The 45,429-nt window shown below is 60.9% G+C and carries 30 protein-coding genes and 1 other RNA gene; 22 read left to right on the top strand and 9 right to left on the bottom strand.

The features are described 5' to 3' along the window. Positions 1-217 (top strand): transposase (locus J7E24_RS10320; protein ID WP_215137786.1); only part of this gene is annotated, 217 nt, incomplete at its 5' end. Positions 218-287: 70 nt separating this feature from the next. Here J7E24_RS10320 and J7E24_RS10315 read toward each other — a convergent pair. The 3 genes from J7E24_RS10315 to J7E24_RS10305 form a co-directional block, all read right to left on the bottom strand. After that, a complete protein-coding gene (locus J7E24_RS10315) occupies positions 288-857 on the bottom strand; it encodes an anthranilate synthase component II (protein ID WP_215137784.1) in 570 nt (189 codons plus the stop codon). A 102-nt stretch (positions 858-959) separates the two neighbouring features. After that, the gene (locus J7E24_RS10310; RefSeq protein WP_215137782.1) at positions 960-2,375 is read right to left on the bottom strand and encodes an anthranilate synthase component I family protein; all 1,416 of its coding nucleotides are present in this window, start codon (positions 2,373-2,375) and stop codon (positions 960-962) included. Positions 2,376-2,783: 408 nt separating this feature from the next. Then, positions 2,784-4,214: an alpha/beta hydrolase-fold protein gene (locus J7E24_RS10305; protein ID WP_215137780.1), complete on the bottom strand. Its 1,431-nt coding sequence runs from the start codon at positions 4,212-4,214 to the stop codon at positions 2,784-2,786. A 949-nt stretch (positions 4,215-5,163) separates the two neighbouring features. Here J7E24_RS10305 and J7E24_RS10300 point away from each other — a divergent pair. The 3 genes from J7E24_RS10300 (at position 5,164) to J7E24_RS10290 (ending at position 10,707) form a co-directional block, all read left to right on the top strand. Further along, positions 5,164-8,193 (top strand): SusC/RagA family TonB-linked outer membrane protein, encoded by a 3,030-nt coding sequence (locus tag J7E24_RS10300; RefSeq protein WP_215137778.1) that lies wholly within the window; start codon positions 5,164-5,166, stop codon positions 8,191-8,193. A gap of 12 nt (positions 8,194-8,205) precedes the next feature. Next, on the top strand, positions 8,206-9,852 hold the full coding sequence (locus J7E24_RS10295; RefSeq protein ID WP_215137777.1) for a RagB/SusD family nutrient uptake outer membrane protein: 1,647 nt from the start codon (positions 8,206-8,208) through the stop codon (positions 9,850-9,852). A gap of 75 nt (positions 9,853-9,927) precedes the next feature. Next, entirely contained in the window at positions 9,928-10,707 is a 780-nt protein-coding gene (locus tag J7E24_RS10290; RefSeq protein ID WP_215137775.1) for a SusE domain-containing protein, read from the top strand. A 196-nt stretch (positions 10,708-10,903) separates the two neighbouring features. Here J7E24_RS10290 and J7E24_RS10285 read toward each other — a convergent pair whose 3' ends face one another. Next, positions 10,904-11,995 carry a T9SS type A sorting domain-containing protein gene (locus tag J7E24_RS10285; RefSeq protein WP_215137773.1) on the bottom strand — a complete coding sequence of 364 codons (1,092 nt, stop codon included), beginning with the start codon at positions 11,993-11,995 and terminating at the stop codon, positions 10,904-10,906. Between the two features lie 356 nt (positions 11,996-12,351). On the opposite strand from J7E24_RS10285, the gene J7E24_RS10280 reads away from it, so the two are divergent. Next, on the top strand, positions 12,352-13,203 hold the full coding sequence (locus J7E24_RS10280) for an N-acetylglucosamine kinase (protein ID WP_215137772.1): 852 nt from the start codon (positions 12,352-12,354) through the stop codon (positions 13,201-13,203). A gap of 219 nt (positions 13,204-13,422) precedes the next feature. On the opposite strand, the gene J7E24_RS10275 is transcribed toward J7E24_RS10280, so the two are convergent. Next, positions 13,423-16,314, bottom strand: a complete 2,892-nt coding sequence (locus tag J7E24_RS10275) for an alpha-amylase family glycosyl hydrolase (RefSeq protein WP_251047141.1) — start codon at positions 16,312-16,314, stop codon at positions 13,423-13,425. Positions 16,315-16,494: 180 nt separating this feature from the next. Here J7E24_RS10275 and J7E24_RS10270 point away from each other — a divergent pair, with 180 nt between their 5' ends. The 5 genes from J7E24_RS10270 (at position 16,495) to J7E24_RS10250 (ending at position 22,854) form a co-directional block, all read left to right on the top strand. Continuing rightward, positions 16,495-17,481, top strand: a complete 987-nt coding sequence (locus J7E24_RS10270; RefSeq protein ID WP_251047140.1) for a YfiM family protein — start codon at positions 16,495-16,497, stop codon at positions 17,479-17,481. A gap of 179 nt (positions 17,482-17,660) precedes the next feature. Then, positions 17,661-18,842: a Smr/MutS family protein gene (locus J7E24_RS17775; protein WP_215137770.1), complete on the top strand. Its 1,182-nt coding sequence runs from the start codon at positions 17,661-17,663 to the stop codon at positions 18,840-18,842. A 170-nt stretch (positions 18,843-19,012) separates the two neighbouring features. Beyond that, complete coding sequence (locus J7E24_RS10260; protein ID WP_215137768.1) at positions 19,013-20,887, top strand: M1 family metallopeptidase; 1,875 nt, start codon at positions 19,013-19,015, stop codon at positions 20,885-20,887. Positions 20,888-21,100: 213 nt separating this feature from the next. After that, positions 21,101-21,514, top strand: an RNA gene (gene rnpB, locus J7E24_RS10255) — RNase P RNA component class A. A gap of 161 nt (positions 21,515-21,675) precedes the next feature. Continuing rightward, positions 21,676-22,854, top strand: coding sequence for a sigma-54-dependent transcriptional regulator (locus tag J7E24_RS10250; protein WP_215137766.1), 1,179 nt, complete (start codon positions 21,676-21,678; stop codon positions 22,852-22,854). 88 nt (positions 22,855-22,942) lie between these two features. Here J7E24_RS10250 and J7E24_RS10245 read toward each other — a convergent pair whose 3' ends face one another. Further along, complete coding sequence (locus tag J7E24_RS10245; protein ID WP_215137764.1) at positions 22,943-23,953, bottom strand: acyl transferase; 1,011 nt, start codon at positions 23,951-23,953, stop codon at positions 22,943-22,945. Between the two features lie 133 nt (positions 23,954-24,086). Between J7E24_RS10245 and J7E24_RS10240 the strand changes: the two genes are divergently transcribed. Then, a complete protein-coding gene (locus J7E24_RS10240; protein WP_215137762.1) occupies positions 24,087-24,662 on the top strand; it encodes a hypothetical protein in 576 nt (191 codons plus the stop codon). A gap of 85 nt (positions 24,663-24,747) precedes the next feature. Here the strand turns inward: J7E24_RS10240 and J7E24_RS10235 are convergent, their stop codons facing one another. Beyond that, complete coding sequence (locus tag J7E24_RS10235) at positions 24,748-27,171, bottom strand: thiamine pyrophosphate-dependent enzyme (protein WP_215137760.1); 2,424 nt, start codon at positions 27,169-27,171, stop codon at positions 24,748-24,750. 209 nt (positions 27,172-27,380) lie between these two features. Between J7E24_RS10235 and J7E24_RS10230 the strand changes: the two genes are divergently transcribed. The 10 genes from J7E24_RS10230 to lysA all read left to right on the top strand — a co-directional run bounded on the left by J7E24_RS10230 (position 27,381) and on the right by lysA (position 40,379). Beyond that, positions 27,381-28,154, top strand: coding sequence for a DUF1573 domain-containing protein (locus tag J7E24_RS10230; RefSeq protein ID WP_215137758.1), 774 nt, complete (start codon positions 27,381-27,383; stop codon positions 28,152-28,154). Between the two features lie 239 nt (positions 28,155-28,393). Then, entirely contained in the window at positions 28,394-29,548 is a 1,155-nt protein-coding gene (gene ald / locus J7E24_RS10225) for an alanine dehydrogenase (RefSeq protein WP_215137756.1), read from the top strand. Between the two features lie 131 nt (positions 29,549-29,679). Next, positions 29,680-30,279: a hypothetical protein gene (locus tag J7E24_RS10220; protein WP_215137754.1), complete on the top strand. Its 600-nt coding sequence runs from the start codon at positions 29,680-29,682 to the stop codon at positions 30,277-30,279. 123 nt (positions 30,280-30,402) lie between these two features. Beyond that, a complete protein-coding gene (locus J7E24_RS10215) occupies positions 30,403-32,358 on the top strand; it encodes an LTA synthase family protein (protein WP_215137753.1) in 1,956 nt (651 codons plus the stop codon). Between the two features lie 158 nt (positions 32,359-32,516). Continuing rightward, positions 32,517-33,137 carry a dethiobiotin synthase gene (gene bioD / locus J7E24_RS10210; RefSeq protein ID WP_215137751.1) on the top strand — a complete coding sequence of 207 codons (621 nt, stop codon included), beginning with the start codon at positions 32,517-32,519 and terminating at the stop codon, positions 33,135-33,137. Between the two features lie 116 nt (positions 33,138-33,253). Further along, the gene (bioA, locus tag J7E24_RS10205; protein ID WP_215137749.1) at positions 33,254-34,576 is read left to right on the top strand and encodes an adenosylmethionine--8-amino-7-oxononanoate transaminase; all 1,323 of its coding nucleotides are present in this window, start codon (positions 33,254-33,256) and stop codon (positions 34,574-34,576) included. After that, positions 34,569-35,855, top strand: a complete 1,287-nt coding sequence (locus J7E24_RS10200) for a beta-ketoacyl synthase N-terminal-like domain-containing protein (RefSeq protein ID WP_215137747.1) — start codon at positions 34,569-34,571, stop codon at positions 35,853-35,855. Before bioA ends, J7E24_RS10200 begins: the two co-directional genes overlap by 8 nt. A 142-nt stretch (positions 35,856-35,997) precedes the next feature. Further along, positions 35,998-37,356, top strand: coding sequence for a M20/M25/M40 family metallo-hydrolase (locus tag J7E24_RS10195; RefSeq protein ID WP_215137745.1), 1,359 nt, complete (start codon positions 35,998-36,000; stop codon positions 37,354-37,356). A 331-nt stretch (positions 37,357-37,687) separates the two neighbouring features. Next, the gene (locus J7E24_RS10190) at positions 37,688-39,019 is read left to right on the top strand and encodes an aspartate kinase (RefSeq protein WP_215137743.1); all 1,332 of its coding nucleotides are present in this window, start codon (positions 37,688-37,690) and stop codon (positions 39,017-39,019) included. 211 nt (positions 39,020-39,230) lie between these two features. Further along, positions 39,231-40,379, top strand: a complete 1,149-nt coding sequence (lysA, locus tag J7E24_RS10185) for a diaminopimelate decarboxylase (protein WP_215137736.1) — start codon at positions 39,231-39,233, stop codon at positions 40,377-40,379. Between the two features lie 251 nt (positions 40,380-40,630). Here the strand turns inward: lysA and J7E24_RS10180 are convergent, their stop codons facing one another. Beyond that, a complete protein-coding gene (locus J7E24_RS10180; protein WP_215137734.1) occupies positions 40,631-42,301 on the bottom strand; it encodes an ArnT family glycosyltransferase in 1,671 nt (556 codons plus the stop codon). A 197-nt stretch (positions 42,302-42,498) separates the two neighbouring features. On the opposite strand from J7E24_RS10180, the gene J7E24_RS10175 reads away from it, so the two are divergent. Further along, positions 42,499-44,421, top strand: a complete 1,923-nt coding sequence (locus J7E24_RS10175; RefSeq protein ID WP_215137732.1) for an ABC-F family ATP-binding cassette domain-containing protein — start codon at positions 42,499-42,501, stop codon at positions 44,419-44,421. A gap of 76 nt (positions 44,422-44,497) precedes the next feature. Here J7E24_RS10175 and J7E24_RS10170 read toward each other — a convergent pair whose 3' ends face one another. Beyond that, positions 44,498-45,298: a hypothetical protein gene (locus J7E24_RS10170; RefSeq protein ID WP_215137730.1), complete on the bottom strand. Its 801-nt coding sequence runs from the start codon at positions 45,296-45,298 to the stop codon at positions 44,498-44,500. Positions 45,299-45,429 lie beyond the last annotated feature (131 nt).

Here is a 45,429-nt window from a genome sequence, read left to right as displayed (position 1 = left end):
GGTCCAGGCCTGCCACAAACAGTGGGCAGCGGCAGGCCTGAGCCTGTTGTTTTTGCCCCCTTACAGTCCCGAACTCAACCACATCGAATTGCTCTGGCACCGCTGCAAGCATTACTGGATAAGGCCACAAGACTATGCCACCGACCAAACACTGCTCCAACGACTCGAAGACGTCTTAACCAACGTCGGCAAACAATACACGATTACTTTTGCATGACTACTTAGCATTGCGGTAGAGATACTTAGGCTTCGCTCAGTATGACGTTCTTTTAAGCTGTTTCAGCACCTCACTTCAACCAGTTGGCTAGCATCTGGTGGCCGTGTTCGGTGAGGATGGATTCGGGGTGGAACTGCACGCCGCGCACGTCGTACTCGCGGTGGCGGAAGGCCATTATCTGGCCGTTCTCGTCCAGGGCCGTCACTTCCAGCTCGGCCGGTAGGGTTTCGGGCCGCACGCTCCAGGAGTGGTAGCGGCCTACCTTAAAGGTTTCGGGCAACTCATCGAACAGGCGGTCGGGCGTGCCAGTCAGGCGGGCTTCGGTAGCCAAGCCATGCAGCACCTGAGGCAGGTTGTACAGCTCGCCGCCGAAGCTCTCAGCTAGGCCCTGGTGGCCCAGGCACACGCCCAAGATGCGCTTGGTGGGCGCATACCGGCGGATAACGGTCGGCATTAGGCCCGCATCGGCGGGCAGGCCCGGCCCCGGCGAGAGTAGCACGGCATCGTACGCCTCCACTTCGTCGAGCGTCAGCTGATCGTTGCGGCACACAGTTACGTTGTCGCGGTGGCCCAACTCGCGCAGCACCTGCACGAGGTTATAAGTAAAGGAGTCGTAGTTGTCGAGAACGAGGATATTCATTGGATATCAGTTGTCAGTTGGTGGTTGTCAGTTGTCAGATTATTGGCGGTCAGCAGGCAACATGAAAGCCTGACAACTGACAACCAGCAACCGACAACTCGTCTATACCTGCTCGGCCTCGGCCAGGGCCTTGCGCAGGGCGGCCAGCTTGTGGTGTACCTCCTGGAGTTCAGAATTAGTGTCGGAGGCGGCCACCACGCCGGCGCCGGCCTGGAAGTACAGCTTGCCGCCGGTGCTCAGAAACGAGCGGATCATAATGGCGTGGTTGAAGTCGCCGTTGAAGCCCAGGTGGCCGATGGCCCCGCCGTAGTAGCCGCGAGCGGTGGGTTCGAGCTGGTCGATCAGCTGCATGGCGCGGTGCTTGGGTGCGCCCGAAAGCGTACCGGCCGGAAACGTGTCGGCCACTACCTGCAGCGAGTTGGTGCCCTCGGAAAGCCGGGCGCGCACCTCGCTCACTAAATGAATAACGTGCGAGTAGAACTGGATTTCGCGAAAGGTTTTCACTTCCACCGCGTCGCCGTGACGGGCCAGGTCGTTGCGGGCCAGGTCCACTAGCATTACGTGCTCGGCATTTTCCTTGGGGTCGTCGGCCAGCTGCTGGGCCAGGGCAGCATCCTGGGCGTCGTTGCCGGTGCGCCGGAAGGTACCGGCAATCGGGAACAGGCTGGCCTCGCGGCCCTGAATGCGCACCTGCGCTTCGGGCGAAGAGCCAAAAATCTTGAACGCCCCGTAGTCGAAGTAAAACAGGTAGGGCGAGGGGTTGATGGAGCGCAGTGCCCGGTACACGTTGAACTCGTCGCCTGAAAAACCCTGCTCGAAGCGCCGCGACAGCACAATCTGGAACACGTCGCCCAGCTTGCAGTGCTGCTGGCCCTGCTCCAGCACCGCCAGGAACTGCTCGTCGGTTTGGTTGCTCTGCTCCTGTCCTTCGGTTTTAAACTTGAAATCGGGTAGCGAAGGGTTACGAATCAGGTTGATGAGTCGCGTGAGGCCATCCTCGTCTACCTCCTCGCCCGCCAGCGTGTGCTCGAATACGTACAGCTCGTTGCGGAAATGGTTGATGGCAACAACATGGCGGTACGTGCCATACAGCATGTCCGGCATCGGGCCGGCGGGCTGCTTTTCGGAGTCGAGCGTGAGGTCTTCGAAGGCCTGTACCGACTCGTAGCCCAAGTAGCCAAACAGCCCGCCCGTAATAAAATCGTGCCCCGTGTCCTCAGTCTGGAAAGCGGTGGCAAACGCCTGGAGTCGCCCCAGCGCCTCGCGCGGCGCGGCCAGCGTTTCGGTTTCCACCACGTCGCCGGGCAGGCGCAGCGTCAGCTCGTGGCCCCGCAACTCGAAGCGGGCCAACGGGTCGAAGGCGAGGTAGCTGAAGGCATTCTGCTGGCCGTGGTAGTCGGAGCTTTCGAGCAGCAGGCAGTTGTCGTACCGGTCGCGCAGCCGCAGGTAAAGGCCGACTGGAGTTACAGTATCGGCCAGAACGCGGCGGAAACGGGTAGTGAGGGAGTAGGATTGCATGCGCGGGCTGGTTGTGGTGAGCTGAAAGAAAGCCGGCGCCGGGCACAAAAAAACCCGGCGGGCGGCCGGGTTACATCTGGAGCAGTTGCGAAGAACAGGATTCGATTCTAACGCACGCACAGGTTGTCCCGTCCGGAATTTCCGTAGGGCCACCACCAGGCTTGCATCATCATCGAAGTACTCATTGCCAAAACAGGATTTGGGGCGTTGAACGTTGCAAAGCTACCAACGGTTGGCGGCGGCGCAAGAAAAAGCCCGAATTTTTTCAGTGAGCAGGAGGACAGTCATTCAGAGCGCAGCGAAGAATCTCGCGTACCAAAGCAACCCTGCCGTCAGGTGTTACCATTACACGCGAGATTCTTCGCTGCGCTCTGAATGACGTTTCTTCTCTACCGATTACAGAAACTGCTACTCCTTCACCAGCGCCTGCCGGCCCTGCAGTGCGCCGGCCGTCACGCGCAATTGGTATACTCCCGCCGGCAGGCTACTTACATCAAGCACGGCCCCCGACTTCAGCTTTTCGCGCCGTACAGTGCGGCCGCGGGCGTCTATAATTTCCAGCCGGGCGCTGCCCCGCACCTCGGCGGGCAGCAGCAGTGTGAACCGGTTGCGGGTGGGGTTAGGGTAGGCGCTAAAGGCCATGCCGGCTATTGGCCGGCCGGTAGCCGTTACCACGGCCGGCTGGCTCAGCCACTGGTAGGCCACAGCAAACTCCCGCTTCCAGAACCACTCGGCATGCTGGCCGTCGGCGGGCAACTGCAGACTCAGGTTGGCGGCGGGCACGCCGGCTTTAGCCAGCGAATCGTGCACGGCCCGCATTAGCGGCGCCATGGTGGCGCTTTCGGTGGCCCCGGCCACGAAGTAGAACCGCGTATCGGGCCGCGGCGGATGCTGGCTGATGTAGGTGAACAATGGCTGCTGGGCAAACCAGAAAGCCGGCGAAAAAACGCCTACCCGACCATACACCAGGGGGTATTTCAGGGCGGCGTACGTCGAAATCAGCCCACCCATGCTGCTGCCCGCCACGCCTGTAAACTCCCGGCCCGTAAGCGTGCGGTAGTTGGCATCAACGTAGGGCTTAAGCGTCTGCACCATAAAATCCACGTACTGGTCGCCCTGGCCACCACCGTATTGTGGGTTGCGCCAGGGCGACAACTCATTCAGCCGCTCAGCCCCGCCATTATCCACGGCCACCACAATACTGCCCGTAGCATCGAGGCCCTGGGCCTGTAGCTGGCTCAGGGTTTCATCTATCCCCCACTCGCCCGAAAAGCTGGTGCAGGCATCAAATACGTTCTGGCCATCGTGCACATACAACACCGGGTAGCGCTTGGCCGGTGCCGAGGCGTAATCGTTGGGCAGATACACCCAGATGCGGCGAGTACGTCCCAGCTGCGGCATGGCGAAGGCCTCGCTGATAACCCGCACGTTGGGCTGCAGGGCCGTACTCTGGCAAGGCGGTGGAACTGTGCCGTTCAGGTCTTTCCAGCCGCCCACGGCCAGGTTTAGGGTAGCCGGCGCGCCGCTTAGCGTGTGGCGCCGGTTGGCCACGTCCTGGCCCGCCGCATCGGTTTCGACGGTGGCCCACGAGCCACGGGTGAATTTGAACTCTACCGGCCCGGTGAGGGAGGCCGGCAGAATAAGCTCGTAGGAGCCATCGGGCTGCCGGACCAGGATGTGGGCAGGGCTGGCGGGCGTCCAGCCATTCAACGTGCCGGCCAGAAACAGACTCGCGTCGGTGGGCGTGGCGGCCGGTACGGCTGTGATGCGCACAGTGGTTTGGGCACGGGCACAGAAAACCGGCAGCAGCATGGCTATAGAAAGTAGCAGACGTAGCACAGGCAGAGCAGTTGGGTGGTAGTTAAATGAACAGGCCGCAAGCTACACCCGAATCGGTGGGTAGCAAAAGAGGCAAACGGCCCGGCATCGAACTGGCTGAATTCGGGTTTTTAGAGCCTTTTGGCGTCCTGCATTTTTCCGGGAAAGTTCATCTCTCAGGTTCGGCTGGAAGCGCGCATTATGGGTGAGTAAGCTCTCACCTTCACCGGCTGGCTATACCCGCTTTATCTGTTTACGCGGGTCCGGAATGCCCCAATATGCTTCATCCGCAAAATCCTAGGTTATGTCCAAATGAAGCAGGTTAACTACCCTCTTTCTCAAAGCATCTAACTACCACTACATTGACTTAAACTTTTCCTGCGTTTGCCATATACCTTCCGAACTTGGTACCGATTGGCCTGCCATAGGTATTTCAACGCCATTCCATGTATCAATACAGCATTAATATGCTTATCAAATTGCGTGTAATAATGCACTGGTTTGCTCTTCTTGATAAAATACTCAGCCTATTTGCTAAGCAGGAGCTGTTACTTAATGAACAAAGGCAATACAGCACCTGACTTTACCCTTCCTTATACCCGATAGGCTCCTAGCTGTGGCTTTGTGAACAGGTTGATTTAAGGTACGTTCGCACGCCAAACCCATGTTACTGCCCTATATAGGCGGGAGTCTGCCGGGGATGTACAAGGTCTCCCACTTGACATTCAAACAGGCGGATACCGTAAAATACAATTATAACTAAACCATTTTGCGCCTTACAGAGCACAGATTTATGGTCCGGAGGGGTTTATCTTGCGGTGTTTCTGTATCTTCTGGTAGCCGTATGTGCCGCTTGCTGTACACATGAAGCTAGCACGCCGGCTAACGATTTGCAGCCGGGGTTGTCATCCGAAAATTCCCATTCCGTCCGAGAGCGGACAACCTCATCTCAACCTCTAATAATTTTCACATGAAAAACCCTTATCTGGCGAAAGTGGTGCTGCCATTTCTGTGCGTGGGCGCGGGCATCAGCAGTGCCAATGCGCAGGGAATCGGTACGGTCAGCGGCCGGGTGCTTGACGAGAAAGGCGAAGGCCTGCCCGGCGTAACCGTGCTGATTGAAGGTACCTCCTTGGGCGGCTCGACCAACGGCGACGGCACGTTCCTGATCCAAAACGCCCCCACTGGTCCGCAGACGCTCGTTGTTTCGTTTGTAGGTTTCTCTACTCAGCGGCAGTCCATCAACGTAACGGCCGGCCAGAACACGGCCGTGGCGGCCCTCACGCTGTCGGAAAACACTACCCTGCTCAATGAGGCCGTGGTAGTAGGCTACGGTGTGCAGCGCAAGCAGGACCTGACCGGGGCCGTTGCGCAGATATCGGAAAAGGAGTTTGTGAAGGGCCAGGTAACCAACCCTGAGCAGCTGATTCAGGGCAAGATTGCCGGCGTGAGTATCGTAACCAACGGTGGGGCGCCCGGCTCGGCCTCCACGGTGCGTATTCGCGGTAACTCTTCGCTGACGGCCAACAACGATCCGTTGTACGTGATTGACAACGTGCCGGTGGACAAGGACGGCATTTCAGGCGCTTCCAACCCGCTCTCGCTTATCAACCCCAACGATATTGCGTCGGTAACGGTACTTAAGGACGCCTCGGCGCTGGCCATTTATGGCAACCGGGCCGCCAACGGCGTTATTCTGATTACAACCAAAAAGGGACTGGCTGGCGAAAAACTCACCGTCAACCTCTCGTCGCAGACCTCCGTTTCGAACCGGGCACGCAAGTACGATGTACTGGGAGCCGGCGAGTTCACCGACCTGATTCGAGCCAACGGCCGCCCCTCGCAGGTTGCGGCCCTGGGTTCGGCCAGCACCGACTGGCAGAAAGAAATTTTCCGTACCGCCGCTACTTACGACAATAACGTGAGCCTGACCGGCAGCGCAGGCAAGCTGCCGTTCCGCGTGTCGTACGGTAACCTCTATCAGGAGGGCATCGTCATCACCAACCGGCTCAAGCGCAACACCGGCTCCATCAGCCTCACTCCGCGGCTGTTCAACGACCACCTGAGCATTGATGTAAATGCTAAAGGCAGCCGGGTTGACAACCGCTTCATCGACAACGGGCAGGTGGGCAACGCCGTGCTTTACGATCCTACCCAGCCGGTACGCTCGGCCGAAGCGCAGTTTGCACCTTTCGGGGGCTACTTCCAGTTCCTGCAGCCTGATGGCATCCCGCGGGGCCTGGCCCCCGGCAACCCCGTGGCCGCACTCAATAACACCAACAATGTCAGCAACGTCGACCGTTTTATTGGCAACGTGCAGCTCGACTATAAAATCCACGGCGTCGAAGGCCTGCGGGCTAACGTGAACCTGGCCACCGACCTGTCGCGCGGCGATGGCTCGACCACTAACTCGGCCCAGGACTTTGGCAACTACAATAGCAAGGCCGTGGGCCAGCCCGGCCTGAGCGGGCGCTACAGCGAGTTCAACCAGAAGAAGGACATGCAATTGGTAGAAACCTACCTAGCGTACGCCCGGCAGGTAGGCGACCTGCGCTTCGACGTGCAGGGTGGCCGCTCGTACCAGAGCTTCGTGAACAAGGGCGACAACTTCCTGCCCTACCGCTCCGACCGCACCACGCTCTTTACCCCCGGCGCTACGCTGGAGCTGCCTAAATACTATGATAAGCTGGTGCTGATTTCGTACTTCGGCCGCGCCAACGTCAACCTGAAGGACCGCTACCTGCTGACGGCTACCTGGCGCAACGACCAGACCTCGCGCTTCGCCCCCGGTGAGCGGAGCGGCAACTTCCCGGCCCTGGGCCTGGGCTGGCGTATCAAGGGCGAGAATTTCCTGGCCGACAACAGCACGATTTCGGAGCTGAAGCTGCGCGCCAGCTGGGGCCGGACCGGCCAGCAGGACGTGGGTGGACGCTACGACTACCTCTCGCGCTACGTGGTAGGCGACGGCTCGACCCAATACCTGATTAATGGGGTACCGGTTACCACGCTGCGGGCCTCGGGCTACAACGCGCTGCGTACCTGGGAAACCACCACTACTTGGAACCTGGGCCTCGACTACGGTTTCCTCGATAACCGCATTTCGGGCTCGATTGACGTGTATGAGCGCAACTCGCGCGATCTGCTGGCAGAGGTAAATATTCCTGTAGGCAGCAACCTCATCAACCGCCTTACCTCCAACGTTGGTTCGCTGCGCAACCGCGGCGTCGAGTTCGTAGTGAGCGGCAGCCCCGTTCGCTCGCAGGACTGGAACTGGGACGTGAACTTCAACGTGGCCTACAACGAGAATAAGATTACGGACCTGGGCCCGCAGCAGGAAGGCTTCGCTGGCTACCAGGTAGCCGGCGTACCGGGCAACACGGGTACTTTCATTGCGTTGCATACAGTGGGCGCCCCCTCCAACTCGTTTAACGTGTTGCAGCAGGTATACGATGGCAACGACCGCCCGATTGAGGGCGTGTACGTAGACCGCAACGGTGATGGCGCCATTTCGACGGCCGACAATTACCTCTACAAGCAGCCGGCTCCGAAGGCCGTGTTCGGCTTCACCTCGAACGTAGCCTACAAACAGGTCAACCTTTCGTTCTTGCTGCGTAGCAACGTGGGCAACTACGTGTACAATGCCACGGCGGCCAACCTGGCCAACTTCACCAACGCCAACACGTCTACCGGCTTTTTGCAGAACCTGCCGGCCGATGTTAGAAACACCGGCTTCACGTCGCAGCAGTTCTTCTCCGACTACTACATCCAGAACGCCTCGTTCCTTCGTTTAGAAAACGTTACGCTGGGCTACAACGTCGGTAAGATATTTAGCGAGAAGGCGAACCTGCGCCTGACAGCGGCTGTTCAGAACGCATTCCTGATTACGAAATACAAAGGCGTGGAACCCGAAATCGGCGGCAACAACGATGAGCGGGGCGTAGATAACAACTTCTACCCGCGCGCCCGCACCTTCACGTTTGGTCTCAACCTCGGCATTTAATTTCCCTACCCGATGAATAAGTTTCTAATCAGAAGCCTGCTGGCTGCCACCGCTGGCCTGACGCTGGTAGCGGGCGGCACCTCCTGCACCAAAGACTTGGATCAGCTGCCCAAGTATGAGCTGACGCCGGATAAAGTGTACGTCGACCTGAACGGCTACAAGCAGGTGCTGGCCAAACTGTATGCAGGTTTTGCCACCACCGGCCAGAAAGGACCCGACGGCAACCGTGATATTGCTGGCATCGACGAAGGCACTTCCGACTACATCCGCCAGTACTGGAGCGCCCAGGAGCTGACGACCGATGAGGCCATCGTCAACTGGAACGACCCGGGCATCCGCGACTGGCACAGCATGAGCTGGACACCGAGCAACGTGCTGGTAACGGGTCTCTACAACCGTATTTACTTTGAAATTGCGCTTTGCAACGAGTTCATCCGCGAATCGTCGGACGAGAAGCTGGGCAAGCGGCTGAGCGGTGATGCCGCTACCCAGGCCCGCAAGTTCCGGGCCGAGGCACGCTTCCTGCGGGCCGTATCGTACATGCACGCCATCGACCTGTTTGGCAACGGCCCCTTCGTTACCGAAGCCGACCCCATTGGCACTTTCCAGCCGCCTTACTACAACCGTCAGCAACTGTTCGACTACGTGGAAAGCGAGTTGACAGCCCTCTCGGCCGATGCTGACTTTGCTGAGCCCCGCACCAACGAGTACGGCCGCGTAGATAAAGCCGCCGCCTGGGCGATGCTCGCGCGCCTCTACCTGAATGCCGAAGTGTACACCGGCACGGCCCGCTACGCTGATGCTGCCACCCAGGCCAAAAAGGTAATTGACGCTGGCTATGCCCTCAATACGGCCGCCGCTGGTAATGTTGCCTCAGCTTACGGGCGCCTCTTTTTAGGCGACAACGACCGTAGCCCGGCTAAAAACGAAATCATCTGGCCGGTAGTGCTCGATGCCAACCGTACCCAGAGCTACGGTGGCACCACTTTCCTGGTGAATGGCTCGACGGGAGCTGCGGCCAACTGGCAGAAGCTGGTAGGCCAGACCACCGGCTGGGCTGGTTTGCGTACCACCAAAGCGCTGTTCAGCACGTTTGCTGATACGGCGGTTGATACCCGGGCCAACTTCTGGGTGAAAAAGGAAGATGGCTCGCTGCGGACGCCGGAAATTGCCGACCCCTACCAGTTTGAAGATGGCCTGGGCGTAATTAAGTACCGCAACGTCAACTCCGACGGTAGCAGCGCCGGCTCGGCGCAGAACTTCTCCAGCGTCGACTTCCCCATGATCCGGCTGGCGGAGGTGATGCTGACGTACGCCGAAGCTGCCGTGCGCGGCGGCGGCGACAAAACGCTGGCCCTGGGCTACGTAAACCAGATCCGGGCCCGGGCCTATAACAGCCCGACTGCCGGCCAGATCGGTGCCAGTCAACTCACGCTCGACTTCCTGCTCGATGAGCGGGCCCGGGAGCTATACTGGGAGGGTTACCGCCGCACCGACCTCATTCGCTTCGGCAAGTTTGTGGGCGGTTCTTATGTATGGCCCTGGAAGGGTGGAGTACAGCAGGGCCGGGGCGTGGAAGAATTCCGCCGCCTATACCCGCTGCCCGCTACCGACTTGGCTGTAAACCAGAACCTCAAGCAGAATCCCGGTTACAAATAAGCATTCCTGACTCCTGCAGTTTCCGTCAAAGAGACTGCAGGAGCCTTTTTGTTTTTCACTTTAACATCTGACCCTATGCGTAGCTTGTTTACCAAGTTGGCAGGCTTGGCCTTCGCGGCCACCGTACTGCTGACATCCTGCGAGAAGGAAGGCGACAAAATAACCCTCAACCAGACTTCTTCGCCCGAATTGAAGGCCTCCACTACGGCTCCGGCGCTGCTCAAAGACGATGCCGCCAAGCCCGCAGTAGTTTACACCTGGACACCCGCCGAGTATGGTTTCGCGGCCGGCCCCGTGTATTCGTTGGAGTTCGACCTGAAAGGCAATAATTTCAAAGCGCCTCGCTCCCTGACGGTAGGCTCGGGCATGACGACTTATTCGCTGACAGTTGCCGAGCTGAACGACATACTCAATAAACTGGGCCAGAAGCCCGGAGTTGAAAGCCAGCTGGAGGTGCGGTTGAAGGCGGCGCTGAACACGACTACCATGATTGCCACTTCGGCCTCTACCGCCCTGAAGGCCACGCCTTATGAAAACCGCGAGTTGCCGGCCGACCGGTGGGCTATTATTGGCGACGCAACAGCCAATGGCTGGGGCAAGGAAACGCCTATGACATACGACTTCGACCGTAAGGTGTGGACTATCACCCTGCCCCTTGCCAAAGCTGAATACAAGTTCCGCGCTAACAATGACTGGGCCCTTAACCTAGGTGCCATGAGCGGGGACGATGCCACTAAAACGGCCGGACCGCTTAAGCAAGGCGGTGATAACATCAAAATTACGGAGGCTGGCACGTACACCGTTACACTCAACTACGAGGTTACGCCTGCTACCTACACGACGGTAAAGCAATAGCAACGCTTGTTACTACTAAAAAGAGAAGGGCCCGGCAGTTGCCGGGCCCTTCTCTTTTTAGTAGTAACAAGCGTTGCTAAGTTGCTTCGCTGACTTATGATAATAACTTTGACCAGCCGACGCAGCAAAAACGACAGCAAAAGAGCCCGGCAGTTGCCGGGCTCTTCAAAAAATTCAGGCTAACTATAGGTTTGGGTTACTGAACGATCAGCTTCTGGCTGGTGCTCTGGCCACCTACCTGCAGCTTCACGAAGTACGCGCCCGAAGCAAGGTCGTTGAGGGTTTGCTCCTGCAGACCACCCTGGCGGCCGGAAGCGAGCGAACGTACGCGCTGGCCCAGAGCGTTGAACACCTCAACGCTTACTTCCTGCTGGCCGGGTACCGTGTACGATACCTTAGCAGCACCAGCGGCGGGGTTAGGAAATACGCTGAACTTTAAGGCGCTGGCAACAGCCGACTGCGAAGAAGTTACAACGGCCGCGTAGCTGATAAACTGGACGCCAGGCAAAGTGGTAAAATTTGGATCAGTGGCAAAGTTACCCTCCTTATTCGTACCGATTGGCAGCGTCTGCGGAGCGGTGTTACCCGTAACTTCTGGAATTACATCCGAGGAGAAGAAGCCACCGTCGCCACCATTTTGGGCAGCAAACAGCTGAATGATTGCGCCGTTGGTAATACCTAGGTCAGCCTTATCGAGCTCAATTTCCCAGCCCTCAATGCCAGTGTGGGCCGTGAGGGTGTTTTTGTTTAGGAAGGCCATGCGGGTTTTGTCCAAACCACCGGTAACTCCTGCCGTAACAGTCTTCACGGTGCCATCAATGGGCAAGTCGCCCGTCAACTGATCTTTGGCCTTACCCGCTGTTACGCTGGTGTAGTCGATAATGCTGGTGGCCGAGTTAGCAGGCCCACCTTTTGCGCCGAAACCATAGTCCACTTCCATCTCCATAGTAGGAGCCGCTTTCTCGAAGGAAGTACCAGTGATGCTGCTCGTAGGTAGCTTGGCAGTGATGGGCGCTCCAGTTTTGTTGGGCAGGTTCATATAAACCTGAAACGAGTTTCCGTTGGCTTCCAAGGCCCCTACCAGTGCTATGTACACTTTGGTCGCAGTGGTTTTGGCGTAGAGTGAAGCCAAGCCGTGGTCGCCGAAGCCACGCACAGTGCTTTTGTATTCACCGATTTTAAGGTAGCCTTCTGCCGGCTGCACTTTACCATCGAGGGTTTGAGCCTGAGCCGAAAAAGCACCAGCCGTGAGCAACCCGAGGGCCGCGAGAGTAAAAACTTTTTTCATAATAAAAGAAGAAAAAAAATGTGGGTGAAAAACCGCAAAACTCAGCATTCGGCCGATAGCCAAACATTTTGTTTCGCTTTATAAAAATAGTGCTTTACCTCGTAAAACCGATATTTAAATCAAAAATTATAATCACATATTACACCCTCACAGTCAAGCACTTACAACACAAGCACAATCATATAGCTTGATCAATATCAGCAATTGTACTTTGAGTTGGTTGAAAAGGCAGGTAATTCATTCGCTGGCCATTTTTTTCTACCGAAAAGTTTTCCGTGTTTCGTTCTTCGCTCCTGTTCCGGCAGCTTTACAAACCGGCCGACACAGGACTTTTCCGTCATTTTTCACCCCCTGATATGATTCTTATTGCCGATGGTGGCTCGACCAAAAGCAGCTGGTGCCAGCTCGATGAGGCCGGTAACCGCGTGTATTTCAACACCGAGGGCTACAATCCCGATTTCGTGAAAACGGCCGCCGTGGCCGACTCGCTCGACCACAACCTGCCCGACAATCTGCCCCGGGCCAACGTGACGCAGGTGCATTACTACGGCGCGGGCGTATCGTCGGCGGCGAAGGCCGAGGTGCTGGCCGCGGCCATGCGCCAGACGTTTCCGAACGCTACCGTTACCGTCGACCACGATTTGCTGGCTGCCGCCCGGGCTCTACTGGGCCGCAAGCCGGGTTTCGGCGCTATTCTGGGCACCGGAACCAACTCGTGCCTTTACGACGGACAGAGGATTATTCATAACGTCGACTCGTTGGGCTACTTTCTGGGCGACGAGGGCTCGGGCTCGTTCATTGGCAAGCGGCTGCTACGCGACTATCTGCGCGGGCTGCTACCCGAAGGCCTGCAGGAAATTTTCCAGGAGGAGTTCAAGCTTACCCGCGACGATATTCTAGACCGGCTGTACAACCAACCGCTGCCCAACCGCTTTTTGGCCAGCTTTGCCAAGTTCACCTACGACCACAACAACATCAGCTACTGCCGCGAAATCGTGCTGCAGGGCTTCGAAACGTTCTTCGAAAACATCGTTCGCCACTACCCTAACTACCAGGATTACACCTTCAACTGTATCGGCTCGGTAGGCTATAACTTCCGCGACGCGCTGGCCCAGGTAGCTAAGGACCACGGTATGGAAGTAGGCAAAATCATCCGCTCCCCTATCGACGACCTGGTTGCCTTCCATGAGGCCGAACTTGGCGCATAAGCTGCTTTAAAAACCGTCGGACCGGTGCTGTCGAAACGGTGTAGGGGCGGGGCTTGTCCCCGCCCGCCGTTGAACGATTATCGTTGAACAGAATCGTTGAAGCGGCGCGAACGGTGGGCGGGGACAAGCCCCGCCCCTACATCGACCTATAAAAGAGCAGGCCCCGTACTCAGTTGAGTACGGGGCCTGCTCTTTTATAGAAAACAATCAGCTTAAACCCTAGTGATTCACAATCAGGCGGATGGACTGCTGCTGGGCACCGGCTTGCAGACGAACCAGGTACACACCGTTAGCTAAGTTCTGCAGGGGCAGATCCTGGCTCCGCGAGCCAGCTGGCTGGCGGGTGGCGGGCAGGGTTTGCACCGTGGCTCCGAGCAGGTTAGTTACCGTAACCTGCACCGTGGCAGCCTGAGGCAGCTCGTAACGAAGCTGAGCCGTAGCGCCGGCAGGGTTGGGCTGGGCTGTGAGTTGGAGTACGGCGGCGGCGCTGGCGCGGCGGTTGCTGAGCACCGTACCGGCAGGCACCGTGATTTTGCGCGAGGTGTACACCGCGAACTGACCGGGGGCCAGTGAGATGGAAGCCGAAGGGTCGGTTACGACTAGGGTTTCGCCCGTCAGGTAGTTGTACCAGGTGCCGGCGCTCTGGAAGTTGGGTACCACGGTAGCCGTTGTTACATCGAAGTTACCCACGATGGTCACGTTAAGGCGCGGGTCGGAGAGCTGCAGGGTTTTCACCGCGCCGTTCAGGTTTTGGGTGAAGCTGGCAGGATTCTCGAAGGCGGGCTCCTGTACTTTCAGCGCAATCAGGCTACGGTACACGTCGTAGAGGTGGCGACGGTCGGCCTCCTGGTAGTAGTTCCAGAGGGCAGGCTTGTTGGCCAGCTTGCACTGGTCGTTGTCTTTGTAAGGCAACGGCACGGTGCCATCGGGGCAGCTGAAAATGGACTTATCGTAGCCGACTTCGCCGAACTGCCAGATCATTTTCGGGCCGGGCACGGTGAAGAAGAAAGCGGCAGCTAGTTCCTGACGCTTAAGGGCCGTGCTCACGTTTTTCACCGAGTACGAGCCCGACGAGTTGCCGAAGGTCAGGTTCTTATACATCAGCCGCTCTTCGTCGTGGCTTTCCATATAGGTAATCAGGTTGGGCTGGTTCCAGCCGCGCTGCTTGTAGTAGCCGCCGCTGAAGTTGGATTTGCCGCCTTCATTGTAGCCCATGGTGGCCTCGTTGTAGGCATCGGTCATCTTGCCCCACAGCATCAGGCCCATATCCGACAGCACTTTTTCCTCGTCGTTGTTGCCCAGGTGCTCCAGAATGGCATACGAAGTCGGCGATACGCTCACCTGAAAATCGTGGTAGTCCTTCCAGATATCCACCCGCGACTGGTCAAACTGGTTCCAGCCCCCTACATCGGTGGTTACTTTCTGGGTGAAGCCTTTGCTCAGGTCGAAGCGGTAGCCATCGATGTTGTACTGCTTCAGCCAGAATTCGATAACCTGCTTGCTGAAGTAGCGGGTGAAGGGGCTTTCGTGGTTGAAATCGTAGCCTACGTTGAAGGGGTGAGTGGCAGTGCGGTTGAACCAGGGGTTGTTGGTGGCCGGGTTGCCGTCCTGGAAATACATCTGCACCATCGGGCTCTGGCCGAACGACTGGTTGAGCACCATATCGAGCACCACGGCAATGCCGCGCTTGTGGCACTCATCGATAAAGCGTTTCAGGTCGTCTTTGGGGCCGTAATACTTATCAGGTGCGAAGTAGTACGACGAGTTGTAGCCCCAGCTCTCGTTGCCTTCGAATTCGTTGGCAGGCATCAGCTCAATCACGTTCACGCCCAGGCGCTGCAGGTAGGCCAGCGTGTCGGTAAGGGTTTTGTAGTCATGCGCAGCCAGAAAGTCGCGCACCAGTAGTTCATAAACTACCATGTCCTCTTTCTTGGGGCGCTGGAAGTTCGTGTTCTGGAACGTGTAGGGCGTTACGTTGCTTTGCAGCACCGACACAATGCCGCTCTGGCCGGCCGGGTAGGCCTTCAGGCCCGGGTACGTAGCGGCCGAAATAAACCGGTCGTTCTGGGGGTCGAGCACCTTTTCGGTGAAGGGGTCAGCTACTTTCAACTGGCCATCCACGAGGTACTGGTAGGCATACTCCTGGCCGGCAGTCAGGCCATCTATCTGCACCCACCAGCGGCCATTCACCGAGTTGTCGGGCTGGCCGGCAGCGTCGGGCGTGCGCTTCATGTAGCCGGCGGCCGTGGCGGTCCAGTTGTTGAACTCGCCGATAACGTGCACGAAATTCTTATTGGGCGCCGTGAGGCTGAAAATGGCCGAGGTGCCATTATTAATATAGGTAACACCGTTGCGGTTGGCACCGGCGGGCAGGGCCGCTACCGTTACGGCTTCGCGGGTCTGCAGCGTCAGCTCGGTGGCGGCGGAAGCGGTGGCAGTGGTAGCGGTGAGGCGCAGCGTATTGGCACCGGCCTGCGTGAGCGTTACGTTGGCCTCAATGGCGGTGGCATTGGCGGCCGTGGCAATCTGGGTGCCGTTGAGCAGCAAGGCCAAGTTGGCTGGCACCGCCGAGGTGCCCTTTACCAGCGTGGGCGAATTCAGCGGAAATACGAATGGGCCGGGGCCGCTGGGCTGGGTGAAGCGCAGGTCGAAATCGTTCTGGGCTACGTCCACGAAAATGTCGCCGCCCGGGCCGCGGCCCACAATCGAGCCGTCGGCGTTACGGAATACCATGGCCAAGCGCAGAATCTGCTCGGCGGCTGGCACGTTGTACCAGGCCCGCACACTGGGCGTAATGGCAATGGTGTAGATGTTGGGGTTGGTGGCGCTGCGCGTGAGCTTTACCGACGGATCGGGGGCGTTGAAGTTGGTGAACTTCACGTACTTCCAGTCGGAGGGGCTAGTGCTCAGGTTGGTGATAACGCCGGTATGCACATACACGTCGCCGCTGAAGTTGGCTAGTGCTGCATTGCCCTGAGTGGCATCATAGGTGAGCGTAACGGCTTGCGCAGCCGTGAACGAGGCGGGCTGGGCCGTGACTACCTGAGCCCAGGAATCGGGCCGGGCAGCTCCGAAAGCCAGCAATACCAGAAAAAGTCGAAGTATTCGCATAAGAAATTGGGTTGAAAACTTTAGAAAGCAGAAAAAGCAAGCAATGTTGTATTAACTACAATTAGGATTGAACTGCTGCTTTACACTACAAAGGGGCATTAAATATACAATGCCCCGGGCAGGTTCGCCAAGTCAATAGCCGCATTTAACGTAGATTTAACCAGATTTTTTCAGCTGCACTTGCCTTCTCCACCCCTCACTTTTCGCTCCTCTCTATTTGTGGGCCTGCTGAGTGTGCTGCTCACCGGGCCGCTACGTGCCCAGGTGCCGCTGGCCAGCACCGAAGCGGCCGGAACGGAGCCAGCAAACTCCCCCGGTTTTCCGGCTCCGGCCGATAGCCTGCAACCGGCCACGCCGGGGCAGTTCAACCGGCGGCTGCCGCTGCTGGCGGGCGGGCTGGTGGTATCGTACTCGGCGCTGATGCTGGTGCTGAGTAAGAGCTGGTACACGGGCGAGCAGAGCCGGTTTCACTGGTTCAACGACCTGCCCCAATGGAAGCAGCTCGACAAGGCCGGGCACGTTTGGGGCGCCTTTCATGAAAGCCGGGGCGCGGTGGATATGCTGCGCTGGGCGGGGGTGCCCGACCGCCGCTCCATCTGGTACGGCGGCTTTGTGGGCTTTCTGCTACAAGCCCCCATCGAGCTGTTCGACGGCCGCGACCCGGAGTACGGCGCTTCGGCCACCGATTTGGCGGCCAACTTCCTCGGCTCGGCCGGCCTGATTGGCCAGCAACTGGCCTGGAACGAGGTGCGCATTATGCCCAAGCTTTCCTTCCGGACGACGCGCTACGCCGACCTGCGCCCCAACGTGCTGGGCCGTGGTCTGGGCGAGCAGTTTCTCAAAGACTACAACGGCCAGACCTACTGGCTCGCCACCGATATAGGCGCGTTTCTGCCCGCCGGCAACCGCTGGCCCCGCTGGCTGCAGCCGGCAGTGGGCTATGGGGGGCAGCAAATGGTGTTCAACGACCCGCAGGCCAACGCCGGCCTGGGCCTGCGCTCCTACCGCCAGTTCTACCTTAGCCTCGATGTGGATCTTCGCCGCATCCCGACCCGCAGCAAGGTGCTCAAAAAGGTGTTTTACGCCCTCAGTATTTTTCACCTGCCGGCCCCGGCCCTGGAGTGGAACCCGCGCCACGGCCTTAAAGCGCACGGACTGTACTACTAAATCACAGATTTTCGGTGATTTTTGCGCTGATGACGCAGATTCTTCTGGCAACCGGCCTGTAGTGTTCAGTCTGCCAGATCAGAATCTCCGTAAGCAAATGGCGACCTTTGCCGGTAGCGCGCTGATTGGATGAACGAATCAGCGTAATCAGCGAAAAAATCAGCGAAAATCTGTGATCTATGAATATTGGAGACCGAGTACGCCTGCTGACCGGGCGCGAAGAAGGCATTATTACCCGTTTGCTCAGCGACGAGCTGGTGGAAGTAGCCATTGACAACGATTTCACCATTCCGGTACTGCGCCGCGAGATTGTGGTGGTAGCCGCCGAGGAAACCAAGGCGTTCGGCAAAAGTGCCGCTGCAGTGGAGTCGGAACGGAAAGCGGCCAGCAGCGGCGCGGCTATGGCCGCTCAAGCCGCCAAAAAAGCCGGCGTAGCAACGGAAGCCAAGCCGACCACTAAAGGCGAAAGCCCGGCCCCGCTCAAGGCCGACAAAGCCCAGCCCGCGCCGGTGCAGAAAGGCATCTACCTGGCCCTCACCCACCAGTCGCCCGAACTGCTGGCCCTGCACCTGGTTAACCACACCGACCGCACCGTGCTGTTTACACTGGGCGAAGAGAAAACGGGCGGAAAATACCGGGCCCTGAAGGCAGAGAAGCTGGAGGCCAAATCGGCCAGCGAGGCGCTGGGGCACTGGCACCTCAAGGATTTCGACCAGTGGCCGGCGCTGCTGGTGCAGTTGCTGCCGTTCCAGTTCAACAGCCCCGATGCGTTCGAGCTGCTGACCAAGCGCCTGCAGTTCAGGGCGGCCAGCTTCTACACCAGCCGCCAGCCCAACGTGCCGGTGCTCCAGCGCGAGGCCTACCTGTTCCAGCTCGACGAGAAGCCCGCCGCCCCCGTAGCCCTGCCCGTCGCCGAAACCGAGCAGCCAGCCACCGCGCCCGCCGCCAAGCCGCAACCCGCCACCGACAAGCAGCAGCTGGCCGACAAGCTCAAGGCCCAGCTGACCGGCAACGCCCCCGCCAAGCCCGCCGCTGTGGCCCCGGCGCCCGAGCCCGCCAAGGCCCTGGTAGCGCCGTCGCACGAGGTTGACCTGCACTTGGAGGCCCTGCAGCCCGAAGGCGGCACCGAGGGCCTGAGCAATTCGGCCATCCTCAAGCTGCAACTCGAAGCCTTCGAGGACACGCTGAGCCGGGCGCTGGCCACCAACATGCACGAAATCATCTACATCCACGGCTCGGGCAACGGCACGCTACGCAAGGAGCTGCACAAGCTGCTGAGCCGCAACCGCGACATCAAGTTCTTCGAGGATTCGATGAAGGAGAAGTTCGGCTACGGCGCTACGCTAGTGCGGTTGAAGTAGAAAGCCGGGAGCTTGAAGCATTAAAAGAACGTCATTCAGAGCGAAGCGAAGAATCTCGCGTGCCAAAGTAACTCAGGTGTTGAGCTTACTATTGCACGCGAGATTCTTCGCTTCGCTCTGAATGACGTTCTTTTAATGCCCTACCTTGCGGCTTCTACCAGTTTTGCCGCATGAAACTCCCCGCGCTCCTCGCCGCTTCTCTCCTACTATTACCCATCACGCTGCCGGCCCAGCAGCTGCCGGTGTCGCGCACCATTCAGGCTACCTACAACAAGGGCACCCGGGCCGAAAACGGGCTGCCGGGCCCCAAATACTGGCAGAACTCGGCCGACTATAAAATCAAGGTGCGCTTCGACCCGGCCACGCGGCGGGTGAGTGGCACGGCCGCCATTGCCTACCGCAACGCCAGCCCCGACTCCTTGCGGCAAATCTGGTTCAAGCTCTACCCCAACCTGTACCAGAAGGGCGCGCCCCGAGCCAGCGGTATGAGCCCCGAGGATATCGGCGAGGGGATGCAGCTGAGCAACTTCACACTCAACGGTCAGGCCGTGCCGGCCGCCGACTTGCGGCCCAATTTCACCAACCTCGTGGTGCCGGCCCGCCGCGCCATTGCCCCCGGCCAGACGGCCCAAATGACGGTGGAGTTTGCCTACACGCTGAACGCCGGCTCGCACATGCGCACCGGGCAGGTGGAGCCCAACGCCGATTTTGTGGCCTACTTCTTCCCCCGCGTGGCCGTGTACGACGACATCGACGGCTGGAACCGACACCCCTACATCGGCTCCCAGGAGTTCTACAACGACTTCGGCAACTTCTCGGTGGACGTGACCGTGCCCAAGAACTTCGTGGTGTGGGCCACCGGCGACCTGACCAACGCCGACCAGGTGCTCACCAAAAAGTACGCCCAACGCCTGCGCCAGGCCGAAACCCAGGACCGTATCACCAGCATCATCACCGAAGACGACCTAAAAAAAGGCGGCATCACGACCACCAAAAACTCCGAAAATACCTGGCACTTCGAGGCCCGGAACGTGACGGACTTCGTGTTTGCCACCACCGACCATTACGTGTGGCAGTCGAGCAGCCTGGTAGTCGACCCGGCCACCAAGCGCCGCACCCGCGTGGATGCCGTGTACAACCCCAAGCATAAGGACTACGCCGAGGTGGTAGACTTTGCCCGCCAGACGGTGCAGGCCATGAGCTACACCTTCCCCAAGTGGCCCTTCCCCTACTCCCACGAAACCGTGTTCGACGGCCTCGACCAGATGGAGTACCCGATGATGGTGAACGACAACCCCACCGAAACCCGCGAAGACGGCATTACGCTAACAGTCCACGAAATCTTCCACACCATGTTCCCCTTCTATCTGGGAACCAACGAAACCAAGTATGGCTGGATGGATGAGGGCTGGGCGACTATGGGCGAGTGGATTATCTCGGGCATGATTGACCCCAAGCTCGATGACAACTACGGCATTGCGCCCTATGCCGCCGGGGCCGACACCGAGGTGGACGTGCCCATCATGACGCTGAGCACCCAGCAGTCGGGCACGGCCTTCTTCCTCAATTCCTACCCCAAACCCGGCCTGGGTTACCTCTACGTGCAGGATTTGCTCGGCGACGAGCTGTTCACGAAAGCCCTGCACCACTACATCCGCACCTGGCAGGGCAAGCACCCCATGCCCCACGACTTCTTCAACGCGATGAACGCCGGGGCCGGCCGCAACCTCAACTGGTTCTGGCAGCGCTGGTTCTTCGACGCCGGCTACCCCGACCTGGCCATTCAGCAGGTCACCAAAACGGCCACCGGCTACGACGTAGTGGTGGAATCCAAAGGCACCAAGCCCGTCCCCGTCGACCTCATCGTTACCTTCGCCGACAACTCCACCCAGAAAATCCACCGCACCATCGGCGTCTGGGAGTCGGGCGCGAAAACCGTTACCGTGCCCGTGCCCACCACCAAAGCCGCGCAACAAATGAAGCTCGGCGCCACGCTGGTACCGGATAGTTTCCCGAAGGATAACGTGTGGGTAGCGGGTAAGTAAGCAACAGCACGGAGGGGCGACATATCGGTAGCCTGTAACGCCCCAGGTTCATTTAAGCCCCAGCGGGGCGACACCTTCCGTTGAACGATGGGTGTCGCCCCGCTGGGGCTTTTGCGGGTCATCGACTGACCTGATGCTACCGATATGTCGCCCCTCCGGGGCTTAGCCAGCTAAATACTCGTATCCATCCAAAACCTGCCTACCTTTACCCCTGTGATGGGTCGCCCCACCGCGGCGCGGGACGCAAGAACCGCGACGAGGAAAGTCCGGGCAACGCAGAGCACCCTGCTTCCTAACGGGAAGGACTGACGAGCATAATGCGAACCAGGACAGCCAGTGCCACAGAAAATACCGCCTACGTTGCCTTCGGGCAGCCGGTAAGGGTGAAAAGGTGCGGTAAGAGCGCACCAGCGGCTGGGCGACCAGCCGGCTGGGTAAACCTCAGGGGTTGAAAGACCAAATAAGCCAGCACGTCGGCCCCGCTTCCAGGGGCTGGCACCGGGCGGCTCGTCCGGCGCTGGCGGGTAGGTTGATGGAGCCTTTCGGCAACGACTGGCCTAGATAAATGGTGGGGCCGCCAGCCTTCGGGCCGGCGGACAAAACCCGGCTTACAGACTCATCACGCCAACTCAAAGAGGCCGCTGCAACACCAGTTGCGGCGGCCTCTTTTTTTTGCGTTTCTCCTCAGCTATTAGCCGGGCACTTCCGTTCAAAGACCCTACCTTGTCCGCATCATCGCATACAACGAAAGCCAACAGCTAGTAGCTGTCAGCTAAAAGCCAGAAAATATGCCCCGCCTGCTCATTATCGACGACGAAAAAGCCATCCGGCACACGCTCAAGGAAATACTTGAATACGAAAGCTACAAAGTGGACGAAGCCGCCGATGGCCCCACGGGCCTCGATATGCTCATCCAGGACAAGTACGACGTAGTGCTCTGCGACGTGAAGATGCCCAAAATGGACGGCCTCGAAGTGCTGGAGCGCGCCCGCGTGCTGGCCCCGCATTCCACCTTCATTATGGTATCAGCCCACGGCAACGTGGAAATGGCGGTGGAAGCCACCAAAAAGGGCGCCTACGATTTCATCCAGAAGCCACCGGACCTTAACCGCCTGCTCGTAACGGTGCGCAACGCCCTCGACCATGTGCAGCTGGCCACCGAAACCACCAAGCTTTCCAGCGAGAATAAAACGCTCAAGAAGAAGCTCGCCAAAAGCTCGGAAATGATTGGCGAATCGGCCGGGTTGCAGGCCGTGCGCAAGGCCATTGAGAAGGTGGCCCCCACCGATGCGCGGGTGCTGATAACCGGTCCCAACGGCGCGGGCAAGGAGATGGTAGCCCGGCAGCTGCACGAGTTGAGCCAGCGCAGCGGCGGCCCCATGGTGGAGGTAAACTGCGCCGCCATTCCGTCGGAGCTGATTGAGTCGGAGCTGTTCGGCCACGAGAAGGGCTCGTTCACGTCGGCCGTGAAGCAGCGCATCGGCAAGTTCGAGCAGGCCGACGGCGGCACGCTGTTTCTGGACGAAATCGGCGATATGAGCCTTTCGGCCCAGGCCAAAGTGCTGCGGGCGCTCCAGGAAAACAAGATTACCCGCGTGGGCGGCGAGAAGGAAATTTCGGTGAACGTGCGCGTGCTGGCGGCCACCAACAAGGATTTGCTCCAGGAAATTGCCGACCGCAACTTCCGCGAAGACCTCTACCACCGCCTCTCCGTCATCCTCATCCCGGTGCCCTCGCTCAACGAGCGCCGCGACGACGTGCCCCTGCTCATCGACAAGTTCCTCAAAGACATTGCCCAGGATTACGGCAACAAGCCCAAGCAAATCGACGATAAGGCCCTCTCCTACCTCCAGGGCCTCGACTGGCGCGGCAACATCCGCGAGCTGCGCAACGTGGTCGAGCGCCTCGTTATCATGAGCGACGCCACCATTACTGAGGCCGACGCCAAGGCCTTTGCGGGGAAATGAATTAATGGGGTGATGAAGTAACAGAAAAAAGGGCTGTCATTCTGAGCGAAGGCGNNCTCCGCCTTCGCTCAGAATGACGTTCGTTCACTTACACCAGCTGATTACAGCCCCGAATATCCGAATTATCCAACCGGCCCAGCACCTCGAACGAGCCGTCGGGATGCATGCGGGCCAGGTCTTTGGTTTCGATAAAGGCGCAGCTGTCGATGTTGGCCAGGTCGATAATGTTGAGCGCGCCGCTGGCCCGGGTGGCCGATACGGAGAACGGGTCGGAGGGGTCGCGGAGCAGAATTTGCAGCTGCGGCGGGGCCCAGAAGCGGCCGTCGCCGAAGCTGTAGGCCTGGCCCAGCAGTTCGGTCATGCCATACTCGGAGTGGATGCCAGCCGGGCCAAAACCGCGCTGCAACTCGTCGTGAAGCTCCTCCCGAATCATCTCGCGGCGGCGGCCCTTCATGCCGCCGGTTTCGAGCACCGTCAGGCCCTGCAGTTCGGGCCGACTGGCGTGGGCTTCAACGAAATCGAGCAGCGCGTAGCTCACGCCAATCAGCAACACCTTTCGGCCGGGTTGCTGCTTGGCTTCGGCCAGCGCAGCCAGCAGGGCCGCGTGGTCGTGCAGGAAAAAGGCCGGCTGGCGCTGGCCCGAAGCCCGGGCAAAGTGCTCGACCATAGCCACCAGCGACGAGCCGCCCTGCTCCAGGTACGAGGGCAGCAGGGCCAGTACCGTCCAGCCACTAAGCGGGCCGTAGTAGTGCTCGAAAATTCGTTGGGCATGCTGGCGGTACAGTTCGGGCTCACGTACGTGGTGCTGGCTGCGCTGTTGCAAGGTGGTGCCGCTGCTAAGGAATGTTTCGGCTGGCCGCCAGTCGGCGGCGGGGCCGGGCACGGTGCGTACGTCGTGAGTCTTGAAGAACTCGATGGGCAGAAACGGAATCTGCTCCACGCTGTCCACCCCGGACAGGTCGTGGCCCAGCGCGGCCAGGTAGGCGGCGTAGGGCGCGCAATGCCGGGCCTGATACTGGAACAGCGCCAGCGCCGCGGCCGGGGCGCCGGTGGCCGTCAGGTGGGGCAGGGCGTGCAAATGTTGTTCGCGGAAACTCATTTTTGTAGCCGGCAGTTAGCCAGAAGTTGAACAATGCCAGCGGCGGCTCGTTCGTTCAGATGCAGTATCTTTCAACTACCTTTCCATCGTCGCCGACCGGCTGCTCTGGCCTTTCTCTTTAAGCAATTTTATTATGCGCTCACCTCGTACGCTGCTTTTCCAAACGCTGGGCTTTGCGGTGCTCATGGTCCTGCTGGGCCTGTCGGTACCGGGCTGCATCAGTCCGCCCGACTATCCCGACACGCCGGAGATTGAGTTTCGCAAGGTTACTATACAACCAGTGGTAAACCGCTTCGGACCCTTCGACAGCGTGAACATTACCATAGGTTACCGCGATGGTGACGGAGACTTAGGCCTAGGGCAGAATGATACCCTGCCACCATTCAATCGGTACTTACCTAATACAAAAATTGATAACCCCCAACGGATCAACTATTTCTGCCAGATCCAGATTCGCCAGCCCGATGGCAGCTTCCTCAATTATACGCCACCGGCCGACGTCATCAATGGTACCTACCCCAATCTTACGCCAGCCAGCCAAGGCGACCGGGCAGCTCCATTACGTGGCGAAATCTATTATGAGTTCGATATCTCTCCTACCCCGGAACTACCTCCCGGCACAGCTATTCGCTTTAAAGTCAGCATCATGGACCGGGCACTAAACCGTAGCAATGAGGTATTCACCGAAACGGTAACCATTCCGCAGTAGCCAAAGCCGTTGCCCCGGCAGCTTACGCACAGCGCGCCCGCCCTGGTATCAACCGGGGCGGGCGCGTTGCGTTAGGGGCCGGTGCTTAGTAGATGGCCGGGAAGCGCTTGGGGTCGGCTTCCTGCATGATTTCGTACACAGCATCGAACACGTCTTCCACGCTGGGCTTGCTGAAATAGTCGCCGTCGGAGCCGTAGGGCGGGCGGTGGGCCTGGGCCGAGAGGCAGCGCGGCTGCGAGTCGAGGAAGCGGTAGGCCTGCTGCTCGTCGAGCACCTGCTGCATCATGAAAGCGGTAGCGCCGCCGGGCACGTCCTCGTCGGCAAACAGTACGCGGTTGGTGCGCCGGAGGCTGTCGGCAATCAGGTGGTCGGTATCGAAGGGCAGCAGGGTCTGCACGTCCATCACCTCTACGGCAATGCCCACCTCGGCCAGCTGCTGAGCCGCTTCCATCACGATGCGGCACATCGAGCCGTAGGTGACGATGGTGAGGTCGGCGCCGCGGAGCAGGGTTTCGGGGCGGCCCAGCGGCAGCGTGAATTCGCCGGGGTTCTGGGGCATTTTCTCCTTGAGGCGGTAGCCATTGAGGCACTCAATCACGATGGCCGGCTCATCGCTCCGCAGCAGCGTGTTGTAGAAGCCGGCGGCCTGGGTCATGTCGCGCGGCACGCACAGATGAATGCCGCGGATGGCACCCAGAATCATCTGGATGGGCGAGCCCGAGTGCCAGATGCCTTCGAGGCGGTGGCCCCGGGTACGCACGATAAGCGGAGCCTTCTGGCCGCCTTTGGTGCGGTACTGCAGGCAGGCCACATCGTCGGAGAGCGTCTGGATGCCGTAGAGCAGGTAGTCGAGGTACTGAATTTCGGTGATGGGCTTGAGCCCGCGCATGGCGGCCCCGATGCCCTGCCCGATGATGGTGCACTCGCGGATGCCGGTATCGGTTACGCGCAACTCGCCAAACTTCTCCTGCAGGCCCGCAAACGCCTGGTTCACGTCGCCGATGCGGCCCACGTCCTCACCAATGGCGAAGATGCGCGCATCGCGCTCAAAGTTGGCCGTAAAGCAGGCCTGCAGTACCTCGCGGCCGTCTACAGAGGCGGCATCGTCGGCGTACGCTACTGCTACTTCCTCAATGTTTCCCACAGCTTCTTCGCTCTGGCTGAACAGGTAGGAGTTGTAGCGGTCGGCGTTGTCGGCCAGGGCCTGCTCCAGCCAGTTCTGCAGCTCGCGGCGGCCGGCGCTGCGCTGCTCCCGCACCTGGCGCAACGCCCGGCGTACGGTGCGCACCAAATCGGCGCGGATGGGCGTGGTGTTGTGCTTGAGGGTTTCCACCAACTCGTGAAGCTGGTTTTCGGTGCCGGTTTCGGCCACCAGCTTGTTCAGCAGCACCACCACCTCGTCGCGCTCCTGCTTGATGGGGTTGAAGAACTCCTGCCACGCGGCGGTGCGGGCTTCTTTTACAAGCTGCTGGGCGTCTTTCTCGATGGCGTCCAGCTCGTCGGCCGAGGCGTGGCCTTCGGCCAGCAGCCACTCGCGCATTTTCAGCAGGCAGTCGTGCTCCTGCTCCCAGCTCAGCCGGTCGGTGCTCTTGTAGCGCTCATGCGAGCCCGAGGTGCTGTGGCCCTGAGGCTGGGTTACTTCCTGCACGTGCACCAAGGCGGGTACGTGCTGGGCGCGGCAGACTTCGGCCGCCTGCTCGTAGGTTTCGAGCAGGGCCAGGTAGTCCCAGCCCTTTACGCGGTAAATCTCGAAGCCATCCTGGCCTTCGCCTTCGCGCTGGAAGCCTTTCAGGATTTCGGAAATATTCTGCTTGGTCGTCTGATATTCGGCGGGCACCGAAATGCCGTAGTGGTCGTCCCAGACGCTGATGAGCATCGGAATCTGGAGCACACCGGCCGCGTTGATGGCCTCGAAAAACATACCCTCCGAGGTGCTGGCATTGCCAATAGTGCCGAAGGCCACCTCATTGCCGTTCACCGAAAAATCGGCGAACTGGTGCAGCTCGGGGTTCTGGCGGTAGAGCTTGGAGGCGTAGGCCAAGCCCACGAGGCGCGGCATCTGGCCACCAGTGGGCGAGATGTCGGCCGACGAGTTTTTCATCTGCGCCGAGGGGCGGAACTGGCCGTCTTCATCGAGAAAGCGGGTGCCGAAGTGGCCGTTCATGGCGCGGCCGGCGGTGGCGGGCTCGGCCTCCACATCGGGGTGGGCATACAGCTGGGCGAAATACTGCTGCAGCGTCAGCTCGCCGATGGCCAGCATAAAGGTCTGGTCGCGGTAGTAGCCGGCACGCCAGTCGCCGGCCCGGAAGGCGCGGGCCATGGCCAGCTGGGGCAGCTCTTTGCCGTCGCCGAAGATGCCAAACTTAGCCTTGCCCATGAACACCTCCTTGCGGCCGGCCAGCGAGGCGTGGCGGCTTTCCCAGCCCAGGCGGTAGTCGTGCAGGAAATCGGTTTTAGTAAGCGAGGCAACGCGGGTAGGCATCGTGGGGGCGGTGTCGGTAGTGGGCATAGACGGGGCGGCGGGTGGGATGGAAAACCGGGGGCTGACAAGGGGGTGGGCACCTGCTTCCCGGAAAACAGGCCTACAAAAGTACGGATTTGCGGCCGATGCCGCGGCGGGTGTATTTCGTTGAGTATCTTTGATTGCGTAAGGTCGGCGAACTGAACGGCAAACAACAACGTCAGGTAAGTGCTTTCGACTGCCAATAATTTTCTCCTATGAAACACCTGCTTTTCCTGCTCCTTAGCTTTGCCACATTCTCGGCTGCCCGCGCCCAGGGCGTACTCACCTTCCAGGGCGAGCAGCACGATTTCGGCTCCATTCCGGAGGGCGTAATGGCGGCCCACGAGTTCCGGTTCAAGAATACCGGCAACCAACCCATCATCATTGCCAACGTGCAAGCCAGCTGCGGCTGCACCACACCCGACTGGACCAAAACGCCTATTCTGCCCGGTAAAAGCGGCATGGTGAAGGCCGTGTACAGCAGCGCCGGCCGGCCCGGCGTGTTCAACAAAACCGTCACGGTGGTCAGCAATGCCACTACGCCCAGCACGGTACTCACCATCAAGGGCAATGTGCTGAACAAGGAGCAGATGCGCTCCAAACTTACGCCCGCCCAGCTGGCCCAGTCGCCGCGCCTGACGCTGGACCGCGCCCGCCACGACTTCGGCAAGGCCGAGGCTGGCCAGACACTCACGGCCCGCTTCAAGGTAACCAACACCGGCAAGCAGGACCTGGTGCTGAGCGCTATTACGTCGGGGTGCTACTGCGTGGGCTACAAGAACGTGCCGTCGCCCATTAAGCCCGGCGCATCGGCCGTGGTAGAGCTGGTATACAACCAACGCCGGGTAGGCCAGCAGCAGGAAGCCGTTGTGATTACCAGCAACGACCTGACCGGCGATGCTAAGCTTACGCTCACGGCCGATCTGGTAAAAGACCTCAACGCCGGCAGCATGCTCAAGGAAAGCGGTACGTCGGTACCGTTTAAGTAGAGAGGTTAGAGGTTAGAGAATGGACTGTCATTCTGAGCGGAGCGGAGCGAAGTCGAGGAATCTCGCGTGCCACAGTAATTCCACTATCAAGGATTACCACTGCACGCGAGATTCTTCGACTTCGCCTCCGGCTTCGCTCAGAATGACAGTCCATTTTCTCTTTGACACCAATTCTCCCCGTATCTTTGCACCCGCGTTAACCCACCCAATTTACCCACCCACTTTTCCTGCTGTCAACCATGCTGATCGGCGTTCCTAAAGAAATTAAAAACAACGAAAACCGCGTGGCTCTGACGCCCGGCGGTGCGGCCGAGTTTGTAAAGCACGGCCACGAGGTATACGTGCAGGCTACGGCCGGCGAAGGCAGCGGCTTCTCGAATGAGGAGTACGAGCAGGCCGGCGCCACCATTCTGCCCACCATCGAGGACGTGTACGCCAAGGCCGACATGATCATCAAGGTGAAGGAGCCGATTGCCTCGGAGTACCCGCTGGTAAAGGAGAACCAGCTGCTGTTCACCTACTTCCACTTTGCCTCGGGCGAGGAGCTGACCCACGCCATGATCAAAAGCAATTCGGTTTGCCTGGCCTACGAAACCGTAGAATCGGCTAACCGGGCGCTGCCGCTGCTGATTCCGATGAGTGAAGTGGCCGGCCGCATGGCCCCACAGGAAGGTGCCAAATACTTGGAGAAGCCCCTGAAAGGCCGCGGCATTCTGCTCGGTGGCGTACCCGGCGTGAAGCCGGCCGAAGTGCTGGTACTCGGTGCCGGCATCGTGGGCACGCAGGCAGCCAAAATTGCCGCCGGCTTCGGCGCTCAGGTTACCATCATGGACATCAACCTCAACCGCCTGCGGGAGCTGGATGATTTCATGCCCAAAAACGTGACCACCCAGTACTCGAACGACTACAACATCCGCGCCGCCGTGAAAACGGCCGACCTCGTGATTGGGGCCGTGCTGATTCCGGGCGCCAAGGCCCCGCACCTTGTTACGCGCGATATGCTGAAGACCATGAAGCCGGGCGCCGTGCTCGTGGACGTGGCCGTGGACCAGGGCGGCTGCATCGAAACCTGCAAGCCCACCACCCACGAAAACCCAACTTTCATCATCGACGATATCGTGCACTACTGCGTGGCCAACATGCCGGGTGCCGTACCTTACACCTCTACGCTGGCCCTCACCAATGCCACGCTGCCCTACGCCCTCAAGCTGGCCAACCAGGGCTGGCGCGTGGCCTGCCTGCTCAACGACGACCTGCGCCTTGGCCTGAACGTGGTAAACGGCAAGGTGGTGTACAAGGGCGTAGCCGATGCCTTCGGCCTAGAGCTGACCGACGTCAACAGCGTGCTCAACGAGGACTCAGCCGTTGAAGCGGGTTCGTACCACACAGCGTAAGTAACTCGCTGATTGCATTGAAAAGCCTTTCCTGCACCGTGCAGGAAAGGCTTTTCTGTAAGAATGACCTGCCTCCTTTTTCCGGGATGGAAGCCCTGAGAAGAAGGGCAGGTTTCGTATCTGACATCAGTATGAAAGGACTACTTTATACCGGCGGCGAACTGACTGACCTCGCAACCCTGGCGCAGCTGCCGACCTACCTACAGGCGTTTCTAAGGGCGCAGAACGGGGTGGTGGCCTACTTTGGGGGGCTGCACATCCGGGGCTGCGTGGCGGCACCAGGCTGGCACGCGCTGGCCCCCGTGTGGCAGGGCGAGCGGGCGCTTTGGCGCACCTATGGCGAGCTACGCAAATCCGACATCCCGTTTGGGCAGGACTGCGTGGGCAACCAGTTCCTGTTGCGCGGCGACGCCGTGCTGCTGCTCGACACCGAAACCGGCGAGTTGGCCGACCTCGACGTGGACTTCAAGCACTTCCTGTTCGGGGCCGAGAAGTTTCCGGTGGATGCCCTGGGCCTGGAGCCGCTGCGCACCTTTCAGCAGGCCGGTGGCATGTTGCAGCCGGGGCAGCTGCTGAGTTTGTACCCGCCGCTGTGCATTGCCACCAACGCCACGGCTCCGCCCGTGGCCAAGCCTGTGCCCGTAGCCACCCGGCTGGCCTGGCTGGCCGATTTTCATCGGCAAATCAAGGATTTGCCCGACGGGCAAGCCGTAACGCTGGCGCCGCTGTAGGGGCTGTCTATGCCTACCACTAACGAGAATCGTTGTTACCAATGTCCGATGTAGGGGCGGGGCAAAGCTAAGCTCTGCCCCTACCCGTTTAGGGCCCCAACTAATTTGACCTATTATCAGCTCATGCCCACCGAATTTCTGCGTCTGCTGGTTCGTCGTTTTGCGCTGCTGCTGGGGGCGTATCTGCTGCTGCGGCTGGGCTTTTTTGCGCTGAACTACGCCGTATTCCGGGAGGCTCCGGCGGGGCAGGTGTCGCTGGCGTTCTGGCACGGTTTCCGGTTCGATGTAGCGGCGCTATTGCTGCTTAATATTCCGTGGCTGCTGCTGAGCCTGGTGCCCGGCCGGAGCCAGGGCTGGCAGCGGCTGGTGCGGGCGGTGTACCTGCTACTCAACGGCTTCGGGCTGCTGCTGAACTTAGTCGATTGGGAGTACTTCCGCTTCATTGGCCGGCGCACGAGTAACGAGCTGAGCACCATCGGGGCCGATGTGCAGCGGCAGGCCGGCCAGCTGCTGCTCAGCTACTGGTGGCTGTTGCTGCCCTTTGGGGCGCTGCTGGCGGCGCTGTGGTACTTCTACCCAATGCCTCGGGCTGAGCGGCAAGCTGACGAAGGGAAGCTACAAGCTGCAAGCCGCAAGCCACAAGCTGATGGCCGAAAAGGCCGGTGGCACGGAAAAAGGCTTGCAGCCTGGAGCTTGCAGCTTGCAGCTATAGCCGGCCTGACGGTGCTCGGCATCCGGGGCGGCTTGCAGCTCAAGCCGTTGCGCACCGGGGCGGCGTTTGTGCAGCAGCCGGCCGTGCTGGGGCATCTGGCGCTCAATAGCACCTTCACGTTTATCAAAAGCCTGGGCTACGCCGCGCCCGAGCGCAAAAACTACTTCGCCTCACCCCAGGCCTTGCAAGCGGCGCTGGCAGCCCGGCCGCTACCGAAGCGGGCCGCCGCGCCGCTGCCGGGCCGCAACGTGGTCGTCCTCATTCTGGAAAGCTTCGGCTCGGAATACACAGGCGTCGAAAACCCCGGCCGGCGCGGCTACACGCCCTTTTTCGACTCGCTGGCCACCCGGGGCGGCGGGCTGTTGCTGCCCGACCATTACGCCAACGGCCGCCGCTCCATTGAGGCGCTGCCGGCCGTGCTGGCGGGCCTGCCAAGCCTGATGGAAGGAGCCTTCATCACCTCCGCATTTCAGACCAACAAGCTGCACGGCCTGGGTAGTATCCTGGCCCGCCACGGTTACCAGACCAGCCTGTTTCATGGGGCCCAGAACGGCACGATGGGCTTCAATACCTTCGGTGGCATGAGCGGCATGCAGCAGTACTTTGGGCTCGATGAGTATCCTGGCGCGGCCCAGAGCCCCGATTTTGATGGGCACTGGGGCATTTTTGATGAGCCCTACTTGCAGTATTTCGCGCAGCAACTGAGCCGACAGCAGCAGCCATTTTTCAGCACCCTGTTCACGCTCAGCGCCCACGAGCCGTTCGGGCTGCCGGCCAGGTACCGGGGCAAGCTGCCCACCGGCACGCTGGCCATTCAGCCCACCATTGCCTACTCCGATCTGGCGCTGCGGCGCTTCTTCGCCACGGCCCGACGGCAGCCCTGGTACGCCAACACGCTGTTCATTTTGCTGGCCGACCATACCTCGCAGTCCGACGACCCCGGCTACCAAAACCTGCTGGGCGAGTACAAAACGCCGCTGCTGCTCTTCGCTCCCGGCCAGTCGCTACCCGCTTTGCCCCAGCCGCGCATCAGCCAGCAGGCCGATGTGCCCGCCACCGTACTCGACCTGCTGGGCCTGCCCGCCGAGGGCCAGTTGCTGCCCTTTGGCTCCTCCGTGTTCGATGCCGGCACCAGCGGCCGCGCCATTTTCTTCAGCGGCGGCAGCTACTGGCTGGTGCACGCCGACTACGTTACGGAGCTCACCGCCGACAACCAGGTGCGCCTCTACCCCTACCGCCGCCACCAGCTGCCCGCCAAGCCGCTCGCCCACCCCGACCCTACCAAGTTGCGCCAGTACGGCGACGAATTGAAGGCCTGCGTGCAGTTTTACCTGAATGGGCTGGCTGACAATAGGCTGTATAAGTAACGGCTATTCCGCAGCCGGCCGCAGGTAGTAACGCGAACTTTGCAGTTCGCGACCCCACGCCGTTAACGCCATTCCAACGGCGTGGGGTCGCGAACTACAAAGTTCGCGTTACTACCTGCGCCACATTCTATATCCATCTTTTACACAGACTTTTCCCTTTGGAACACCTCTTCATCACCGGCATCGGCACCGATGTGGGCAAAACCTTCGCCGCCGCCATCATCACCGAAGCCCTGCAGGCCGATTACTGGAAGCCCGTGCAGGCGGGCCTGACGCCCACCACCGACGCGGGCACCGTGCGCGGGCTGGTGCAGAACCCGGTTAGCCGCTTCTGGCCCGAGCGGTACCGGCTGGCGCTGCCGGCTTCGCCCCACGCCGCCGCCGCCGCCGAGGATCTGCTGCTGCAACTCACCGACTTTGAGTTACCCGCCACTACCAACCACTTGGTGGTGGAAGGCGCGGGCGGGCTGCTGGTGCCGCTGGCTCCTGGTTTTTTGGTGGCCGATTTGGTACAGCAGCTGGGCCTGGCCGTGGTGGTAGTGTCGCGGCATTACCTGGGCAGCATCAATCACACCTTGCTCACGCTGGAGGCATTGCGGCTGCGGCAGATTCCGGTGCGCGGCCTCGTATTCAACGGGGCGCCCAACCCGGCCACCGAGGAGGCCATTCTGAGTTACTACGATGGGCCGGTAATGCCGCGCATACGGGAGGAGCCGGCCGTATCGGCGGCGGTGGTGGCGCGATACGCGACGGAATTCCGGACTTGGTTTGAGGGGTAGCGTTTCCCGCAGAAGGCGCAGCAGTTTTCGCAGTGCTGCTCGTTGAACGACACTGCGTCCTCTGCGAAAACCTCCGCGCCCTCTGCGGGAAACGCTATCAGGGCTACCTTTGCCCCATGCCCACCCTTTCTGAACGCGACGCCGCCGTGCTGTGGCACCCCTACACCCAGATGCAGACCGCCCCGCTGCCCATTGCCATCACCCGGGGCGAGGGCAGCTGGCTGATGGCCGAAGACGGCACCCGCTACCTCGACGCCATTTCGTCGTGGTGGGTGAATTTGCACGGGCACGCCCACCCGCACATTGCGGCCCGCGTGAGCGAGCAGCTGCGCACCCTGGAGCACGTGCTGTTTGCCGGCTTCACGCACCCGGCCGCCGTCGAGCTGGCCGAGCAGCTGCTGCAAATTCTGCCCCAGAACCAGGCCCGCGCGTTCTATTCCGACAACGGCTCGACGGCCGTGGAAGTGGCCCTGAAAATGGTGCTCCAGTACTTCCACAACCAGGGCCAGCCGGCGCGGCGCACGTTTATTTGCTTCCAGAACTCCTACCACGGCGACACGTTCGGGGCCATGGCCGTGAGTGCACGCGGGGCCTTCACCGAGCCGTTCTGGCCGCTGCTGTTCGATGTGGAATTTATCGACGTGCCGGTGCCGGGCCGCGAGACTGAGGTGCTGTCCCAGCTCGACCGGCTGCTGCAGAACCCCAACGTGGCCGGCTTCATTTTTGAGCCCTTGGTGCTGGGCACGGCGGGTATGGTGCTATACGAGCCCGAGGTGCTGAGCGAGATGCTGCGCCGCTGCCATGCGGCCGGCGTGCTGGCCATTGCCGATGAGGTGATGACCGGCTTCGGCCGCACCGGGCCGCTGTTTGCCAGCAGCCTGCTGACCGAGCAGCCTGACCTGATGTGCTTTTCCAAGGGCCTCACCGGCGGCACGCTGGCCATGGGCCTGACCACCTGCGCAGCCCCCATCTACAACGCTTTCCTGAGCGACGACAAGATGCGGGCCCTGTTCCACGGCCACTCCTACACGGCCAACCCCGTAGCCTGCGCCGCCGCGCTGGCCAGCCTGGAGCTCACCCGCACCGACGAATGCACCCACCAGCGCCAGCGCATAGGCGCCGCCCACGCTGCGTTCAAAATCGAAGTTGAGGGCCAGCCGGGCATTCGGGCGGTACGGCACCGGGGTACTATTCTGGCCGTGGAGTACGACCCGGGCGAGGGCACCAGCTACTTCAGCCGCCTGCGCGACGCCTTCTACCAGCTCGCCCTCGACCAGCGCGTGGTGCTACGGCCCTTGGGCAACGTGGTGTACCTGCTGCCGCCCTACTGCACCACCGACGCCGAGCTGGAACTGCTTTACGCCGTGCTGCGCCAGATGCGCGAGTTGGTGCTGGATTTCGTGCCCGCCGACAACCTGCCCCACATTCTGCATGACTAAATCCGAATCAGACCTCGTAATCGTCATTCGGGGCCGCGGCCGGGTGTCGGCGCTGGGGCTGGGGGCCGATTGGAATGCGGTAGCCTCGCCCTTCACGCAGCACCCGGCGGGCCTGCCCGTGGCTGCACTGCCGGCCGCAGCCGAAGCAGCCGTAGCCGCGCTGCGCCAGTCCCACTCTGCCTACCGCCAGCTCGACCGCACCGTGCTGTTGGCCCTGCTGGCCGCCCGAGCCGCTGCGCGGCAGAATAAATGTCATTCAGAGCGAAGCGAAGAATCTCGCTCGGAGTCATCGCACCTATTTGCAACGATTCCGAGCGAGATTCTTCGCTTCGCTCTGAATGACGTTCCGTTAGCTGACACCAATCAACTGCAATTAGCCGTCAGCATCGGGAGCAGCCGGGGCGCGACGGGGCGGCTGGAAGAGTTCCATGCCGAGTTTCTAGCTGAAGGGCGAGTGCCGGCTTCCGCCTCGCCGCTGACCACGCTGGGCAACGTGGCCAGCTGGGTGGCCTTTGATGCCGGGCAGGTGGGCGCGGCGGCCCTGAGTCATTCGAGCACCTGCAGCAGCGCCTTTCAGGCCCTGGGCAATGCCGTGGCGTGGCTGCGCGCCGGTATGGCCGACCGGTTTCTGGCCGGCGGGGCCGAGGCCCCGCTCACGGCCTTCACGCTGGCCCAGATGCAGGCCATCGGCATCTACTCGCCTTTTGCGGCCACCGACTGGCCCTGCCGGCCGGGCGCGGGCCGGCCCTCTACGTTTGTACTGGGCGAGGGCGCGGCGGTATTCGTGCTGGAGCGCGGCAGCCGGGCGGCACTGCAGGCAGCCAATGAACCGGCGTTGCTGCTCGATGGCGTAGGCTTCGGCTTCGAGGCGCTGGGCAGCAAAACCGGCCTTTCGGCCGACGGCCAGCACTTCCAGCAGGCCATGCGGGCCGCACTGCAGCAAGCGGGCGTGGCACCCGCCGAAGTAGATGCCGTGGTGCTGCACTCGCCCGGCACCCCGGTCGGCGACGCGGCCGAGCGGGCGGCGCTGCGGGCGGTGTTTGGCGAGCAGCTGCCGTTGCTGTTGTCCAATAAGTGGCTGCTGGGCCACACGCTGGGCGCTTCGGCCGCGCTTAGCCTGGATTTCGCCCTGCATGTACTGGAAACCCAAACCTGGCCCACGCCGCCCTTTGCTACTGATGTAAACGGCCCGGGCGAGCGGCCGGTACGGCGGGTGCTGATAAACGCGGCCGGCTTCGGCGGCAACGCGGCCAGTGTGGTCGTGTCTTTGGGAATGTAGCGCGTATTGTTGCCCGACGTCGTTTGGCAGTCAGCACCGAAGGACAGCGAAGCTAAGCTCCGGCTTAGCTTCGCTGTCCTTCGGTTCGCGCTACATCCCGCGCGCTGCCTTATATTTCCCACCCTAACCACCACCCAACTCTATGTCCCGCTCCTTACTCCTACTACTCGGCCTGGGCCTCACCGCGCCCGTTTTCGCCCAGACCAAGCCCGCCACCACCCCCAACCCGCTCATCCTGCAGATGGTGCAGCAGGTTTCGGAGAAAAATCTGCGCGACGACGTGGACAAGCTCGTGAGTTTCGGCACGCGCCACACGCTTTCCGACACCAAGAGCAAGAAACGCGGTATTGGGGCGGCCCGCAACTGGGTGGAAAGTGAGTTCCGCAAGTACAGCAAGGCCAGCGGCGGCCGGCTGAAAGTCGAGCAGGACACGTTCACGGTGAAGCCCGACGGCCGCCGCATCAACGCGCCCGTGCTGATGGCCAACGTAATGGCCACGCTGCCCGGCACCGACCCTACCGATACGCGCGTGTTCGTCGTTAGTGGCCACATCGACTCGCGGGTGAGCGACGTGATGAACGCCACGGCCGATGCGCCCGGTGCCAACGACGACGCCTCGGGCACGGTGGCCGTGATGGAGCTGGCCCGCGTGATGAGCCAGCAGCAGTTTCCGGCCACTATTATTTTTGTGGCGGTACAGGGCGAAGAGCAGGGCCTCTATGGCTCGACGCACATGGCTAAGCGGGCCAAGAAAGAGGGCTGGAACCTGGTGGCCATGCTCAACAACGACATCATCGGCAACTCGACCGGCCACGACCCAACCATCAAAAACACCACCCAGCTGCGCGTGCTCAGCGAGGGAATTCCGGCCAACGAAACGCCCGAGCAGGCCCGCATGCGCCGTACGCTTTCTTCGGAAAACGATTCGCCCAGCCGCCTGCTGGCCCGCTACACCCGCGAGGCCACCAAGCAGTACGTACCCGGCCACGAGGTGGTGCTGGTATACCGCCCCGACCGGTTTCTGCGCGGCGGCGACCACACGCCTTTCAATCAGCAGGGCTTCACGGCAGTGCGCTTCACGGAGGTAAATGAGGATTTCCGGCACCAGCACCAGGATTTGCGCACCGAAGACGGCGAGGAATACGGCGACCTGGCCAAGTTTATGGATTTTGCCTACCTGCGCCAGAACACCGGCGTAAACTTGGCCACGCTGGCCAGCCTGGCCCTGGCCCCGGCCGCTCCGCGCAACGTGGGCGTGCTCACGGCCAAGCTCACCAACCGCACCGAGTTGCAGTGGGAGGCGCCCGCCGCGGGCGAAAAACCGGCCGGCTACTACGTGCTCATGCGCCCCACCAACGCCTCCGAGTGGGAGCAGAAGTTCTTCGTCACCGACCTCAAAGCCGATTTGCCCTTCAACAAGGATAATTTTCTGTTCGGAGTAGTGAGCGTGGATGCCGAGGGCCATGAAAGCCTGCCGGTAATGCCGGTGCCGGTGCGGTAGCTTTTTTTCCTGCTCCTTTCTTGAATATTCCGAATCTGGAGCGTACTTGCGGCCGCTAATGCGCCGGGGTTGCCGGCTTGCTCCTATGCTGACTTCTGTTTTCACATTCTCTTCCCTCGCTTGCGCCCGCCTTTCGGCCGGGGCCGGGGTGGCATGTGGGCAGGTAGCCGGCAGTAAGCCGATGGGCAAGAAATCGAAGAAACGCACCCCGACCCGACCGTCGCACTAGTTCACTATACCTGATTCTGAACGTTTTCCGCGCCGGTCCTTTCGAGGGTCGGCGCTTTTTTTGGCCCGGGCGAAGCAGGACTTTGCCCCACATCTGTTACTTATGAAGATTATGAAGTTTGGCGGCACGTCCGTCGGATCGGTGCCGAGGATGCGCGAAGTAGCGGAGCTGATGCACGCGCCGCACCTGCAGCGGCGTATTGTGGTGCTGTCGGCCATGAGCGGTACCACCAACGCGCTGGTCGAGCTGGCCGGCCTGCTGTATGCCCGCAACGCCGCCCCAGCCGCCGCGCACCTCGAACAGCTGCGTCAACGCTATCAAGCGGTGGCCACCGAGTTGCTTGGTGCAGTTGAGGCCGAGGCTTACTGGCCAACGCTGGACCAATCGTTCCAGACCCTGCACGAGCTGGCCGCCCATCTACCGCTGACACCCGAGGGCGAGCGAATCATTCTGGCCCAGGGCGAATTGCTAAGTACCCGGCTACTGTACGGCTACGTAACAACGGTGCTGGGCCGCCCGGCCGTACTGCTGCCTGCCCTCGATTTCATGCGCCTCGACACCGATGGAGAGCCCGACGCGCCCGCCATCCGGCAGGGGCTGACCGCCACGCTGGCTCCTTACCCCGACGACGCGCTGTTCATCACCCAGGGCTTTATCTGCCGCGACGCCCACGGCCGCATCGACAACCTGCGGCGCGGCGGCTCCGACTATTCGGCCTCGCTGATCGGGGCGGCGTTGGGGGCTGAGGAAATCCAGATCTGGACCGACATCGACGGGCTGCACAACAACGACCCGCGGGTGGTGGCCGGCACCTATCCGGTGCGCGAGCTGTCGTTTGATGAAGCGGCCGAGCTGGCCTATTTCGGGGCTAAAATCCTGCACCCCAGCTCGGTGCTGCCGGCGCGGGCCCACGGAATTCCGGTGCGGCTGCTGAACACCATGCAGCCCGAGGCCCCCGGCACGCTCATTTCGGCGCGCACCGGCACTGGTTCCATCAAAGCCATTGCCGCCAAAGACGGTATCACGGCCATCAACGTGAAATCGAGCCGGATGCTGCTGGCCCACGGATTTCTGCGGAGCCTGTTCGAGGTGTTCGAGCGCCACCGCACGGCCATTGATATGATTACGACCTCGGAAGTAGCGGTTTCGTTGACCATCGACGATGCCGGCCGCCTGCCCCAGATTGTGGCCGAGCTGCAGAGTTTTGGCGCGGTGGCCGTTGATGAAAACCAAAGCATCATCTGCCTGGTAGGCAGCCTCACGCAGGACACCAACGGCAGCGCCCACCGCGCCTTTGCCGCCCTACGCGATGTGCCGGTGCGCATGATCAGCTACGGCGGCTCGCCCAACAACATCAGCATTCTGGTAAGCACCGAAGACAAAGTGCGCGCGCTGCAGGCATTGAACGCCGGGCTGTTTGAGGGGCGGAACTAGCGGAGGCAGAGAATCCTGTCATGCTGAGCGAAGCGGAGCGTAGTCGAAGCATCTCTACTGTAGTAGTAACCCTGCCCTGATGACTGCGACGAAGCGGTAGAGATGCTTCGACTGCGGTCCGCTTCGCTCAGCATGACACCGCTCTTTTCCATCGATAACGCCGAATTCCTCAAACAATCCCAGCCCATCACAACCCCAATTACCTACTTCTATGCCTTTCCAGCTTCCTGCTGAATTTCTGAATCAGCCTACCCCGTTTTACTACTACGACCTCGCCCTGCTCGACCAGACGCTGGCGGCCCTGACGGCGGCGGCCCGGCCGGGCAATTTCCGGGTGCATTACGCCCTCAAGGCCAACTTCAACCTGCCCATTCTGGAACGAATAAAACGAGCCGGACTGGGGGCCGACTGTGTAAGCGGCGGTGAGGTGGCGCGGGCGCTGGAAGCCGGTTTTGGGGCCGATGACGTAGTGTTTGCCGGCGTGGGCAAGTCGGATGCCGAAATAAACCTGGCCTTGGCGGCCGATATTTTCTGCTTCAACGCCGAATCGGTGCCCGAGCTGCGGGTGCTCGATGAGCTGGCCCGCGCCCAGGGCCGGCGGGCGCGGGTGGCATTGCGCGTGAACCCCAACGTCGACGCCTACACCCACCCCCACATCACCACGGGCCTCGACGCCAACAAGTTCGGTATCAGCCTGCCCGATTTGGCCGGCGTACTGGAGCAGCTGGAGCAGCTGCCCAACGTGGAGCTGATTGGCCTGCACGCCCACATTGGCTCGCAGATAACCGAGCTGAGCGTGTTTACCGCCCTCAGCCGCAAGCTCAACGACCTGCAGACCTGGCTCGAAGACCGGGGCCACCACCTGCCCCACCTCAACGTGGGCGGCGGCCTGGGCATCAGCTACGAGCAGCCCGATGAGCACCCGATTCCGGATTTCCAGACCTACTTCGGCCTGTTCGACCAGCACCTGCAGCGGCGGCCGGGCCAGCAGGTACACGTGGAGCTGGGCCGCTCGGTGGTGGCCCAGTGCGGCACGCTGCTCAGCCGGGTGCTCTACGTGAAAGAAAGCCAGCACACGCGTTTCGCTATTCTCGATGCGGGCATGACCGAACTCATGCGCCCGGCCCTCTACGGCAGCCACCACCACATCGAAAACCTCAGCAGCCAGCTTTCCGAACTGGCCTATGATGTAGTGGGGCCTATCTGCGAATCAACCGACACGTTTGGCCGCGCCCGGCTGCTGCCCGAAACCCAGCGCCACGACTTGCTGGCCATCCGTTCGGTGGGAGCCTACGGCGAGGTGATGTCATCGGGCTATAACCTGCGCGAAAAGGCCGCGGCGTTGTACGGCGGGCGGTGAATGGGTGACGTGGTGATTTAGTGACGTTGTGATTTGGTGACGTTGTGATTTGGTAATAGGTGTAGCCCCGGAGGGGCGACATATCGGTAGCCGTGACATAACCAGAAGTAGAAAAAGCCCCAGCGGGGCGGCACCAACCGCTGAACGAGGGGTGTCGCCCCGCTGGGGCTTTAACCCGAATAGATGCTGACCTGCTACCGATATGGCGCCCCTCCGGGGCTGCCCCATCACCAAATCACCACGTCACCAAATCACCAGAACACGACCCATTGGCCCAGCTTTTGGTACTGGGTGAAGCTTTGCAGCAGCCAGCGGCGTTCGGGTCTCAGCTCACCTTTTACCAGCAGCACCGGCTGGCTGGCAATCAACCAGCGGAGCTGGGCATCGGCTTCGGGCTGGTTGAGGTAGAGCAGGTGGCGGTGCCAGCTGGTGCCGGGCTCGAACTGGGTTTCGCGGTTAAGGGCGGTGTTGCCGTCGTGCAGAAACACTGGCAGCGTGCCCAGCTCGAAGGCCAGGGAGGGCAGCAATTGGTCGTAGACTACTATGGGCCGAACCTGCAGGCCTCGTTGGGTGATAAACTCGGCCAGCGGGCGGCTGCCGTTAAGAGCCAGCTCGTTCTGCTGCAGGATGGGCTTGGCCGAAATCAGCAGGAAAACTGTGAAAATAACAGTGCCCACCAGCAGCCGGGGCGCCACGCGCACTTGGTCCCAGATGCTGAGCGTGAGCACCAGCACCACCACGCCAATAGCCGGCCAGAGCGAGGTTAATGGCCGCAGCTCCAGGCCCAGCTCGAAGGCGGGCGCAAAAATCGGCAGCAAACACAGCCCCCCCAGCAGCAGCCCGAAAAACCCCATGATGCCCACGTACCAACGGTGCAGCACGTCCTCGGTGCAGCGGCCCAGATAGTAAGTAGTAAGCAAGGCCACGCCCGGAAATACAGGCAGCACGTAAAACAGCAGCTTGGAGCTGGAAAGCGAGAAAAACAGCAGCGGCACCAGCACCCAGAAGATGAGCACATTACGCCACTGCCGTGGCACCGTGGCCCAGGGTGTGCGCGCGGCCCGCACCACCAGCGCCACCGCCCAGGGCAGGCTGGTGGCGGGGGCCAGCAGCACGTAAAACCACCAGGGCTTGCTTCGGTCGAAAGTATCTGCGTTGGCGAAGCGCTCCACCGTGTGCTCGTACAGGAAATAGCGCACGAAAGCCGGATTTTCGGCCACCAGATACCCGTACCAGCTCAGCCCTACCACCAAAAACAGCCCCAGCCCCAGCGCGTGGTGCACCGTAAACGGCCGCCGCGCCACTCCGGTACGCTCGGCGGCCGGCACGCGGAAGTAGGCGCCCGCCACGGCCATCAGCGGCAGCACAAAACCCACCGGCCCCTTGGTGAGGAACGCCAGCCCCAGCCCCAGCCAGAACAGGTACAGCCAGCGCGCCCCGCCGCAGTGGTAGTAGCGCACGATGCCGTAAGCCGCCGCCAGTTCCAGCGTAGCCAGGTACACATCAGTGGTTACGTTGAGGGCCGAGATGAGCACCACCGGCAACGTGCCGTAGATGACGGCCGCCGCCAGCGCCCGGGCCCGGTCGTTGCCAAATAGCAGCAGGCCCAACGCGTACACCAGCCCCACCTGCGCCAGCACGGCCAGCACCGGCAGCAGCCGCACGCCCACCGTATTCACGCCAAACAGCCCAAGCCCCGCCGCCGTGGCCCAGTACGTAAGGGGCGGCTTATGGAAGTGCTGGATGCCCAGCAGCCGCGGGTGCAGCCAGTCGCCGCCCGCCAGCATTTCGCGGCCGATTTCGGCGTAGCGGGCCTCGCTGCTTTCCAGCGGCCCCCAGCTGCCCAGCTGCCAGGCAAAGGCCCCACCCAGCACCAGCAGAAACAGCCACAGCCAGCGGCGCGAAGTCATCGGGAAAGGCATGGGGCGGGGTGATGGGAGTGGTGGGGCTGAGCAGGTGATGGGGTTGAGCAGGCAAATATACTGTCATCCTGAGCGGAGCGAAGGACCTTATCACGCAACAACGACTCGTTCAAATGTGATAAGGTCCTTCGCTCCGCTCAGGATGACAAAACTTTCCCGGTTCCCTAGTTCCCCCGCCCCCGCCGTACCTTTGCGGCATGAATCTTCTTTCTGCCGAGAACCTCTCCAAAAACTACGCCGACCGGTGGCTGTTTAAAGACCTGAACTTTGGGCTGCTCCAGGGCCAGCGGGTAGCCTTCGTGGGCATCAACGGCACCGGCAAAACCACCCTGATGCGCATTCTGGCGGGCCTCGAAGTCCCCGACACCGGCCTGGTGAGCGTGCGTAAGGGCATCCGGGTAACCTACCTGGGCCAGCAGCCGGTGTTCGATGAAACGATGACGGTGGAAGAAACCATCTTCGCCAGCCAGAACGACACACTCAAAGCCATCAAGGAATACGAGCATGTGGTGAACGACCCCGACCACAAAGCCGACGATTTGCAGCGGGTGCTCGAACGCATGGACTCGCTCCAGGCCTGGGACTACGAGGCGCAGGTGCAGCAGATTCTGAGCCGGCTGGGCATTTTGGGCGAGCTGCTGACGCGCAACGTGAGCATGCTTTCGGGCGGGCAGCGCAAGCGCGTAGCCCTGGCCCGCGTGCTGATTGAGGAGCCCGACGTGCTGCTGCTCGACGAACCCACCAACCACCTCGACCTGGCCACCATCGAGTGGCTCGAAAACCGCCTCTCCTCCCCCAGCCTCACGCTGCTCATGGTCACCCACGACCGGTACTTCCTCGACAGCGTGGCCAACGAAATCGTGGAGCTCGACAAGGGCCAGATGTACCGCTATCAGGGCAATTACGCCTATTTCGTGGAGAAAAAGGCCGACCGCGAAATGCGCCAGGCCACCGAGGTAGAGAAAGCCCGCCAGCTGTTCAAAAAGGAGCTGGAGTGGATGCGCCGCATGCCCCAGGCCCGCGGCACCAAACAGAAAGCTCGTATCGACGCCTTCTACATCACGAAGGAAAAGGCCAGCACCAACCTGAGCAAGCAGCAGGTGGAGCTGAGCGTGAAAACCACCCGCCAGGGCGGCAAAATCATCGAAGCCAGCCACCTGAACAAGAAGTTCGGCGACAACGTGGTGCTCGACGACTTCAGCTACGTGTTCAAGAAGAAGGACCGCATTGGTCTGGTGGGCCCCAACGGCGCGGGCAAGTCCACGCTGCTCAACATGCTCACGGGCAAGCTCCAGCCCGATTCGGGTACCATTGAGGTGGGCCAGACCACCGTGTTCGGCTACTACACCCAGACCGAGCTGGAGTTCGACCCCACCCAGCGCGTGATTGACATTGTAAAAGAAGTGGCCGAAGTAGTGGAGCTGGCCAACGGCGACGTGCTCACGGCCAGCCAGTTCCTGAGTTTGTTCCTGTTTCCGCCGGCCCAGCAGTACACGCTGGTTTCCAAGCTGAGCGGGGGCGAAAAGCGGCGCCTGCAATTGCTGCGGGTGCTCATCAAAAACCCCAACTTCCTGATTCTTGACGAGCCCACCAACGACCTCGACCTGAGCACGCTCAACATCCTGGAAGATTTCCTGCTGCACTTCGGCGGCTGCCTGCTCATCGTGTCGCACGACCGGTACTTCCTCGACCAGCTGGCCGAGCACCTGTTTGTGCTGGAGCCGGGCGGGGCGGTGCTCAACTTCCCCGGCAACTACACCGACTACCGCGAGTACCTGGCCGAGCGCGAAACCGAAGCCGCGCTGCTGGAAGAGGAAAAAGCCGCCAAAACAGCCCGCGCCGAAGCTAAAATCGAAGCCGCCAAGCCTGCAGCAGCCGTAGCGCCTGCTCCGGCGGCCGCCCCCAAGCGCCGCGCATCCTACGCCGAGAAGCGCGAGTACGAGCAGCTCGAAAAAGACATGGCCGCTCTCGAAGCCGAGAAGCAGCAGGTAACCGCCAAGCTCAACGGTGGCAGCGGCAGCGCCGACGAGTTTGCGGCCTGGGGTGCCCGCCTCGGGACCCTCACTCAGGAGCTGGAAGAGAAAGAACTCCGCTGGTTGGAACTAGCCGAATTGGTATAGCCCAGGCGTACGCCCAAACATCCAGCGGCCCGCCCGAACCTAGTTCGGGCGGGCCGCCGTGCGTTCAGGACTGTGCTTATTTCCCGTTCAGCTTTCGGGTTTCCTGTGTGAAATCGAAGTGCACCGGCTGCTCGTCGAAGGCCAGCACGAACCGCAGCTGCCAGGCCGTATCGAGGCGCGGAAAATACACCAGGCCCACGGCCCGGTCGCCGGGCAGCAGGGTGGCGCGGCGCAGGCTGCTTACAGCTTGCTCGGCAACTACTGCGTGCAGATGCTGGGCCTGAGCGGCCCGCACCACCCGCTGCACTTCAAAAAAAGCCGGGACGGCCTGCTGGCGTACTTGTCGGCTGGTTCGTTCGATGGGTGTTTCGGACCGGTTGATGCTGGCCACAGTTTCCGCCGTGTTGGCCACCATCAGCAGCACTTCTGCCAGGCTTACCCGGCTTGCTTTATCGGCCAGCTCGTCGCGGAGGCGGGCCAGCGAGTCCAGCCGCATTTCGGGGTCGAAAGCCAGCAGGCGGCCCGCCGCAGAAGCCGGGCCAATAGCCGCAACAGCGGCAGTTTTAGCAGTGCTATCGGGCAGCGGCAGGAGGTAGAAACCAGCTGGGTCGATGGTAACCGAGTGGTTGGCGGCGTTGCTGAACTCGGCCTCAAAAACCAGCTCCTTCGGCTCGGCCCGTACGAAATGAAAGCGCACGTACACGCTGTCGGGGTGGCTGATGAGGTTCGTCACCGGGACTTTGCCCCAACCAGCCGGCACAACGCTCAGCGTTTGGCTGGAGGCGCAGGCCGTTAGCAGTGCGCCCAGCAGCAGCGCCGAACAACTACCTGATAGCAGCCGGCGCAGCAAGCGCGAAATAGTAGTAGTTGAGGACATAAAACGGCACTTCAGAATCGGTGAGTAAATTATCGGGGGCCTTACCGCCCCGGCGCTATATAGTGGTTTCGCGCAATAATAATACCGCTTTTATCCTTTCTTTCAGGCCTAGGACTTACGCACTTGGTGGT

The organism is Hymenobacter sp. ISL-91 (assembly GCF_018613725.1).
Lineage (GTDB): Bacteria > Bacteroidota > Bacteroidia > Cytophagales > Hymenobacteraceae > Hymenobacter.
This window is presented reverse-complemented; position numbering and strand designations above follow the sequence as displayed.

What these genes read in the sequence shown, in the direction of transcription:
- J7E24_RS10315 (WP_215137784.1), bottom strand. Translation starts at nt 857, where the DNA reads ATGAATATCCTCGTTCTCGACAACTACGACTCCTTTACTTATAACCTC.
- J7E24_RS10310 (WP_215137782.1), bottom strand. Translation starts at nt 2,375, where the DNA reads ATGCAATCCTACTCCCTCACTACCCGTTTCCGCCGCGTTCTGGCCGAT.
- J7E24_RS10300 (WP_215137778.1), top strand. Translation starts at nt 5,164, where the DNA reads ATGAAAAACCCTTATCTGGCGAAAGTGGTGCTGCCATTTCTGTGCGTG.
- J7E24_RS10295 (WP_215137777.1), top strand. Translation starts at nt 8,206, where the DNA reads ATGAATAAGTTTCTAATCAGAAGCCTGCTGGCTGCCACCGCTGGCCTG.
- J7E24_RS10290 (WP_215137775.1), top strand. Translation starts at nt 9,928, where the DNA reads ATGCGTAGCTTGTTTACCAAGTTGGCAGGCTTGGCCTTCGCGGCCACC.
- J7E24_RS10285 (WP_215137773.1), bottom strand. Translation starts at nt 11,995, where the DNA reads ATGAAAAAAGTTTTTACTCTCGCGGCCCTCGGGTTGCTCACGGCTGGT.
- J7E24_RS10280 (WP_215137772.1), top strand. Translation starts at nt 12,352, where the DNA reads ATGATTCTTATTGCCGATGGTGGCTCGACCAAAAGCAGCTGGTGCCAG.
- J7E24_RS10275 (WP_251047141.1), bottom strand. Translation starts at nt 16,314, where the DNA reads ATGCGAATACTTCGACTTTTTCTGGTATTGCTGGCTTTCGGAGCTGCC.
- J7E24_RS17775 (WP_215137770.1), top strand. Translation starts at nt 17,661, where the DNA reads ATGAATATTGGAGACCGAGTACGCCTGCTGACCGGGCGCGAAGAAGGC.
- J7E24_RS10260 (WP_215137768.1), top strand. Translation starts at nt 19,013, where the DNA reads ATGAAACTCCCCGCGCTCCTCGCCGCTTCTCTCCTACTATTACCCATC.
- J7E24_RS10250 (WP_215137766.1), top strand. Translation starts at nt 21,676, where the DNA reads ATGCCCCGCCTGCTCATTATCGACGACGAAAAAGCCATCCGGCACACG.
- J7E24_RS10245 (WP_215137764.1), bottom strand. Translation starts at nt 23,953, where the DNA reads ATGAGTTTCCGCGAACAACATTTGCACGCCCTGCCCCACCTGACGGCC.
- J7E24_RS10240 (WP_215137762.1), top strand. Translation starts at nt 24,087, where the DNA reads ATGCGCTCACCTCGTACGCTGCTTTTCCAAACGCTGGGCTTTGCGGTG.
- J7E24_RS10235 (WP_215137760.1), bottom strand. Translation starts at nt 27,171, where the DNA reads ATGCCCACTACCGACACCGCCCCCACGATGCCTACCCGCGTTGCCTCG.
- J7E24_RS10230 (WP_215137758.1), top strand. Translation starts at nt 27,381, where the DNA reads ATGAAACACCTGCTTTTCCTGCTCCTTAGCTTTGCCACATTCTCGGCT.
- ald (WP_215137756.1), top strand. Translation starts at nt 28,394, where the DNA reads ATGCTGATCGGCGTTCCTAAAGAAATTAAAAACAACGAAAACCGCGTG.
- J7E24_RS10220 (WP_215137754.1), top strand. Translation starts at nt 29,680, where the DNA reads ATGAAAGGACTACTTTATACCGGCGGCGAACTGACTGACCTCGCAACC.
- J7E24_RS10215 (WP_215137753.1), top strand. Translation starts at nt 30,403, where the DNA reads ATGCCCACCGAATTTCTGCGTCTGCTGGTTCGTCGTTTTGCGCTGCTG.
- bioA (WP_215137749.1), top strand. Translation starts at nt 33,254, where the DNA reads ATGCCCACCCTTTCTGAACGCGACGCCGCCGTGCTGTGGCACCCCTAC.
- J7E24_RS10200 (WP_215137747.1), top strand. Translation starts at nt 34,569, where the DNA reads ATGACTAAATCCGAATCAGACCTCGTAATCGTCATTCGGGGCCGCGGC.
- J7E24_RS10195 (WP_215137745.1), top strand. Translation starts at nt 35,998, where the DNA reads ATGTCCCGCTCCTTACTCCTACTACTCGGCCTGGGCCTCACCGCGCCC.
- J7E24_RS10190 (WP_215137743.1), top strand. Translation starts at nt 37,688, where the DNA reads ATGAAGATTATGAAGTTTGGCGGCACGTCCGTCGGATCGGTGCCGAGG.
- lysA (WP_215137736.1), top strand. Translation starts at nt 39,231, where the DNA reads ATGCCTTTCCAGCTTCCTGCTGAATTTCTGAATCAGCCTACCCCGTTT.
- J7E24_RS10180 (WP_215137734.1), bottom strand. Translation starts at nt 42,301, where the DNA reads ATGCCTTTCCCGATGACTTCGCGCCGCTGGCTGTGGCTGTTTCTGCTG.
- J7E24_RS10175 (WP_215137732.1), top strand. Translation starts at nt 42,499, where the DNA reads ATGAATCTTCTTTCTGCCGAGAACCTCTCCAAAAACTACGCCGACCGG.
- J7E24_RS10170 (WP_215137730.1), bottom strand. Translation starts at nt 45,298, where the DNA reads ATGTCCTCAACTACTACTATTTCGCGCTTGCTGCGCCGGCTGCTATCA.